Origin of the sequence: Enterobacter sp. PL1 (genome assembly GCF_945957325.1) — a bacterium.
Classification (GTDB): Bacteria; Pseudomonadota; Gammaproteobacteria; order Enterobacterales; family Enterobacteriaceae; genus Enterobacter; species Enterobacter roggenkampii.
The window spans coordinates 1-57,671 of the sequence record NZ_CAMFKT010000017.1 but is presented as its reverse complement, the minus strand read 5'-3'; the positions used below and the strand labels follow the sequence as shown (position 1 = coordinate 57,671).

At 58.9% G+C, this 57,671-nt stretch carries 39 protein-coding genes and 1 pseudogene (1 of these 40 running past the window's edge); 20 read left to right on the top strand and 20 right to left on the bottom strand.

What is annotated here, in order from left to right; all coding sequences use genetic code 11:
* On the bottom strand, positions 1-558 hold the 5' portion of the coding sequence (locus tag N6P30_RS15970; protein WP_008502332.1) for a hypothetical protein. The gene continues 231 nt to the left of window position 1, outside the view; only the first 558 of its 789 coding nucleotides appear in the window; the start codon lies at positions 556-558; the stop codon falls past the left edge of the window.
* 1 nt (position 559) lies between these two features.
* The gene (locus N6P30_RS15965) at positions 560-757 is read right to left on the bottom strand and encodes a hypothetical protein (RefSeq protein ID WP_008502331.1); all 198 of its coding nucleotides are present in this window, start codon (positions 755-757) and stop codon (positions 560-562) included.
* Between the two features lie 257 nt (positions 758-1,014).
* Here N6P30_RS15965 and N6P30_RS15960 point away from each other — a divergent pair, with 257 nt between their 5' ends.
* From N6P30_RS15960 to N6P30_RS15925, 8 genes are read left to right on the top strand one after another with little or no spacing between them, the layout of a single operon-like run.
* Positions 1,015-1,449 carry a nuclear transport factor 2 family protein gene (locus tag N6P30_RS15960; RefSeq protein WP_023292495.1) on the top strand — a complete coding sequence of 145 codons (435 nt, stop codon included), beginning with the start codon at positions 1,015-1,017 and terminating at the stop codon, positions 1,447-1,449.
* Positions 1,446-2,165 carry an SDR family NAD(P)-dependent oxidoreductase gene (locus tag N6P30_RS15955; protein ID WP_023292494.1) on the top strand — a complete coding sequence of 240 codons (720 nt, stop codon included), beginning with the start codon at positions 1,446-1,448 and terminating at the stop codon, positions 2,163-2,165. The genes N6P30_RS15960 and N6P30_RS15955 overlap by 4 nt, the downstream gene beginning before the upstream one ends.
* Positions 2,162-3,421, top strand: a complete 1,260-nt coding sequence (locus tag N6P30_RS15950) for an NAD(P)/FAD-dependent oxidoreductase (RefSeq protein WP_023292493.1) — start codon at positions 2,162-2,164, stop codon at positions 3,419-3,421. The genes N6P30_RS15955 and N6P30_RS15950 overlap by 4 nt, the downstream gene beginning before the upstream one ends.
* Position 3,422: 1 nt before the next feature.
* On the top strand, positions 3,423-4,145 hold the full coding sequence (locus N6P30_RS15945) for a DUF1365 domain-containing protein (protein ID WP_023292492.1): 723 nt from the start codon (positions 3,423-3,425) through the stop codon (positions 4,143-4,145).
* Positions 4,142-5,362 carry an SAM-dependent methyltransferase gene (locus tag N6P30_RS15940; protein WP_023292491.1) on the top strand — a complete coding sequence of 407 codons (1,221 nt, stop codon included), beginning with the start codon at positions 4,142-4,144 and terminating at the stop codon, positions 5,360-5,362. The genes N6P30_RS15945 and N6P30_RS15940 overlap by 4 nt, the downstream gene beginning before the upstream one ends.
* Positions 5,359-5,844 carry a DUF2878 domain-containing protein gene (locus N6P30_RS15935; protein ID WP_023292490.1) on the top strand — a complete coding sequence of 162 codons (486 nt, stop codon included), beginning with the start codon at positions 5,359-5,361 and terminating at the stop codon, positions 5,842-5,844. Before N6P30_RS15940 ends, N6P30_RS15935 begins: the two co-directional genes overlap by 4 nt.
* Positions 5,841-6,365: a hypothetical protein gene (locus N6P30_RS15930; RefSeq protein WP_023292489.1), complete on the top strand. Its 525-nt coding sequence runs from the start codon at positions 5,841-5,843 to the stop codon at positions 6,363-6,365. The genes N6P30_RS15935 and N6P30_RS15930 overlap by 4 nt, the downstream gene beginning before the upstream one ends.
* Complete coding sequence (locus tag N6P30_RS15925; RefSeq protein ID WP_023292488.1) at positions 6,362-6,895, top strand: DUF3833 domain-containing protein; 534 nt, start codon at positions 6,362-6,364, stop codon at positions 6,893-6,895. Before N6P30_RS15930 ends, N6P30_RS15925 begins: the two co-directional genes overlap by 4 nt.
* Here N6P30_RS15925 and N6P30_RS15920 read toward each other — a convergent pair.
* Together N6P30_RS15920 and N6P30_RS15915 are read right to left on the bottom strand one after the other, a co-directional pair.
* Entirely contained in the window at positions 6,892-7,350 is a 459-nt protein-coding gene (locus N6P30_RS15920) for a DMT family transporter (RefSeq protein ID WP_023292487.1), read from the bottom strand. The genes N6P30_RS15925 and N6P30_RS15920 overlap by 4 nt on opposite strands.
* A gap of 4 nt (positions 7,351-7,354) precedes the next feature.
* Positions 7,355-7,789 (bottom strand): DMT family transporter, encoded by a 435-nt coding sequence (locus N6P30_RS15915; RefSeq protein WP_023292486.1) that lies wholly within the window; start codon positions 7,787-7,789, stop codon positions 7,355-7,357.
* A gap of 95 nt (positions 7,790-7,884) precedes the next feature.
* Between N6P30_RS15915 and N6P30_RS15910 the strand changes: the two genes are divergently transcribed.
* Complete coding sequence (locus tag N6P30_RS15910) at positions 7,885-8,847, top strand: LysR family transcriptional regulator (RefSeq protein WP_023292485.1); 963 nt, start codon at positions 7,885-7,887, stop codon at positions 8,845-8,847.
* Here N6P30_RS15910 and N6P30_RS15905 read toward each other — a convergent pair.
* Together N6P30_RS15905 and N6P30_RS15900 are read right to left on the bottom strand one after the other, a co-directional pair.
* Positions 8,822-9,850 carry a methionine synthase gene (locus N6P30_RS15905; protein ID WP_021241377.1) on the bottom strand — a complete coding sequence of 343 codons (1,029 nt, stop codon included), beginning with the start codon at positions 9,848-9,850 and terminating at the stop codon, positions 8,822-8,824. The two genes, N6P30_RS15910 and N6P30_RS15905, sit on opposite strands and share 26 nt — an antisense overlap.
* Positions 9,851-9,873: 23 nt before the next feature.
* Positions 9,874-10,848 carry a DUF1852 domain-containing protein gene (locus N6P30_RS15900; protein ID WP_023292484.1) on the bottom strand — a complete coding sequence of 325 codons (975 nt, stop codon included), beginning with the start codon at positions 10,846-10,848 and terminating at the stop codon, positions 9,874-9,876.
* A gap of 254 nt (positions 10,849-11,102) precedes the next feature.
* Here N6P30_RS15900 and N6P30_RS15895 point away from each other — a divergent pair, with 254 nt between their 5' ends.
* Positions 11,103-11,642 carry a DUF2058 domain-containing protein gene (locus N6P30_RS15895; protein WP_021242569.1) on the top strand — a complete coding sequence of 180 codons (540 nt, stop codon included), beginning with the start codon at positions 11,103-11,105 and terminating at the stop codon, positions 11,640-11,642.
* 7 nt (positions 11,643-11,649) lie between these two features.
* Here N6P30_RS15895 and N6P30_RS15890 read toward each other — a convergent pair whose 3' ends face one another.
* Positions 11,650-12,336 (bottom strand): RluA family pseudouridine synthase, encoded by a 687-nt coding sequence (locus tag N6P30_RS15890; protein WP_023292483.1) that lies wholly within the window; start codon positions 12,334-12,336, stop codon positions 11,650-11,652.
* Positions 12,337-12,426: 90 nt separating this feature from the next.
* Complete coding sequence (gene azoR, locus N6P30_RS15885) at positions 12,427-13,032, bottom strand: FMN-dependent NADH-azoreductase (RefSeq protein ID WP_008502313.1); 606 nt, start codon at positions 13,030-13,032, stop codon at positions 12,427-12,429.
* Between the two features lie 205 nt (positions 13,033-13,237).
* Here azoR and hrpA point away from each other — a divergent pair, with 205 nt between their 5' ends.
* Positions 13,238-17,140 carry an ATP-dependent RNA helicase HrpA gene (gene hrpA, locus N6P30_RS15880; RefSeq protein WP_023292482.1) on the top strand — a complete coding sequence of 1,301 codons (3,903 nt, stop codon included), beginning with the start codon at positions 13,238-13,240 and terminating at the stop codon, positions 17,138-17,140.
* 82 nt (positions 17,141-17,222) lie between these two features.
* On the opposite strand, the gene N6P30_RS15875 is transcribed toward hrpA, so the two are convergent.
* The 5 genes from N6P30_RS15875 to N6P30_RS15855 form a co-directional block, all read right to left on the bottom strand.
* Positions 17,223-17,882 (bottom strand): O-methyltransferase, encoded by a 660-nt coding sequence (locus N6P30_RS15875; protein WP_023292481.1) that lies wholly within the window; start codon positions 17,880-17,882, stop codon positions 17,223-17,225.
* Between the two features lie 84 nt (positions 17,883-17,966).
* On the bottom strand, positions 17,967-19,346 hold the full coding sequence (locus tag N6P30_RS15870) for an efflux transporter outer membrane subunit (protein ID WP_023292480.1): 1,380 nt from the start codon (positions 19,344-19,346) through the stop codon (positions 17,967-17,969).
* Positions 19,343-20,425: an HlyD family secretion protein gene (locus tag N6P30_RS15865; protein WP_023292479.1), complete on the bottom strand. Its 1,083-nt coding sequence runs from the start codon at positions 20,423-20,425 to the stop codon at positions 19,343-19,345. The genes N6P30_RS15870 and N6P30_RS15865 overlap by 4 nt, the downstream gene beginning before the upstream one ends.
* A 22-nt stretch (positions 20,426-20,447) precedes the next feature.
* Positions 20,448-22,100: an MFS transporter gene (locus tag N6P30_RS15860; protein WP_023292478.1), complete on the bottom strand. Its 1,653-nt coding sequence runs from the start codon at positions 22,098-22,100 to the stop codon at positions 20,448-20,450.
* A 158-nt stretch (positions 22,101-22,258) separates the two neighbouring features.
* Positions 22,259-23,578, bottom strand: coding sequence for an MFS transporter (locus tag N6P30_RS15855; protein WP_023292477.1), 1,320 nt, complete (start codon positions 23,576-23,578; stop codon positions 22,259-22,261).
* A gap of 327 nt (positions 23,579-23,905) precedes the next feature.
* Here N6P30_RS15855 and N6P30_RS15850 point away from each other — a divergent pair, with 327 nt between their 5' ends.
* Positions 23,906-24,700 carry a YdcF family protein gene (locus N6P30_RS15850; RefSeq protein ID WP_023292476.1) on the top strand — a complete coding sequence of 265 codons (795 nt, stop codon included), beginning with the start codon at positions 23,906-23,908 and terminating at the stop codon, positions 24,698-24,700.
* Positions 24,701-24,749: 49 nt separating this feature from the next.
* On the opposite strand, the gene gap is transcribed toward N6P30_RS15850, so the two are convergent.
* Positions 24,750-25,751, bottom strand: coding sequence for a type I glyceraldehyde-3-phosphate dehydrogenase (gene gap, locus N6P30_RS15845; protein WP_023327422.1), 1,002 nt, complete (start codon positions 25,749-25,751; stop codon positions 24,750-24,752).
* 189 nt (positions 25,752-25,940) lie between these two features.
* Between gap and cybB the strand changes: the two genes are divergently transcribed.
* Entirely contained in the window at positions 25,941-26,471 is a 531-nt protein-coding gene (cybB, locus tag N6P30_RS15840; RefSeq protein ID WP_023292474.1) for a cytochrome b561, read from the top strand.
* 90 nt (positions 26,472-26,561) lie between these two features.
* On the opposite strand, the gene N6P30_RS15835 is transcribed toward cybB, so the two are convergent.
* Entirely contained in the window at positions 26,562-27,629 is a 1,068-nt protein-coding gene (locus tag N6P30_RS15835; protein ID WP_023292473.1) for an oxidoreductase, read from the bottom strand.
* A gap of 13 nt (positions 27,630-27,642) precedes the next feature.
* Positions 27,643-28,386 carry a DeoR/GlpR family DNA-binding transcription regulator gene (locus N6P30_RS15830; protein WP_023292472.1) on the bottom strand — a complete coding sequence of 248 codons (744 nt, stop codon included), beginning with the start codon at positions 28,384-28,386 and terminating at the stop codon, positions 27,643-27,645.
* A gap of 738 nt (positions 28,387-29,124) precedes the next feature.
* On the opposite strand from N6P30_RS15830, the gene N6P30_RS15825 reads away from it, so the two are divergent.
* From N6P30_RS15825 to N6P30_RS15810, 4 genes are all read left to right on the top strand, one after another.
* Positions 29,125-30,462 carry a TolC family outer membrane protein gene (locus tag N6P30_RS15825; protein ID WP_023292471.1) on the top strand — a complete coding sequence of 446 codons (1,338 nt, stop codon included), beginning with the start codon at positions 29,125-29,127 and terminating at the stop codon, positions 30,460-30,462.
* A 121-nt stretch (positions 30,463-30,583) separates the two neighbouring features.
* On the top strand, positions 30,584-48,589 hold the full coding sequence (locus N6P30_RS15820) for an Ig-like domain-containing protein (RefSeq protein ID WP_023292470.1): 18,006 nt from the start codon (positions 30,584-30,586) through the stop codon (positions 48,587-48,589).
* Between the two features lie 72 nt (positions 48,590-48,661).
* Entirely contained in the window at positions 48,662-50,842 is a 2,181-nt protein-coding gene (locus N6P30_RS15815; RefSeq protein ID WP_023292469.1) for a type I secretion system permease/ATPase, read from the top strand.
* Positions 50,839-52,014, top strand: a complete 1,176-nt coding sequence (locus N6P30_RS15810) for an HlyD family type I secretion periplasmic adaptor subunit (protein WP_008502297.1) — start codon at positions 50,839-50,841, stop codon at positions 52,012-52,014. Before N6P30_RS15815 ends, N6P30_RS15810 begins: the two co-directional genes overlap by 4 nt.
* Before the next feature lie 35 nt (positions 52,015-52,049).
* Here the strand turns inward: N6P30_RS15810 and N6P30_RS15805 are convergent, their stop codons facing one another.
* A complete protein-coding gene (locus N6P30_RS15805) occupies positions 52,050-52,934 on the bottom strand; it encodes a hypothetical protein (RefSeq protein WP_023292468.1) in 885 nt (294 codons plus the stop codon).
* 276 nt (positions 52,935-53,210) lie between these two features.
* Between N6P30_RS15805 and N6P30_RS15800 the strand changes: the two genes are divergently transcribed.
* Entirely contained in the window at positions 53,211-54,674 is a 1,464-nt protein-coding gene (locus N6P30_RS15800) for an EAL domain-containing protein (protein ID WP_023292467.1), read from the top strand.
* 29 nt (positions 54,675-54,703) lie between these two features.
* Here the strand turns inward: N6P30_RS15800 and N6P30_RS15795 are convergent, their stop codons facing one another.
* From N6P30_RS15795 to N6P30_RS15785, 3 genes are all read right to left on the bottom strand, one after another.
* Entirely contained in the window at positions 54,704-54,976 is a 273-nt protein-coding gene (locus N6P30_RS15795; RefSeq protein ID WP_008502294.1) for a YqjD family protein, read from the bottom strand.
* 119 nt (positions 54,977-55,095) lie between these two features.
* The gene (locus N6P30_RS15790; protein WP_008502293.1) at positions 55,096-55,764 is read right to left on the bottom strand and encodes an epoxyqueuosine reductase QueH; all 669 of its coding nucleotides are present in this window, start codon (positions 55,762-55,764) and stop codon (positions 55,096-55,098) included.
* A gap of 124 nt (positions 55,765-55,888) precedes the next feature.
* Entirely contained in the window at positions 55,889-56,365 is a 477-nt protein-coding gene (locus N6P30_RS15785) for a GNAT family N-acetyltransferase (RefSeq protein ID WP_008502292.1), read from the bottom strand.
* A gap of 90 nt (positions 56,366-56,455) precedes the next feature.
* Between N6P30_RS15785 and N6P30_RS15780 the strand changes: the two genes are divergently transcribed.
* Together N6P30_RS15780 and N6P30_RS24670 are read left to right on the top strand one after the other, a co-directional pair.
* On the top strand, positions 56,456-57,385 hold the full coding sequence (locus tag N6P30_RS15780) for a LysR family transcriptional regulator (protein WP_023292466.1): 930 nt from the start codon (positions 56,456-56,458) through the stop codon (positions 57,383-57,385).
* Between the two features lie 158 nt (positions 57,386-57,543).
* Positions 57,544-57,671 (top strand): annotated as a pseudogene (locus tag N6P30_RS24670) (HNH endonuclease); the annotation flags it as partial.

Sequence of the window (57,671 nt, the reverse complement as noted above, 5' to 3'; positions counted from 1 at the left end):
GCTCAACATTGGGATCAGCACGATATTGGCCGTTTTTTCATATTCCAGCGTCGCGGTGTGGATCATACCCACGTAAATCCGCCTCGAGCGGAGCGTGACCTGCGCCAGCTCGCCTTGCTCCATACACTGATAGAGCAGTTGTTCAATCCCGCTCGCCTGCGCAAGCCGTTTGTAGAGCTTTTTCCGACTCTCGCCATCCAGCCTGGCGCTGCCTGCCCAGTTAGAGCGGTAGAGGCAAAACAGAATGGCAAACGCCAGCATCACCACCACCGGCGCCTGAATGCCTAAAAAACTCCAGTTCATAAAGTCGATTTGCCAGTCGGTGTATTTTGGTGAGGCAAAGTGGAAGGCGTTGTTGGCGGCGGAAAGGGTGAGCAGCAGCAGCCAGAGCAGCCCCGTAGCAATCACCCCCTGCAGAACAAAAATACAGCCGTAAAGCGCAACGAGAAAATAGACGTCCCAACCAAAGGAACGCTTGATTTTAAAGCGGGTCGACAGGTCGCGGCTGGTGTACCAGTACCCGCAGACCATCAGCACCATAAATATCGCCGTTCCCATATCAGGCCCTCTTCAGCGCGTTAACGTGACGCAGAAAGTCCTGCCGCACCTCGTTGCTCTTGTAGTTCACCGAGGCGTTCCCGTCCTGGTCGATAATGATGCGGTCGCCATCTTCCACGGCTTCAATAATTTCCTGCTGACTCATCACCTGCAGTAAGGATTCCGGGCTTGAGAAGAGGGAGAGAAAGAAACGTTTCATGTCAGGCATCCTTATGAATAAAAAGGATAAGCCTGGAAGATGACCGCTGAATTTGCCTTAAGGATAACCTGAAAGTGAAAGCCGGGTGGCGGCTACGCCTTACCCGGTCGACAAAACCGTCAAATGATTGAGTTATCAAGTTATTGATATTTATGGGTAATAAAAAATAAATTTGCACAAACTTGGACAAATAACGTTAATTGTGTAAGTTTTAAGTATGCGATTACGCCACGTTGTTTACAGCCAGGATGTGACCCATGAGCACTTTGCCCTCTGTCGTGAGTCGGTTTGTTGAGTACTACGCCGCACTGGATAGCCAGCCGCCGTCCGCGCTGGTCGGGCTTTACCATTCAAATGCCACGCTTGTCGATCCGTTCGGCGAGCACGACGGTATCTTTGCGCTTCAGCGCTATTTCACCCATCTGCTGGCCAACGTCGAGAACTGCCGTTTTTCTATCGACCCGCCGCTCTGCAGCGGGAGCCGGTTTGTTGTCACCTGGGTGATGCACTGGTCGCATCCGCGCATTGCCGGAGGCGAACCGCTCGATCTGCCGGGGTGCTCGGTGGTGGAGACGGAAAACGATCTCATCACCCACCAGCGCGACTACTACGATGCGGGAGAGATGATCTACGAACATCTTCCTCTGCTGGGCTGGGCGGTACGCGGCGTGAAGCGGAGGGTCAAATCATGAAGACGGTACTGATTACCGGTGCAAGTTCGGGCATTGGCGCCGGGCTGGCAAAATCCTTCTCCGCTGACGGCTATCATGTGATTGCCTGCGGGCGCGATCCGGCGCGTCTGGAAGCGCTGCATCAGACCTGCCCCAATCTCACCGTTCGCCTGTTCGATATGACGGACCGGGAGGCCTGCCGACAGGCGCTGACCGGCAGCTACGCCGATCTGATTATTCTCTGCGCCGGTACCTGCGAATACCTCGACGGTGGCGTGGTGGATGCGGCGCTGGTGGAGCGGGTCATGAACACCAATTTTCTCGGGCCGGTGAACTGCCTTGAGGCGCTGCAGCCGCAGCTGGTTCGAGGCAACCGCGTGGTGCTGGTGAGCTCGATGGCCCACTGGCTGCCTTTCCCCCGCGCAGAGGCCTACGGTGCGTCCAAAGCGGCGCTGAGCTGGTTTGCCGAAAGCCTGCGCCTGGACTGGGAGCCAAAAGGGATTACCGTCACGGTTGTCTCTCCGGGCTTCGTCGATACGCCCCTGACGCGGAAAAACGATTTTGCCATGCCGGGTCGGGTGACCGTCGATGAGGCGGTGAAGGCGATCCGTATCGGGCTGGCGGCCGGGAAAATGCACATCGCGTTTCCTGCCGGATTTGGCTTCATTTTGCGGCTGCTCTCAGGGCTGCCTGCTTTTCTTCAGCGCACGCTGCTGCGCAGGATGGTGCGTTCATGAACATTGCAATTATCGGCAGCGGCATTGCCGGGCTGACGTGCGCCTGGCGACTGGCCGGGCACCATCAGGTGACCCTGTTTGAAGCGGGATCCACACCGGGCGGCCATACCGCAACGGTTGACGTGACGACGCCACAGGGCACATACGCGATCGATACCGGGTTTATCGTCTACAACGACCGCACCTATCCGCGCTTTATGGGCCTGCTCAGCGAGCTGGGTATCAGCGGGCAAAAAACCCAGATGAGCTTTTCAGTACACAACCCCGAGACGGGTCTGGAATACAACGGGCACACCCTGACGTCGCTGTTTGCCCAGCGCCGAAATCTCGTCAATCCGACATTCTGGCGGCTTCTCGGTGAAATCGTCCGCTTCAATCGTCTGGCAAAACAGGCGCTGGACGGGGAAGTGGAGCCGAACGCCACGCTGCAGACGTTTCTGGACCAGCACGGCTTTACGCCGTTTTTTGCGCGCCACTATATTCTGCCGATGGGGGCCGCCATCTGGTCATCCTCGCTGCAGGAGATGAAGCGTTTCCCGCTGCCGCTCTTTTTACGTTTCTTCCAAAACCACGGTCTGCTGGATATCACCCATCGCCCGCAGTGGTACGTGGTGCCGGGCGGCTCGCGAGAGTATATCCGCGCGATGCTGGACAAACTGGGCGATCGGCTGACGGTGCATCTCAATTCACCGGTTCAGCGGGTGAGCCGCCACGAGGACGGGGTCACGCTCCAGCTTAAAAACGGCAGCCATACCTTCGACCAGGTGATATTTGCCTGCCACTCCGGCAGTGCTCTGGCGATGCTTGACGACCCGACCTCCGCAGAGCGCGAGGTGCTGGGCGATATCGGCTGGCAGCGCAACGAGGTGGTGTTGCACAGCGACCCGCGCTGGCTGCCGGTGCGGCCGCGCGCCTGGGCGAGCTGGAATTACCGGCTGAGCGCGCAGGCGCAGGCCAGCGCCTGTGTGACCTACAACATGAACATTCTGCAGGGGCTGCCTGCGGGCAGCCCGCTGTTCTGCGTCACCCTGAACCCGGACGCGGCGGTGGATGAGCGCTTCGTTCTGCAACGCTTCGTTTATGAGCATCCGCTGTTTAACCCGCAAAGCTGGCGGGCGCAGGCGCGGCGCGGCGAGATCAACGGTCACCAGCGGAGCTGGTACTGTGGGGCTTACTGGTACAACGGTTTTCATGAAGACGGCGTGCGCAGCGCGCTGGACGTGGTCAACGCGATAGCGGCCGGAGAGGGGAACTGAAATGAACAGCTGCCTCTATCACGGCGTATTGCGCCACCGCCGCCTTCAGCCGAAAACCCATGAATTTCGCTACAGCGTCTTTATGGCCTGGCTGGATCTTGATGAGCTGCCGCTGCTGGCGTCCGTCGGCGTGCGCCGCAATCGCTTTGCCGCCGCCGCGTTCCATGACGCGGACTATCCGCTCGGCACGCCGCTCAAAGAGAACGTGCTCAGAAGGCTGGAGAGCCTGACCGGGGAACGGCCGGACGGGCGGGTCATGCTTCTGACGCAGTTGCGGTATTTCGGGTTTCATTTTAACCCGGTCAACTTTTACTACTGCTATGACGGGAAGGGGACTCTGCGCTGGGTACTGGCGGAGGTTCGCAACACGCCGTGGAACGAGCGTCATTATTACGCGGTCGACGGGCAACATGCCCAGCCCACGGAAAAAGCGTTTCACGTTTCCCCCTTCAACCCGATGGACATGATCTACCACTGGCGCTTCAACGATCCGGATAACACGCTGCATATGCACATTGAAAATCATCAGGAAGCGAAGGTGTTCGACGCCACGCTCGCCCTGCGCCGGGAGCCGCTGACCCGTCCGGCACTGCGCGCGCTGCTGCTGCGCATCCCGCTTATGACCCTGAAAACCGTTTTCGCCATTTACTGGCAGGCGCTGAGGCTGTGGCTCAAGCGCGTGCCGCTGTATAACCATCCCGTCAGCAGGAGTGAACGCTCATGACCGATCCCGTCTTTGCGTTAGAACCCGATATCCCGCGCAACGTCCGCCTCGCGCGATGGCTGCTGTTTCGTCTGTTAAGCGGCATCCGCGGTGGTTCGCTCACCCTGCGTGAAGGGGCGCAGACCTTCCATTTTGGCGAGACATCCTCCGCGCTGCACGCCGACGTGCAGATCCTCACGCCCGCCGTCTACTGGCGCGTCTTAACGGGCGGGAGCCTTGCCGCCGCTGAAGCCTGGATGGACGGCGAATGGGAAACCGCGCAGCTCACGCCGCTTCTGCAAATCCTGGCCCTCAACGGCGAGGTGCTTGGCCGTCTTGAGAAAGGGTTCCGGCTGCTTGGCCGACCGCTGGAGCGTTTGCGCCACTGGACGCGGCGTAACTCCCGCGCGCAGGCGCGTGAAAATATTGCCGCCCATTACGACCTGGGCAACACCTTCTATGCTCATTTTCTGGACAGGGAACTGCTTTACTCCAGCGCGCTCTTTACCGCAGACGAGCAGGATCTCACGACGGCCCAGCAGGCCAAAATGGCGCGCCTGTGCGACCAGCTGGCGCTTAGCGAGGCCGACCACCTGCTGGAAATCGGCACCGGCTGGGGGGCGATGGCGGAATACGCGGCCCGTCATTATGGCTGTCGGGTGACTACCACCACGCTGTCGCAGGAGCAATACGTCTGGGCAACCGAGCGGATCGCCCGCGCCGGGTTGCAGGATCGTGTTGAGGTGCTGCTCTGCGACTATCGCGACCTCACCGGGCAGTACGACAAGCTGGTCTCAATAGAGATGATTGAAGCCGTCGGGCAACGCTATCTGCCTACATTCTTCCGGACCTGTCAGGCGCGGCTGCGCCCGGGTGGACGAATGGCGATTCAGGCCATCACCATTCAGGACCAGCGCTATCGCGACTACAGCAAAAGCGTCGATTTTATTCAGCGCTACATTTTCCCGGGCGGCTTCCTGCCGAGCATCACCGCGATGAACGAGCTGATGACGCGCCACACCGATTTCGTGGTGCGCAATCTCTTCGACATGGGGCCGGACTACGCCCGCACGCTGGCGCACTGGCGGCAGCGCTTTGTCCACGCCTGGCAGGAGATTGAAAAGCTCGGCTTTGATGACCGGTTCCGCCGCATGTGGCTTTATTACTTTGGCTACTGTGAAGCCGGGTTTAACGCCCGCACCATTAGCGTGGTGCAGCTGACCGCAGAGCGCGTATGAGACGATATCTTCAGGTCTTCCTGCTGGCCGTCGCGTTCGATCTCTACTGGGCGCTGGTGGTGCTCTTTCGCGAACAGGGCCTGATTATCTGGCTCGCGCTGGCGATCCTGGCGTGCCTGCTCTTGCCGTCTGTATACCGTTTTTACGCCATTGGGCTGGCCGCGGCGGGCAGTTTGCTGGATACGCTCTGGGCGCTGACGGGGCTGATCGCCTTCACGGGTGATGCCCTGATGCCGCTATGGATGGTGGCATTATGGCTGATGTTCGCCGCCGTCTGGACGCAGCTTACGCGCACCACCACGTTACCCGGCTGGCTGCTCACCCTGCTGGCCGCCGTGGGAGGGCCGGTGGCGTACCTGATTGGCGAGCGGCTGGGTGCCATCACGTTTCTGGAGCCGACCTTTATCGTCGTCAGCTGGATGGCGCCGGGCTGGCTGGTGTTGATGCTGTTTTTCCACCTGCTGATGGGGAGACAAAAATGAGAGCTGCGGTTTTGTTGCTTTGTCTGACGCTGGTTGTTCCTGTTGCTCAGGCCGCCGACTGGCTGGCGTGGCGGAAGGTGGGTGATGCCACGCTCACCTGGGGGCCATTCACCGTCTATACCTCCCAGCTGCGTACGCCGGACGGGCGTTACGGTCGGGAGAACCAGGATCAGGCGCTGATAATTACCTATGCGCGCGACATCGATCGCGATGAGCTGGTCGAGGCGACCCGCGACCAGTGGCAGGCGCAGGGGATCCTGCAACGGGAACCCCGAAGCGAAGCCTGGTTACAGATGCTGCGCTCTCTGTGGCCGGATGTCCGGCCGGGCGCACAGCTGGCGTTTGTGCTCGACGACGGGCAGGGGCAGTTCTGGTATCGCGCGTCAGCGGCGCAAAAAGCCTTTATTCCACTCGGACCGCGTCAGTCAGAAGCGTTCAGCACCCGCTTCCTGGCCATCTGGCTCGATCCTCGCACGCAATACCCTGAGCTGCGTCAGCAGTTAATCGGAGGCCAAAAATGAAACGTATCCTGATGATGGCGCTGGCATTGACGATGCTGCTGGCAGGCTGTAGCACGGAGGTGACCGTGTATCGCCAGCAGTCGCCGCGGCTGGATATCTTCCATTACTTCCAGGGCAAAACCGAAGCGTGGGGGATGGTGCAGGATCGCAGCGGCAAGCAGATCCGCCGCTTTCACGTTGAGATTGCCGGGGACGTTATCGGCGATACGCTGACGCTGAACGAGCACTTCGTTTACGACGACGGTGAGAAGCAGCAGCGGGTCTGGCATATCCGCCGCGTGGGGAGCGATCGCTACGAAGGCACGGCGGGGGATATTGAAGGGGTAGCAACGGGGCAGGCCGCCGGCAACGCGTTCAACTGGCATTACAGCATGAACGTGAAGGCCAACGGCAGCACCTGGCTACTGAACTTTGACGACTGGATGTACCTGCAGGATGAGAACCATCTGTTTAATAAAACCGAGATGAAGAAACTGGGCGTCACCGTCGCCACGGTGACGCTGTTCTTTACCCGTAAGACCTCAGCTTAGTCGCGGACGCTGCCGGTTTTGCTGCTGGAGTAGATGAAGTACAGGGCAATCCCCAGGCATACCACCGCGCTCAGACGGCTCGGTGAAAACGAAATGGCGGGATTGCCCAGCCAGCCAAAGTTATCAATCAGCATACTCATGGCGAGCTGGCCGAATATCACCGCCACCGTGGCGACGGCGGTGCCGATGCGCTGCACCGCCACGACCATAATCACGATATAGGGCACGCCAAACATCGCCCCGAGGAGCTGCCATTTCGGCACGTCCAGCAGCGTGACCGCCTGCTTAGGCTCAAAGAAGAAAATGAGCAGGGCGGTCACCAGCGCGCCGACGGAAAACGTTAGAAACGCGCTCTTGAAAACGCCCACGCTGCTGCCGAGCTGCCCATTAATTGCGGCCTGTATGCTCAGCGTCGCGCCGCCGCAGATGGCCAGAATTATCATCATCAGTGTCATGTGTTTACCCCTTTGCGACCAGTACCAGTGCGGCAATAATAAAAACCAGCGCCACGATGCGTCTTGCGTTTATCTTCCTGTGCGGCGTACCCAGCAGGCCAAAGTGGTCAATGATCAGGCTTTTAAAAACCTGACCTGCCAGAATGCCAATCATCGTCAGCGCGATGCCGATAGTCGGCGTGGCGAGCGTCAGTATGACGACGTAGATCGGACCCAGCACCCCGCCGAGGAGCTGCCAGCCGGGCTGTGCGAAAAACGACGGGCTGTTACGCGGGCTGAAAAACAGCATCAGCAGAAACGTCAGCGCGGCGCCGACGCCAAAAATGCTGAACGTCGCCCATAAATCCCCGACTTTTCCCCCCAGGGGGCCCAGCAGTCCCGCCTCGACGGAGAGGCCCATCCCGCCAGCGATCACCAGTAAAATCAAAACCAACTGCATTCTTCTTCCTCCGTTTTCAGGCGAAGAAGATTACGTGGGTTGTGCAATGAGAAAAATGCCATAATGGTGGAAACACCTTTGCAGGATATGCATTAATGGTTGACGCCAGCAACATCAACATCCGCGCGCTGCTGATCTTTATCGACGTGTATGAAGCGCAGAACTTCTCCGTCGTGGCGCGGCGGCAGGGGATATCGGCCTCGCAGATATCGCGCGTGATCCACCAGCTCGAGGATGCGCTCGGGCAGCAGCTTTTCTATCGCAATACGCGGGCCGTCATTCCCACGGAAAGCGGTCATCTGTTTATTCGCTACGCCCGGTCGATGGCGGAGAATCTTGAAGAGGCGCGCCGGGAGCTGGACGCGCGTGCGGTGGAGCCGTCCGGTGCGATCCGCATTAACGGACCGGTGTTTTTCGGCCAGAAGCACATAGCCCCAGGACTTCCCGGCCTGTCGGCACGCTATCCTCGCCTGAGCGTAGAGCTGACGCTGACCGATGATTTCATTGACCCCCACCGTGATGCGGCAGATCTTATCTTCCGCATTGGCGTGCTGACGGACTCGTCGTTTCGCGCGCGGGTGTTTGGGCAGCAGGTGTACCATCTGGCCGCGTCGCCAGACTACGTGCGTAAACACGGTGCGCCAGAAGTGCCGGACGATCTGAACCGCCATCATTGCCTGGTGTATCGCGGATCGTCAGGGCCTAACCGCTGGCTGTTGCGCAGGGCGGGCGAGGCGTGGACACACTATCCCGTGACGCCATTGATGACCTCGAATAATGCGGAAGCGTTGCTGGCTGCGGCGCTTGGCGGGATGGGGATTGTGCTGTTTCCTGACTGGCTGGTTAGCGAGCCACTCCAGCGCGGTGAGCTGATTCCGCTCCTACCCGCGCTGGAGTGCGCCATCACTACGGAACAACAGGCTATCGCGGCGATCTACCCTGATGCCCGACATCCGCCCCTGAACGTCAGGGCGGTGATTGATTATTACGTCGAGCGCTTTGGTACGCCGCTGTACTGGCAGCGTAAGGGGATTACGCGCCAAGCTCCTGGCGGATAATTTCTGCGCCAGCGCTGAGTGCTTTAAGCTTGCCATTGGCAACCTGACGGGAGAGGGGCGCCATGCCGCAGTTGGTTGACGGATAGAGCTTGTCGGCGTCGACAAACTGCAGCGCTTTTCGCAGCGTATCGGCCACTTCCTCCGGCGTTTCAACCGTGTTGGTTGCCACGTCGATCGCCCCAACCATCACTTTTTTACCGCGGATCAGCTCCAGCAGATCCATCGGCACGCGGGAGTTGTGGCACTCCAGGGAGATGATGTCGATGTTAGAGGTCTGCAGCTTCGGGAAGGCCTCTTCGTACTGGCGCCACTCCGAGCCGAGCGTCTTTTTCCAGTCGGTATTGGCCTTGATGCCGTAGCCGTAGCAGATGTGGACCGCGGTTTCGCACTTCAGCCCTTCAATGGCGCGCTCCAGCGCGGCGATGCCCCAGTCGTTGACCTCATCAAAAAAGACGTTAAACGCCGGTTCATCGAACTGGATAATATCCACGCCTGCGGCCTCTAACTCTCGCGCTTCCTGGTTGAGGATTTTGGCGAATTCCCAGGCCAGCTTTTCTCGGCTTTTATAGTGCGCGTCGTACAGGGTGTCGATCATGGTCATCGGCCCCGGCAGGGCCCATTTGATCGGCTTGTCCGTGAGCTGGCGCAGGTACTTTGCATCGTCGACGAAGACCGGTTTCTGACGCGCAACCGCGGAAACCACGGTCGGCACGCTGGCGTCATAGCGGTTACGAATGCGCACCGTCTGGCGGTTCTCAAAATCGACGCCGCTCAGGTGTTCAATAAAGGTGGTGACGAAATGCTGGCGGGTCTGTTCCCCGTCGCTGACGATATCGATTCCCGCGCGGATCTGCTCATCCAGAGACAGGCGCAGCGCATCCTGCTTGCCTGCCAGCAGTTCCTGATCCTGTAACTTCCACGGTGACCAAAGCGTCTCAGGTTGCGCAAGCCAGGTCGGCTTTGGCAGGCTGCCAGCCGTTGAAGTCGGGAGCAATGTTTTCATAATAAAAGACCTTTTTTAATGTATTAAAGCGTGTAGTTATCAGACCACTGCTCAAGAATGTGTTTGTAAGGCTTAATAAAGTACTCTTCGGTAAACCGACCCTGTTCAATCGCCAGACGGCTTCGCTCTTCCCGGTCATACACAATTTTGGTTAAGGAGTGATCCTGCTGGTTCAGATCCGGTCGGTAGCACAGCCCCGCCGCCGAGTTGGCGTTATAAATTTCCGGGCGATAGATCTTCTGGAACGTCTCCATCGTGCTGATGGTGGCGATCAGTTCGAGGTCGGTGTAATCACTCAGCAAATCCCCGGTAAAGAAGAACGCGAACGGCGCCACGCTGTGTTCCGGCATGAAGTAGCGCACGCTCAGGCCCATCTTCGCGAAGTACTGCTCCGTAAGCGATTCGCCATCCGGCTGGTACTCAACGCCCAGCACGGGGTGCTGGTTACCGGTGCGGCGATAGGTATCTTTGCTGGAGACGCTCAGGCAAATCACCGGCCCTTTTGTGAAGTTCTCTTTGTATTCCGGTGAACTCACAAAATGGCGGAAGATATTGCCGTGCAGTTCGCCAAATTTTTCCGGAATGCTGAAGTGCTGCTGGTTCTTGTTGTGCTCCAGCAGCAGCACGCTGAAATCATAATCCCGCACGTAAGACGAGAAGTTATTCCCGACGATGCCAGGGATACGCTGGTTGTTTTTCTTGTCGACAATGGTGGTTTGCAGTATCTCAATGGCCGGGAACGGCTTTTCCGCGCCAATATTCAAATCGACAGAGATGATTTCAAGCTCAACCGCATAGCGATCGGCGTTTGGGTTATCCCAGCGCGCTAAGGCATTAAAGCGGTTGTTGATCATCACCAGCGTATTGCGCAGGTTCTCCTGACGCTTTTCCCCGCGGGCCAGGTTGGCAAAGTTGGTGGTCGTACGCGTATTTTCTGACGGGTTGTAATTCTCATCGAAGCAACTGCGCTTAAGGGTATATGTGAAAGCTTTGCTCATTGTGGTTATGCATCCTAAGTTCATGTTGCTAAGAAGTTACCAATGCATAATTTATGCCTGAGCCCGCGGCGCAGGGGAAGTGACTTAATTTCAATGCAACATGAGGGAAGTTCATGAAGTGTAATGCTCGAGGTGTTGCTGCCTTTCTTGCCGGGTGGCGCTGCGCTTACCCGGCCTACGATTCTGCTAATGTCGCACTCTTTCCGCAATTCCCGCTATAATCCCCAAAATTTCCAACCGGTTTAGAAATAATCATGACAAAACTCACCTTACAAGAGCAGATGCTGAAAGCGGGCCTCGTCAGCAGCAAGAAAGCGGCGAAAGTGCAGCGCACGGCAAAGAAATCACGCGTTCAGGCGCGTGAGGCTCGGGAAGCGGTAGAAGAGAACAAGAAGGCGCAGATCGAGCGTGACAAGCTGCTGAGCGAGCAGCAGAAGCAGGCCGTGCTGGCGAAAGAATTTAAGGCGCAGGTGAAGCAGCTGATCGAGATGAACCGCATCACCGTGGCGAAAGGCAACATCACCTTTAACTTCACCGACGGTAATCTGATCAAAAAAATCGAGGTGGACAAGCAAACCCAGGCTCAGCTGATCAACGGCCGTCTGGCGATTGCCCGCTTGGTCATCAACGCCAGCGGCGACTGCGAATACGCGATTATCCCGGCGGTAGTGGCCGATAAAATTGCCCAGCGCGATGCCGACAGCATCGTGTTAAACAGCGCGCTCAGCCAGGAAGAGCAGGACGAAGACGATCCGTACGCGGACTTCAAAATCCCTGACGATTTGATGTGGTAAACCACATTCAGAACGGGGCGGCGTGGCGGGCGTTAACCGGCTCGCCGCTCACGGGATGAATAAAATTCAGCTCGCTGGCATGCAGCATCAGCCGGGGCGCTTCCTCAGCACCCGGCACGTCAAGACCGCCATACAGATCGCAGCCCAGAATCGGGTGTCCCAGCTGCTGGCAGTGAATACGCAGCTGATGGGTTCGCCCGGTCTCCGGGATCAGTTTCACTCGCGTTAACGGTAATCCCGCCCCCTGATAAAACCGTTCCACAACCTGGTAGCGGGAGCGGGCGGGTTTACCGGTAATGGCGCAGATCGACATCAGCGGGAACAGCGCCGGGTCTTTGGCAATCGGCGCGTCAATGACCCCTTCATCATTTTCCACGTGGCCGCAAAGCAGGGCGCTGTAGACTTTCTCCACGCTGCGCTGGCTAAACTGCTGGCACAGTGCTGCGTTGATCGCCTTATTGCGCGCAACCACCATCAGCCCGGACGTGCCAAAATCCAGACGGTGCACCAGCGTGCAGCCCGGGAACGTCTGAACCAGACGGTAGTGGACGGAATCAAAGTTTTGCGGATTTTTGCCCGAGAGGCTGAGCAGGCCGGAAGGCTTGTCGATCAGCAGCAGATGTTCATCCTGCCAGAGGATCTGAATGTCATCGTGACACGGTGGGGCAATAAAAGAATCAATGATCGCAGACATCAGGCCGCCCGGCTGGAGAGTGGGAGCGGATGATAGCGAAATGCGGGGGAAAAGAAAAACCCTCCCACCGGGCGGTGAGAGGGTGAAGTCTTACGCTGCAACCAGGCTGTCGATGGCGGCTTTCGCGTCGGTCTGCGCTTTGGTCGCCACTTCCGGACCGTAAGCGATGCCTTCCGCGAACACGAAGTTCACGTCAGTGATGCCGATGAAGCCCAGGAACAGGCTCAGGTACGGCGCAACCAGGTCGGTTGGGGTGTCTTTATGGATACCGCCGCGGCTGGTCAGTACGATCGCACGCTTGCCTTTTACCAGACCTTCAGGGCCGTTCTCGGTGTAACGGAAGGTTACGCCAGCACGCGCCACCAGGTCGAAGTAGTTCTTCAGCTGGGTTGGGATGTTGAAGTTGTACATTGGGGCGTTGATGACGATGACGTCATGTGCCTGCAGCTCAGCAATCAGCTCGTCGGACAGGGCCAGCGCTTCCTGCTGACGCGGGCTCAGCGGCGCATCGCTTGGGCGCAGCGCGCCAACCAGCTCGCCATCGAGCACAGGAATTGGGTTTGCAGCCAGGTCACGCACGGTGATTTCGTCAGCAGAATGCTGTTCACGCCACTGTTCAACGAAGTAATCAGACAGCTGACCAGACTGAGAGTACCCTGCCAGAATGCTGGATTTCAAAACTAATACTTTGCTCATGGGTGATTCCTGTTGTTGCATTTGATTGAAGGGGGTTGCCCCGTTGCTTGTTGACACTCTATTCACAATCCTGCCACAGAGATAGCGCAATATATCGAAGCCTATGTTCGAATTTTTTGAATAAGGCACGAAAGGCGTCAGTGTGGTACTCTATAGCAATCATTAAAAAGAGAGTTTATCAGGGCGTGTACTGCCCTTTAACGCTATGACAGAACAACAAAAATTCACCTTCCCGATGCTCCTGCAACAGCTCGATTCTCTGACGCTGCGCGACAAACAGCGCTTCGCCCGCCGTCTGCTCGGCGTCAAGAAGGTTAAAAATCCTGATGCTCAACAGGCCATTTACCAGGAGATGGCGAAAGAGATTGAACAGGCGGCAGGGAAGGTTGTGCTGCGCGAAGCTGCGCGCCCGGCAATTACCTACCCGGAAAACCTGCCCGTCAGCCAGAAGAAACAGGACATTCTTGAGGCCGTACGCGACCACCAGGTGGTGATTGTCGCGGGTGAAACCGGTTCGGGGAAAACCACCCAGCTGCCGAAAATCTGTATGGAGCTGGGCCGCGGGATAAAAGGCCTGATTGGCCATACCCAGCCGCGTCGTCTGGCGGCGCGCACCGTTGCCAACCGTATTGCCGAAGAGCTGCAGACGGAGCCGGGCGGCTGCATCGGCTACAAGGTGCGATTCAGCGACCACGTGAGCGATAACACCATGGTCAAGCTGATGACCGACGGTATTCTGCTGGCGGAAATTCAGCAGGATCGCCTGCTGATGCAGTACGACACCATCATCATTGACGAAGCGCACGAGCGCAGCCTGAACATCGACTTCCTGCTCGGCTACCTGAAAGAGCTGCTGCCGCGTCGCCCGGATCTGAAAGTGATCATCACCTCCGCGACCATCGACCCGGAACGCTTCTCGAAGCACTTCAACAATGCGCCGATTATTGAGGTGTCTGGACGGACGTATCCGGTTGAAGTGCGCTATCGCCCGATTGTGGAAGAGGCGGATGATACCGAGCGCGACCAGCTGCAGGCCATTTTTGATGCCGTTGACGAGCTGGGTAACGAAAGCGCGGGCGACATCCTGATCTTCATGAGCGGCGAACGCGAAATCCGCGACACCGCCGATGCGCTCAGCAAGCGCGACCTGCGCCACACCGAGATCCTGCCGCTGTATGCCCGCCTGTCCAACAGCGAACAGAACCGCGTCTTCCAGCCGCACAGCGGACGCCGCATCGTCCTGGCGACCAACGTGGCGGAAACCTCGCTGACCGTGCCGGGCATCAAATACGTGATCGACCCGGGTACGGCGCGCATCAGCCGCTACAGCTACCGCACCAAGGTCCAGCGGCTGCCGATTGAGCCCGTTTCGCAGGCGTCTGCTAACCAGCGTAAGGGCCGCTGCGGCCGCGTGTCGGAAGGGATCTGTATTCGTCTCTATTCCGAAGACGATTTCCTGTCGCGCCCGGAGTTTACCGACCCGGAAATTCTGCGCACCAACCTGGCGTCCGTTATCCTGCAGATGACCGCCCTGGGGCTGGGCGACATCGCGGCGTTTCCGTTCGTCGAAGCGCCGGATAAACGCAACATTCAGGACGGCGTGCGTCTGCTGGAAGAGCTCGGGGCGATTACCACCGACGAGCAGGCGACGGTCTATAAGCTGACGCCGCTGGGCCGCCAGCTCAGCCAGCTCCCGGTCGACCCGCGTCTGGCGCGCATGGTGCTGGAAGCGCAAAAGCACGGCTGCGTGCGCGAGGCAATGATCATTACCTCGGCGCTCTCCATTCAGGATCCGCGCGAGCGTCCGATGGACAAACAGCAGGCCTCGGACGAAAAGCACCGTCGCTTCCACGACAAAGAGTCCGATTTCCTCGCCTTCGTGAACCTGTGGAACTACCTCGGCGAGCAGCAGAAGGCGCTCTCTTCGAACCAGTTCCGCCGCCAGTGCCGGGTGGATTTCCTCAACTACCTGCGCGTGCGCGAGTGGCAGGATATCTATACCCAGCTTCGCCAGGTGGTGAAAGAGCTGGGCATTCCGGTGAACAGCGAACCGGCGGAGTACCGCGAAATCCATATCGCGCTGCTGACCGGCCTGCTGTCCCACATTGGGATGAAGGACGCCGAGAAGCAGGAGTATACCGGCGCGCGCAACGCCCGTTTTGCCATCTTCCCAGGTTCTGGCCTGTTCAAGAAGCCGCCGAAGTGGACCATGGTCGCGGAGCTGGTGGAAACCAGCCGCCTGTGGGGACGCATTGCCGCCCGTATCGATCCGGAATGGGTGGAGCCGGTGGCGCAGCATCTGCTCAAGCGCTCGTACAGTGAACCGCACTGGGAGCGCGCGCAGGGCGCGGTGATGGCGACCGAAAAAGTGACCGTTTACGGCTTGCCGGTGGTCGCCGCGCGCAAGGTCAACTACAGCCAGATCGATCCGGCGCTCAGCCGCGAGCTGTTTATCCGTCACGCGCTGGTGGAGGGAGACTGGCAGACGCGCCACGCCTTCTTCCGCGAAAACCTGAAGCTGCGCGCGGAAGTGGAGGAACTTGAGCACAAGTCCCGCCGCCGCGACATTCTGGTGGACGACGAGGCGCTGTTCGAGTTTTACGACCAGCGCATCAGCCACGATGTGATTTCCGCCCGCCACTTCGACAGCTGGTGGAAGAAGGCCAGCAAAGAGACGCCGGACCTGCTCAACTTCGAAAAGAGCATGCTGATAAAAGAGGGCGCCGAGTCGGTCAGCAAGCTCGACTACCCGAACTTCTGGCATCAGGGCAACCTCAAGCTGCGGCTGACCTATCAGTTCGAGCCGGGGGCAGACGCGGACGGCGTGACCGTCCACATTCCGCTGCCGCTGTTAAACCAGGTGGACGAGAGCGGTTTCGAGTGGCAAATTCCCGGCCTGCGCCGCGAGCTGGTGATTGCGCTGATCAAATCTCTGCCGAAACCGGTGCGCCGCAACTTTGTGCCTGCGCCAAACTACGCGGAAGCGTTTTTGGGCCGCGTCACGCCGCTGGAGCTGCCGCTGCTGGACGCGCTGGAGCGCGAGTTCCGCCGCATGACCGGCACCACCATCGACCGCGACGACTGGAACTGGGATCAGGTGCCCGATCACCTGAAAATCACCTTCCGCGTGGTGGACGATAAAAACAAAAAGCTGCTGGAAGGGCGTTCCCTGAGCGAGCTGAAAGAGGCGCTGAAAGGCAAAGTCCAGGAGACGCTCTCTGCGGTGGCCGACGACGGCATCGAGCAGAGCGGGCTGCATATCTGGAGCTTTGGCCAGCTTCCGGAAAGCTACGAGCAGAAGCGCGGCAACTATAAGGTGAAAGCCTGGCCGGCGCTGGTGGACGAGCGCGACAGCGTGGCGATCAAACTGTTTGATAACCCGCAGGAACAGCAGCAGATGATGTGGCGCGGGCTGCGTCGCCTGCTGCTGCTCAACATCCCGTCGCCGATCAAGTATCTGCACGAGAAGCTGCCTAACAAGGCCAAGCTGGGTCTCTACTTTAACCCGTACGGCAAAGTGCTGGATCTGATTGACGACTGCATCTCCTGCGGCGTGGACAAACTCATTCACGAGGCGGGCGGCCCGGTCTGGACGGAAGAGGGCTTTGCTCAGCTGCATGAAAAGGTGCGCGCGGAGCTGAACGACACCGTGGTGGAGATTGCCAAACAGGTCGAGCAGATCCTCACCACCGTGTTCAACATCAACAAGCGTCTGAAAGGGCGCGTGGATATGACCATGGCGCTGGGCCTGTCGGACGTGAAGGCGCAGATGGCGGGGCTGGTTTACCGCGGCTTTGTCACCGGCAACGGCTTCAACCGTCTCGGCGATACGCTGCGCTATTTGCAGGCGATTGAAAAACGGCTGGAGAAAATGGCTATCGATCCGCACCGCGACCGCGCGCAGATGCTGAAAGTGGAGAGCGTCCAGCAGGCGTGGCAGCAGTGGCTGAACAAGCTGCCGCCAGCCCGCCGCGACGATGAAGACGTGCAGGCGATCCGCTGGATGATCGAGGAGCTGCGCGTCAGCTTCTTTGCCCAGCAGCTCGGTACGCCGTATCCGATTTCGGATAAGCGTATCCTTCAGGCGATGGAGCAGATTTCCGGTTAAACCCTTGCCCGGTGGCGCTGCGCTTACCGGGCCTACGAGTGCGAAATGTAGGCCGGGTAAGGCGTAGCCGCCACCCGGCTGGTTATCGTTCTACAATCGCCAGCGTAAACCCATCCCATCCCTTAATCCCCACCGTTTGCAGCGCGGTGGCGGTTAAGCGCGGGTTATCGCCCATCATCTCAATAAAACGCCGCACGCCCAGCACGCGCGCGTCGTCGCTTTGGCCGTTAATGACTTCGCCATCACGGACCACGTTATCGCCGATAATTACCGTACCGGGGCGGGAGTAGTGCAGCGCCCATTCCAGATAGCCGGGATTGTTCGGCTTATCGGCATCAATAAAGATCAGGTCGAACGGCGGAACCTCGCCGAAATTCTCCAGCGAGCTCAGCGCCGGGCCTTCAATTAATTGAATGCGATCGGTTAGCCCCGCGAGGTGAATATTCTGGCGGGCAACATCAGCATGCGTCGGATCGGCCTCAAGCGTAATCAGCTTACCGTCCGGCGGCAGCGCGCGCGCCATCCAGATTGAGCTGTAGGCACCCAGCGTCCCGATCTCAAGAATGCGTCTTGCCTGCGTCATGCGCACGAACAGCGCCAGCAGCTGCCCCTGATTGGCCGCGACATCATGTTCAGGCAGCCCGGCGCGTTTGTTGTTTTCCAGCACCTGATTCAGTACGTCATCGTCAGGAATAAGTGACGAAATCATGAAATTATCAACTGCAGACCACTGTTGTTGCATAGATTGTCTCCTGAGGGGGAATCGCCGGGTGGCGGCTGCGCCTTACCCGGCCTACGTGACGAAATCCAGGCCCGTTAAGCGCCTTCAGACATTGACCCAGCCGCCGCCCAGCGCTTTATACAAATCAATCTGCGCCAGCAGCAGGTTATTTTTCACCTGCACGACGCTGGTCTGGACCGAGAACAGCGTGCGCTGCGCGTCCAGCACGTCCAGATAGGAGGAGTAGCCGTTGCGATAGCGATTCTGCGCAATGCGCAGCGTCTCCTGGGCCACATCCTGCTGGGCAAGCAGCTCCGTCAGCTGTTCCTGATAGCGCGTAATCGCATCAAGGCTGTTGTTCACTTCGGCAAACGCGTTACGCACGGTCTTTTCATAGGCGTACAGCGCCTGGTTTCGCTGGGACTGTGAAATGTCCACCTGCGCATTCAGCGCCTGGCGGTTCAGCAGCGGGGCGAGAATACTGCCTCCGACGCTCCAGAGCTGAAGCGGGTTGTCCAGCAGGCCGGAAAGGGTGCGATCCTGAACCGAACCGTTGGCGGTCAGGTTGATCGACGGCAGCAGGCTGGCGCGCGACGCCGCGAGCGAGGCATCCGCCGCCACCAGCTGGCGTTCGGCCTGGACGATATCCGGCCTGCGGTTCAGCAGCGTAGAAGGCAGCTGCGACGGCAGCGTTAGCGGCGTCAGTGCTGCAAAGGTTTCGCTACGCGCCACGTCGCCGGGGTTGCTTCCCAGCAGCAGGCTGAGGGCATTCTCCTGCTGTGCAATCTGGTGCTGCAGCACGGGCACCTGCGCCCGCGTTGAGCGAAGTTCGGAATCCGACTGCATCAGCTCCAGGCGCGAGCTGTAGCCCGTCTCAAACTGACGCTTCGCAAGGTTAAACGCCTCTTCGCGCGATTTCAGCGTGGACTCGGTCACCCGCAGCTGCTCGTCAAGCGAGAGCAGGGTGACATACCCGGATGCCACAGACGAGGCGACGGTCAAATCCGCGGCCGCGGCGGCGGCTTTTTGCGCCGCCAGCGAGGCTTCGGCAGCGCGCGAGGTGCTGCGGTTGACGCCCCAGATATCCACGTCATAGCTTGCCGTCAGGCTCCCTTTGTACACTGTGCCGTAAACCGGCAGCCCGGTCGCCGCGGATTGTGAACGGGCGCGCGTCCCGGTTAAGCTCGCGTCGAGGGAGGGAAACAGGCTGCCGTCGGCCGCATAGACCCGCGCCTGATACTCGTTTATCCGTTCGCGGGCGATCAGCACGTCGCTGTTGTGCTGTAGCGCCTGATCCACATAGCGGTTCAGGTGGTTGTCATGGAAATTACGCCACCAGAGCTGCTCCGCCGGGCTGGCAGGGCCGGAGACTGTGCGCCACTGGGTGGGGATGTGCAGCGTCGGCTGCGCCGGTTTGACGTCAACGGACTGGCATCCGGCCAGCATGACCGCCGCCACCAGCGCGGCTATCGGGCGAAGGATCATTGCTTCGCCTCCCGCGTATCAATGGTTACCTGCACCGACATACCCGGACGCAGCAGCGCGGCGTCCTCTGGCTTACCGAGCACCTCAATACGCACCGGAATACGCTGGGCAATTTTGACAAAGTTCCCGGTGGCGTTATCCGGCGTGATGGCGCTGAACTCCACGCCGGTCGCCGGGGAGATGCTCTCCACGCGGCCCTGATACGCCTTGTTGTTCAGGGCATCAACGGTGAACTTCACCGGCTGGCCGACGCGCAGCTCCGCGAGCTGGGTCTCTTTAATGTTGGCGATGACCCAGTGCTGCGGCGGCACCAGGGTGGTGAGATGGGTTCCGGCGGTCACGTAGGCCCCGAGACGCACGGCGATCTGGCCGAGCTGGCCGTCACGCGGCGCCACAATGCGGGTGTTTTGCAGGTCAATCTGCGCCAGCTCCAGCGCTGCTTTGGCGTTTTCAACATCCGCTTCCAGCGCACCGCGATTGACAATCACCGTCTGCAGATCCTGACGCGACATCTCAAGGGCGGCTTTCGCCTGGTCGATGTCGGCGCTACCCTGAGCGGCACTGGCCAGCGCGGCGTCGCGCTCGCGAATGGAAAGCGAGCCGTCCGCCGTCAGCTCTTTCACCCGTTTTAAATCCGCCTGGCTTTTCAGGCTCTGGGCGCGGGCATTTTTCAGCGCGGCGTCATTTTTGGCGATCGTTGCTTCGGCGCTTTTACGCTGCTGCAGGTTGTTATTCAGGGCGGCAATTTTCATCGCCAGCTGCGCCTCTGCCTGATGCACCCGCTGACGATAGATACGGTCATCGATCTGCAGCAGCAGATCGCCTTTTTTGACCTGCACAAAGTCCTGAACCTTCACCTCGGTGATATAGCCGTTCACCTGCGGGCTGATAAACGTCGTCTGGCCGCGCACGTAGGCGTTATCGGTAAACTGCGCGTGACGGGTGAACGGCGGCAGTTGCCACGCATAAAGGATCACCAGCACGCCGACAATACCGATGGCGGCGGCGGTGAAAACGGAAACAATGCGCACATTTTTGCGGGTGTTGGCCTGCTCTTTGGCGGCATCCTGCTGACTCATAAACTCTCCAGAACTCTTTCAATTATTTGTTGCCGGTGGCGTTCTTCAGCGCCAGACGGGCAGTGATGCGCAGGCGCAGCAAGCGCCATAAAATCCAGACCAGCGTGGCGGCAGCGATGCTCGCCGTCAGCAGATAAGTATCGTTATAAGCCAGAATATTCGCCTCCAGCGCGGTGACCGTTTGCAGCTGCGTTATCGCCTGGGTGCCCAGCAGCGCGCTGTCGCCAATCAGGCTTTTATACATTTGGGTATAAAGCTGAATTCGCTCGTTGACCAGCGGGTTGAGCGTGGTGAGCTGGTCCGCCAGCAGGCTGGAGTGGTACTTCTCGCGCCAGGTCTGGAAGGTGCCGAGGATCGCGGAGCCCAGCAGGCCGCCGAGGTTCTGGCTCATGCCAAACATCACCGAGAAGCTGACCAGGTTACGCGGGTCGGCGATCACCCCGCCAATGGCGGCCAGCATAGCGGGCGCCAGGAAGAAGGCGCTGCCGAAGCCCAGCAGGAACTGGCTTACCATCAGCTGATCCGGACGGGTCAGGTTGTTGGACTGGCTGTCCAGCAGCGAGGCAACAATCATCAGCGCCAGAGACGTGATGATTGGCCACGCCAGTTTCGTCGGCTTGATGGTGAGACAGCTGGTGACAATCCCGCAGACGATCCCGGCGAAAATGGACCACGCCAGATGCGTCATCTGCTCGTTCTGTAAGCCCACGTACTGCAGCCAGCCGATGACGCCGGTGTTCTGCTCGGCCAGCACGATACGGATCAGCAGCATAATCAGCCCCAGGCGGACGATGCTGCCGCTCGACAGCCAGCGGGTGTTCAGCAGTGGGTTGCTGCGGTTATGTTCAAAGACGATGGCTGCGACAATCAGCACCAGCGATAGCGCCAGCGACCAGCCGATCCACGGCGCTTCGAACCACCAGTCAAGGCGGCCCAGAGAGAGGACGGCACAGAGCATGGCCATCCCGGGAGCCAGTAAAAAGAAGGTGATAAAGTCCTTCTTCTCAAAGACCTTGCGCCGGTCGCCCGGCGGTAATTTTAAGGCGATGACGCAGGCCAGGGAGATCAGCGCCAGTCCCAGCTCGAAGAAATAAAGCCCGCGCCACTCGTCCAGCTGCAGCAGCTCGGTTGAAAACAGGCGCGCCAGCGGGATGGCGAGTGATGAACCGGTGATGCCGATGGTCAGCGCCTTCAGGCGGTGCTTCGCAGGCCAGGCCTGGATCTGATAGTAAATCCCCAGCGAGCTGAGCGCGGCGGCCACCATGCCGTGCGCGGCGCGCACCATCAGCGCCGAGCTGAGATCGTTAACGAACAGGTGGAAAAAGGTGACCAGCACGTACAGCACCAGAAAACCTTCCGTAAAGGCGCGCAGGCCGTACTGCTGGCGGAATTTAACCAGCAGCAGGTTGATGGAGATGTTGGTCATCACATAAACCGCAGGCAGCCAGGCGATTTCGGTTGACCAGGCGCCGAAGGTCCCCTGCAAATTTTGCAGGTTGGCGGTCACCACCGCATTCCCCAGCGCGCCCGTCAGGCAGACCAGCAGGCCCACGACGCCATAGGCAATGCGTTTTGGCGTACTGTGTTCGGGCGTGGAGGGCGAACCCAGCAGGGCGGGTTTCTCATGTGGCTGCCACTCGCGAGGAGCATAAGGGTCGCGTTCGGGCAGGCGCATAACGTCGTTTACCTTAGAAATGATTGAATAATTAGCGGGCTAGCGATTCTACGACCCCCGCAAATGATAATTCAAGTGAATATGATTTACGCATGTTAATCAAATGGTGAAGGGAAATTTAAGGAAAAAGAGCGGCCCGCAGGACGGGCCGGGAAGGGTCAGAGACGTTCGGGCTGCGCCTGGATGAGAGTGGCGCGCTTAACGCGGCTGGCGCAGAAAATCGCGATTAAAGAAATGGTCACCGTGACGGCAAGATACCAGGCCACCGGCACCCAGTCGCCGTCGTATTTTGCCAGCAGGCCGGTGGCAATCAGCGGCGCGGTACCGCCTGCCAGCGCGGCACCCAGCTGATAGCCGAGCGTAATGCCGGTGTAGCGCACGTTTGCGCTAAAGATTTCAGAGCACAGCGTGCCGAGTACCGCCGTGACAGGGGCCCACAACACGCCAAAGGCGATGACCGTCGCGAGCACGATACCCCACGTGGTGCCGGTATTGAGCAGCATAAACCACGGTACGATAAACAGGCCCAGCACGAAGACGCTGATTGCGTACATGCGCTGACGGCCTACCTTATCGGAGAGCAGCCCCATTAGCGGGATCATAATGGTCGCCACCAGGGCTCCCAGCGTCACGGCTTCCAGCGCCTGCGATTTCTGATACGTCAGCGTGCTGGTGGCATAGCTCACCACGAAGGTCGAGAAAATATAGAACGGCGCGGTTTCAACCACCTTCAGACCGGCGGCAATCAACACTTCACGCCAGTGATGTTTCAGCGTATCGCGCAGCGGGGCCTTCGCTACCTGACCGGACGCTTTCACTTTCTGAAAATCGGGCGTTTCGTCAATATCTTTGCGGATCCACAGGCCGAGCAACACCAGCACCGAGCTCAGCAGGAACGGGATGCGCCAGCCCCAGGAGAGGAAATCCGCCTCGCTGAACAGGGTCATCAGCGACACGATAAAGGTTGCCATCAGCATGCCGATGGTGACGCCCGCCTGCGGAATACTGCCGAAGAAGCCTTTACGTTTTTCTGGCGCGTATTCATAGGCCAGCAGCAGCGCGCCGCCCCATTCACCGCCGATGCCCATCCCCTGAATGATGCGCATCAGGATCAGCAGCGCAGGCGCCCAGAGGCCAATCATCTCATACGTGGGCAGCAGGCCAATCATAACGGTTGCACCTCCCATCAAAGAGAGGGTCAGCACGAGGGTTTTTTTACGTCCGATGCGGTCGCCGATGTGGGCGAAAAGTACCCCACCAATGGGGCGAATAAAGAAGGTTAATGAGAAAGAGAGATAAGAGAGGATGAGTCCGATCACCGGATCGACCATCGGGAAAAAGATCTTATTGAAGACCAGCGCGGCCGCCGTACCGTAGAGAAAATAGTCAAACCATTCAATGGCGCTCCCGGTAAGGCTGGCGATTAACACCTTTTTATTTTTACGTAACACCGTCGTCGTACTTTCATGTTCTGTCATGACCTGAAACCCCGCCACGTTGATGATGAGAGAGGTGTCACCTGGCGCGCTTCAGGTGCAACCTGTGATGATAAAAAAGGTTGTGAAATTGTTAAGCAACTTAGGGTTGGATGTTGTCTTTGGCAAGCGCAGGGGGGATAAAACTGGTCAGATCACGGCGAAATAAGCAGCGTTGGGTGCTTTTTCATGCCGCCTGCACAATACAATGTTTTGTAGAGCTGGAAATCAAAAGCATAATAGGCAGGTGCAACCCGATGATTTTTGGATGTTTCTGGTTATTTCAGAAAAATGATAAATTCGGCGCTTCAACAACGTGAGGAGTTCACCATGGTTCAGCCCCATTTTCCCGTTCTGGCGGATGCCACGCTGGCGGCCTTCAATACTGTCGGCGCATGGCTGGCGCAGGACGACCTGAGCGCGACGAGTCCGCTCCCGGAAGTCGATGCGGTGATTCTGGCCGGAAACGCGGTGATCCCAACCATTGACGCGGCCTGCCGTATTGCCGCCCAGAACGACGTGCCGCTTCTGATCAGCGGCGGTATCGGGCATTCGACCCCCTTTTTATATGCTGCCATCGGCAGCCATCCGCGTTATCACACCGTACCGGTCACAGGGCGGGCCGAAGCGAGCATTCTTGCCGACATTGCGCGGGCGTTCTGGCAGATCCCCGAGGCGCGTCTGTGGGTTGAGGATCGCTCCACCAACTGCGGTGAAAACGCGCGCTTTAGCTGGAACATGCTGAAACAGCATCATCGAACGACCGGGCGGGTGCTGGTGGTGCAGGATCCGACGATGCAGCGCCGCACGATGGCGACGTTTGCCCGCGTGTGTCGTGATGAGCCCGATTCACCGCAGTGGATAAGCCATCCCGGGTTTACGCCGACGCTGCAAAACGGTAACGAGGGCGTGGAATTCAGCGAGGGCCACACCGGACTGTGGCCCGTTGACCGTTACCTTTCACTGGTTATGGGGGAGCTGCCGCGCCTGTATGATGACGCCAACGGCTATGGCCCGGCCGGGCGGGATTATATTGCTCACGTTGAATTCCCCGAGGCCGTCACCGCCGCGTGGAAACAGCTACAGCAGGATCCTGTCCTGAAGGGCGCACGTAAAATAATTTAGGCACGGAACAATCCCCTCGCCCCATTGGGGAGAGGGTGAGGGGGAAAAATCACAGCGCCGCAAACTTATCCAGCGTCCGCACCAGCTGCGTCACAAACCCATACTCGTTGTCATACCAGGCAACGGCTTTCACCAGCTGAAGGTCTCCCGCTTCTGACACCTCCGTCTGCGTGGCGTCAAACACCGAACCATAATGCGAGCCAATCACATCTGACGACACAATCTCTTCATCGGTATACCCGAACGATTTATTGCCCTGAGTGGCCTTTTTCAGCGCGGCGTTAATCTCCTCAACGGTCACTTTCTTGCCCAGAATCGCCACCAGTTCGGTCACGGAGCCCGTTTTAACCGGCACACGCTGGGCGTGGCCTTTCAGTTTGCCGCTGAGCGCTGGGATCACCAGACCAATGGCCTTTGCGGCGCCGGTGGTGTGCGGAATGATATTCTCTGCCGCCGCCCGGGAGGCGCGAAGATCTTTCCCGCGCGGGCCATCCACCAGCGCCTGGGTACCGGTATAGGCATGAATGGTGGTCATGGTGCCCACCTTAATTTCAAACGCGTCGTTCAGGGCTTTTGCCAGCGGGGCGAGGCAGTTGGTGGTGCAGGAGGCGACGGAAATAATGGTATCACTGGCGTCAATGGTCTCGTCGTTCACGCTGTAGACGATGGTTTTCATGTCCCCCGCGGGCGCAGAGATCAGCACCTTCTTCGCGCCCGCGTCCAGGTGCGCCCGTGATTTCTCTTCAGACGTATAAAAGCCGGTGCACTCCACAACGATATCCACGCCCGCGGCTTTCCACGGAATGTGCTTTGCCTCTTTTTCGGCATAGACCGCGATGGTTTTACCGTCAACGATCAGCGCATCCTCGGTGAAATCCACGCTCCACGGGAAGCCACCGTAGTTGGAATCGTGCCTGAGCAGGTAGGCCAGCACTTTGGGAGAGGTGAGGTCGTTGATGGCGACGACGGTATTACTGTCCTGGGTTTCAAGAAGGCGACGCAGAACAAGACGTCCGATGCGTCCAAATCCGTTAATGCCAATTTTACTCATGGTGTTCTCCTGTAAACGTGTCGATGTGACAGTTTGAACTCATCCAGGCTTAGACCATCACGGGCAGGGCGGCAATTGAAGATGCTTCATGCGGGAGGATGTATTTGAAAAACCATACAGAAAAGTTAATGAATTTTTAAGGAAAGGAGATTATGTTGGCGCGGTAACTGTTTTTAATCGAGAAATCACATGCGCACTAAATATACAAGCCTGCAAATCGGCATCCACTGGCTGGTGTTTCTATTAATCATCGTCGCCTACTGCGCCATGGAGTTCAGAGGTTTCTTCCCGCGCACCGCGCGCCCGACGATCAACATGATCCACGTCTCATGCGGGATCAGTATCCTGGTGCTGATGGTGGCGCGTCTGCTGGTTCGCCTGAAATTCCGTGCACCACCGATTCAACCGAAGCCAAAAGCGATGGTGACGGGGATGTCTCATCTGGGGCATCTGGTGGTGTATCTGCTGTTTATTGCGCTGCCGCTGATTGGCATTGTGATGATGTATAACCGGGGCAGCGACTGGTTTGCTTTTGGCCTGGCGATGCCGCATGCGGCGGAGTCCAAATTTGACCTGGTAGATATGCTGAAAGAGTGGCACGAGACGCTGGCAAATCTGGGCTATTTTGTGATTGGCCTGCACGCCGCGGCGGCGCTGATGCACCACTATTTCTGGAAAGATAATACCCTGCTGCGCATGATGCCGAAAAAGCGTTCGTAGTCTTCTCGCCCGGCGGCGCTTCGCTTGCACGGGCCTACAAACGGCTCTGAATCGTAGGCCGGGAGCGCTACGCGTCACCCGGCTTGTTTTTTAACCCAGCAGAGCACGCTCTTCAGCCGTTAACGCCAGCGTCTGCGTTGACCCCGTTTCCGACGACGTCACCGCCGCTTCCAGCACGGCCATGACTGCCAGTGCCTCAACCGGGTGGACCGGATTGGCGATTTTCCCAAGCAACGCGTCACGCACACTGATGTAATACTGGCGCTGATCGCCTTTCGGGGTCGGGATCGTCTGCGATGCACCGTCAGCGCCAAAGAACACCATGCTGTCGCTGTCTTCGCCCCAGGCCTCACTGCCGGGGATCACCCCGGAGAGCAGCTGTGCTTCCTGCTGATCGATTCTGGCCTTCACCACGCTGCCCTTGTCCCCGTGGACGGCAAAGCGCGCCGTACCGCCCGCCACCAGCATGCTGGCGTGCAGAATCACCTTATGCTCCGGATAGTTTAAGACCACGTGCGCCCAGTCGTTAATTTCTGCACCGTCGCGCAGCGTCGCGATATTCCCCTGAACCGACTGCGGCAGGCCAAAGAGCTGCAGCGTCTGGTCGATAAGATGAGGACCCAGGTCAAACCATAAGCCACTTCCGGGGACGTTCTGCTCGCGCCAGCGCACGCGCACTTCCGGGCGGAAGCGGTCGATATGCGACTCCAGGTGCTTAACCTTGCCGAGCGTGCCTTGCTCAATGACCTGCTTAATGCCGAGGAAATCGCTGTCCCAGCGGCGGTTGTGGAAGACAGAAAGCAGTAGCTGCTTTTCCTCCGCCAGCGCAATCAGGTCGCGGGCTTCCTGCATGTCGAGGGTGAAAGGCTTATCCACGACCACATGTTTACCTGCGTTCAGGGCCAGCGTCGCCAGCGGGGCGTGCGTGGCGTTGGGGGAGGCAATCACCACCAGGTCAACATCCGGATGCTGAATAGCCTCTTCAGGGGTGGTGACCACCTCTACGTCCGGCAGATCGCGTTTCACCTTCTCTTCATCACGAGAAGAGACCACGGCCAGCTTAAGCCCGTCCACAGACTGGATTAACGGGGCATGGAAGGTTTTGCCCACAAATCCATACCCGATCAGCGCAATGTTAATTGTTCGAACTGTACTCATGAACTTCTCCACGTTAATTCGCGCACACCGTGACCTGCAATGCGCCAGGGTCCCCAAGCTCAGGCCAGGGACGATCTAAAAAGAGTTGTTGAATGTTGGATAACCCGGAAACCAGATACGGTTCGCAGCGGTTGACCTTCAGGTGGTCGGCAACAATCCAGTGCGCATGGCTCGCGTCAAGCATCGCGCGCTTAACCTCGGCATCCGCTTCTTTACCGGCGCTCAAACCGAGTTCGGCATGAATGGCGCACGCCCCGAGGATGGCGATATCTGCCCGATAGCGGAACAGCAACGACAACGTGGCGCTTCCGGCAAACAGGCGCTGCTGGTGGTCCCATTTCCCCCCGAGCAGGATCAGTTCAACGTCTTCCCGGTCGCTAAAATGCTGGGCGATATCCAGCGACGTGGTTATGACGGTGAGCGGCCCGCGAAGAAAGGAGGCGACAGCCATTACCGTGCTGCCCGCATCCAGAAACAGGGTAGAACCCGCAGGGACCTGCAGGGCGACCTGTTTTCCGAGGCGCTGTTTGGTTTCCGGCAGCAGCGTATTGCGGCCCTGACGGTTCATGGCGGAAAGATTCAGCGCGATGGCTCCGCCGTGGTTCTTCTGCGCCAGGCCCTGGTTCTCCAGGTCGGTCAGATCCCGACGGATGGTATCGGCTGAAACCTGCAGCTTTTCTGCCAGTTCGGTGATGCTGGCCTGGCCTTGCTCGCTCAGGATATCCAGAACGTGGCGCTGTCGTGCAGTTTTGTGCATCGGTTACATTCCTGCAAAATATCGCAATAGTTTGCATAATACAGCATTTTAACGCAGAGAGAAGGGCAACGTGGTTTTGATGTCGCGGAGTGAGGTGATGATTCAGATGCGTGATTATTAAAATTTTATTAAACAGGTATAAGCAAGCCGTTTTGAATGTTAATCATAATGTTATTGTTATGTTTTATTTAACGGTTTGGATTATGTAACCAGTGCAACACCATTGTCTGGAGTTAAGTTTCGACAAAATAGATATTCATAGCTATTAATCTCTTTAATTAGTTTTTTAATAGCGATAAATCCCAATTCATCCTGTTTGGCTACTTAAATTGACACTTCTTTGAAAATCTTTGTGTCTGACCCGGGCGGAAATTAACGCAAAAATGTGCAGGGAGCAAATTAAGAATTTTCCTTAAATAACAGACGGTTTATATGTTTCATCTGAAAGGTCATTTTAAGACTTTTGTCCAGAAACCCCATCTTTTTTCTTAATTGTAACACCACATTAACATTGTGGGTGTAGTGGCCTATAACACATTTTGTTATGCTGCTAACCACTTTAGGAAATAAGTAAATTCTTAATTAAATAAGACGCAGGCAGATCTCATCTCCAGGGGGAAATGGGTATGGGGAGTTTTACCTAAAATTCGGCAAGGATGCTAAAAAAGATATTTGTCTAATTATCTATACCTCTTTTTGGGTAATTGCTTCAGTGTCACTCAGAGTCAGGGAGATAAAATGACGATATTACGAAAGCCAATGTTACGCCGATTTACAGCAGCGCTGGCATTCATTTCATTAGCCATAAATACGGCGTACGCCAATAGTAATCAGGTGGGTATTGCCCCGGTTGCCAGGACCACCTTAAAAGAAAGTATTCTTTTTGCTATCGATCGCGATCCGTCTATTAGTCAGCAGGCCGCGCAGCTCGGTATTGGTCAGGCACAAATAGATGAAGCGCGCAGCGGTTGGATGCCGCAAATATCGCTGAACGGGAGCACGGGCCATAGCCAGACTACCGATTCCAGCGGGTCGCTGAAGAATTCAGCCGCCTGGGGACTGAGCCTGACGCAGCTGATCTATGATTTTGACAAGACCAATAACAGCATCAGCCAGTCTTCCGCCCAGCGCGATAGCTATCGCTACCAGCTGATGAGCACGCTCTCTGACGTGGCGGAAAAAACGGCGCTGAGCTATGTCGAGGTCAAACGCTATGCCGATCTGCTGCAGGCAGCAAAGGAGAACGTTCAGGCGCTGAAAAATGTTGAGCAGCTGGCAAAGCTGCGCGCCGACGCGGGCGTGAGTTCGACCTCCGATGAGCTCCAGACCCGCACGCGTATTGCCGGTATGCAGGCAACGGTCGCGCAGTATCAGGCCGCCTTAAACAGCGCCCGCGCAAGGCTTGCGGTATTAACCGGCATGCAGGCAGAAAACTATTCGCCTGTACCCGCAAACCTCGCGGTTGAACCTGATTCGCTCAACCGCATTGATTATTCGCTGATACCGGCGGTCATGGCCGCGCAAAACATGGAGCGCTCTGCCCAGTATGGCGTGGAGACGGCGAAGTCCCAGCACTGGCCGACCCTCAGCCTGAAGGGCGGACGTACCCGTTACGAGTCGGACAACCGTTCGTACTGGGACGACCAGATCCAACTCAACATTGACGCACCGCTTTATCAGGGCGGCGCGGTCTCTGCACGCGTGCGGCAGGCTGAAGGCGCGCGGGCGATGGCCTCCTCTCAGGTCGATCAGGCGCGTTTCGACGTCCTGCAAAAAGCCTCCGTCGCGCAGGCGGACTGGACCGGCGCGCGGGGAAGAATGGAGGCCGGGAAACAGCAGCTGGAAAATGCGCTGCGCGCCCGTGATGTTTATAAAAATGAGTACACCCTGAGCAAGCGGAGCATTAACGATCTGCTCAGCGTTGAGCAGGATGTCTGGCAGGCCACCTCGGCGAAAATAATCGCTGAGTATGATGGCTGGAGTTCGGCAATTAATTATGCTTCCGCGGTTTATAATTTAATGCCGCTTATTGGAATAGAGAAAAGCGCTGCCGCAAAACTACCCGATTTGAGTTAAAAAAAGACGCGTATTGTCGCGCAAAATAAGTCTGAAAATAATGGGTGTTTTTTCCCAGGGATAGCTACATCCGTCTGGTGGACATATCCACAGGAATCCGCACACCTGCAAGGAGAGAAATATGAGTAACATAAAGGTTGTTGATGTCATCATTCGCAAAACGGCGGAGAAAACGAAATTAACCGGCGAAGGAAATTTGTCGGTCTCTATTTCCTCCCCGAGCGTGATTGAAATCCAGGGTTCTGCTCAGGATGTGGTGCGATATGTCCGCCAGGGTAAAGACCTCCTCATTTATATGAAAGATGGCAGCGTGATTCGCTGCAATAACTATTTTGTTGAAGATCCTGAGACGCACAACCCGTCAGAGCTCGTGTTCAACGATCGTCAGGAACTGACGCATATTTCTTTTGCCGATACCGGGGAAGCGTCAGGCGTTGCGGTGACCGAGCTAACCGCGCAGGCCACACCGATTAGCAGCATTCAACCTTTCCTGAAGCAGGGAAGCGTCTTAAGCGACGCCCCGTGGGGCTGGATTGCGGGAGCTGCATTAGGCGGCGGTGCCATCGGGGCGCTGCTGGCAAACGGCGGCGACGGCGAGACTAAAACAAAAGTTATTGATAATACGAAAGAGGTGGAAAGCGCCACGCCAACCTTCCTGCTGTCGGATAAAGCGGGCGACAAGCAGGGCGTGCTGACAGCAAACGCGATCACGGACGACAACACGCCAACCTTTAGCGGCACCGGCCAGCCGGGCGCGACCATCCAGATCAAAGACAGCAGCGGCAGCACCATCGCCAGCGCCATGGTCGGTAAAGAGGGCACCTGGACGGTAAAATTACCGACCCAGACGGACGGGGAACACACCTGGTCGGTGGTGCAGATCGACGGCAGTAAAACCACCGATGCGGGCAACATTACCGTAACGGTCTCGACCGCCGAGGCTGCCATTACGCTGGCCACCACAGCGGGCGACAACGTGCTTAACGCCAGCGAGCAATCCGCGGGCTTTACGCTCTCCGGTGCCAGCAAGAATCTGGCGCAGGGTACCGTACTCACCGTGACGCTGAACGGTAAAACCTATACGACGGAAGTGGGGGCGGACGGGACGTGGAGTGTTAACGTGCCCGCGGCTGACGCGCAGGCCCTGGGCGATGGCACCTGGACGGTCAACGTCATCGGCAAAGACGCGGCGGGTAACACCGTGAACGGCAGCCAGACAATCGGCGTGGATAGCGTCGCGCCAACCCTCTCTGTCGATACCCTCGCGCAGGACAACATCATTAATGCCGCCGAGCACAGCCAGCCGCTGACGCTGACCGGCAAAACGACTGCGGAAGCCGGTCAGATCGTCACGGTCACGCTGAACGGTAAAAACTACAACGCCACGGTGGGCAGCGACGGTACCTGGTCCGTCACGCTTGCCGCGGACGACGTGCAGGCGCTCAACGAGGGTAATCACACCCTGACGGTGAACGTCAGCGACAAAGCGGGCAACGGTTCGTCTGTCACCGCAGATTTCACGGTGGATACCACCGCGCCGGTGGTCACCATCGATACCGTGGCGGGCGACGACATACTGAACACCAGCGAACAGGGCCAGGCGCAGATTATTTCCGGGCAGACGAGCGGCGCGTCGGCTGGCGATGTGGTCACCGTGACCGTTGGCGGCCAGTCCTTCACCGGCGTGGTGCTGGCGGACGGCAGCTGGAGCGTGGGCGTTCCGGCGTCCGTGCTGGGCGCGCTGGGTGAAGGCAACCACACGATTTCAGTATCCGTGACCGACGCGGCAGGCAACACCGGCAGCGCCACGCACGGCATTACGCTGAGCGGCAATCCGCCAGAATTTACGATTGACGCCATTAGCCAGGACAACGTGCTGAATGCCCAGGAGGCGATGCAGCCGCTGAGCCTGACCGGTACCAGCAACCTGCCTGACGGCAGCGCCATTACCGTGACGCTGAACAACGTCAACTATCAGGCCACCGTTGAAAACGGCATCTGGGCGGTCCAGGTGCCGGTTTCCGACGTGCTGAATCTGGCGAACACCCTCTACACCGTCAGCGTCAGCGGCACTGACAGCGTGGGTAACAGCGGCTCTGCCGGGGCGACGCTGCTGGTGGATACCGTGCTGCCGCAGGTGATCATCAACACCTTTGCGGGCGACAACCTGGTCAATAACGCCGAAGCGGGTGTCGATCAAACCCTCAGCGGTCGCGTTACCGGCGCGGCGGCGGGCGATACCGTTTCTGTCACCGTGGGCGGCAAGAGCTACACCGCCACGGTGGGCAGCGATCTGACCTGGAGCGTGAAAATCCCGTCAGCGGATCTTAAGGCGTTCGGCGACGGCGATTTAACCTTCACCGCGTCGGTGACCAATTCGCACGGCAATACCGGTACCGGCGAGCGCGATATCAACATCAACGCACAGCTGCCGGGCCTGCGCGTGAACACCATTTCCGGCGATGACGTGGTCAACGCCATCGAACAGCAGCAGGATCTGACCGTCACCGGCGCCAGCACCCACCTGGCCGCGGGCACGCCGATCGTCGTCACCATTAACAACGTCGAATATAACGCCGTGGTTACCGCCAGCGGCGGCTGGAGCATTGGCGTTCCTGCTGCGGACCTGCAGGCCTGGACCGCGGGAGAGGTGACGGTTAGCGTCAGCGCAAAAGATGCCTGGGGCAATACCGTTGCGGCTGAACACCCGATTGAACTCGATCTCAACGCCGTGGCGGTCACCATTGATACCGTCTCCGGCGATGACCTGCTGAATGCGGCAGAAAAAGGTGCCGATTTAACCCTTTCCGGCCAGACGCAGGGCGTGGAGGCGGGGCAGACCGTGGTGGTGAAATTCGCCGACCAGACCTTTACCGCCCAGGTGCAGCAGGATGGCTCCTGGAGCCTGACCGTGCCCGCCAGCGCCATGGAAACCCTGATCGACGGGCGCGCGCAGGTGAGCGTCAGCGTCACGAACGTCAACGGTAACAGTGCCGACGCGTCGCGCGTGGTCACGGTGGATACGCTGCCGCCGGCGATTACCCTCGATAACCTCACCAGCGATAACATCATCAATGCGGCTGAGGCGCAGCAGGATTTAGCCTTAAGCGGCACCAGTACTGCGGAACCGGGCCAGACGGTCACCGTGACGCTGAACGGCAAAACGTATCAGACCACGGTCCAGACGGACGGAACCTGGCAGCTGATCGTACCGGCGGCTGACGTCGGTGCCCTCAACGATGGCATCGTGACCGTGACGGCCACCGTAAGCGACGTGGCGGGCAACAGCAGCAGCGCCGACCGCGTTGGGCTGGTGGACGCGACCGTGCCGCAGGTCACCATCAACCACTTCGTCACCGACACCAATACCGTTAACCAGCTCGCCCATGCACAGGCGCAGATCCTGAGCGGCTCCGTCACCGGGGCGGCAGCGGGCGATCGGGTGACTATCACTATTAACAGCGTCGATTACACCACCGTGGTGGATGCGGCGGGGAACTGGAGCCTTGGCCTGCCCGCGTCTGTCGTGCAGGGGCTGACGGACGGCACCTGGACCATCGACGTCTCCGTGACCGACCGATCCGGCAATACCGGAAGCAGTTCACTGGATGTGGTGGTGAATACCGTGACGCCTGTCATCGGTATCAACACGCTGGCGGTGGACGACGTGATCAACGCGGCAGAGAAAGGCGAAGAGCTGCAGATTTCCGGCACCAGCAACCAGCCGGAAGGCACGACCATTACGGTGACCCTGAACGGCATTCACTACACGGCTACCGCTGACGCCAGCGGAAACTGGAGCGTAACTGTTCCGGCGGCAAACGTCTCGGCGCTGGGCGAAGCGAATTACACCGTGACGGCGAACGTCACCGATAGCGTCGGCAACAGCGCCTCAACCTCGCACGACGTGCTGGTGGACAGCTCGCTGCCGGTGGTAACGATCGACACGCTGGCGGGCGACAATATCGTTAACGCGGCGGAAGTGGCGGCAGGGCAAACCCTGACCGGTAAGGTGACAAATGCGACGCCAGGTGACACTGTCACGATTACCCTGGGCGGCCAGACCTTTACTGCCACCGTGCAGGACGATCTCACCTGGAGCCTGCCGTTAACCCAGAGCCAGTTGACCGCGCTGGGCAACGGCGATCTCACCGTATCGGCCAGCGTCACCAACGCGCACGGCAATACCGGTTCTTCTTCGCTCGACTTCACCATCGACGCCCAGCTTCCGGGGCTGCGTATTGATACGGTCGCAGGCGACGACGTGATCAACGTGATTGAGCACGCGCAGAACCTGATTGTGTCCGGCACCAGCACCGATCTGGCGGCGGGCAGCGCCGTCACCGTGACCATCAACGGAAAAGCGTATTCCGCAACGGTGCTGGCGGACGGCTCCTGGCAGGCGGCGGTACCGGCGGCGGACGTGTCCCAGTGGGCAGATGGCTCGCTGGATATCAAGGCAAGCGCGCTGGATGCCTCCGGCAACCCGGTGGCTATCGGGACCGTCGTGGACGTCGATCTCGCGCCTGTCGCCATCACCATCAGCAGCGTGACCGACGACAACGTCCTTAACGCGGCGGAAAAAGGCCAGGATCTGGTGCTGTCCGGCACGTCATCTAACGTTGAAGCGGGCCAGACCGTCACCATTATCTTCGCAGGAAAAACGTACACCACGACGGTGGATGCCAACGGCGACTGGACCTGGACCGTTCCGGCTGCCGATCTGAGCGGCCTGAAAGACGGCGACGCCAGCGTGCAGGTCAGCGTCACCAACGTGAACGGCAACGCCGCGTCTTCGGCGCAGGCATTCAGCGTCGACACCACCGCGCCGACGGTGACCATCAACACCATCAGCGGCGATAACATGCTGAATGCGGCAGAGGCGGCGCAGGATCTGACCCTGAGCGGGACCTCTACTGCCGAAGCGGGCCAGACGGTCACCGTGATCTTCAACGGCAATCAGTACACTGCGCAGGTGCAGGCGGACGGCAGCTGGACGCTCGACGTGCCTGCAGCCGATCTCGCGGGCATCACCGACGGCGGCGTCGCGGTCACGGCGACCGTGTCCGATAAGGCAGGTAACCCGGCCAGCGCGGGCTCCTCGGTGCTGGTGGACACCACCGTACCGCAGATTAGCTTCAACATCGTCGCGGGCGACGACATCGTGAATATTGCCGAGCACGGCCAGGCGCTGATCGTCTCCGGTAAGGTGACGGGCGCGCAGGCGGGCGACGTGATTACCGTGACCCTGAACGGTAAAGATTACACCGCCATGCTGGACGCGTCCGGCAGCTGGAGCGTGGGCGTTCCGGCGGCGGACGTGGGTGCGCTGGTCAACGGCGACCAGACGATCTCCGCGACCCTCACCGACAAAGCCGGTAACAGCACCACTGCGACGCACGAATTTGACGTCTCCCTGACCGCGCCGGTGGTCGCCATCAATACCCTGGCGGCTGACGACGTGATCAATGCGACCGAGAAAGGCCAGGATCTGCAGGTGTCCGGCACCAGCAACCAGCCGGAAGGAACCGCCATTACGGTGTCCCTGAACGGGATTAACTATACGGCCACCACCGACGCGAGCGGGAACTGGAGCGTGACCGTTCCGGCGGCAAACGTCTCGGCGCTGGGCGAAGCGAGCTACGCCGTGACGGCGAGCGTAACTGACGCCGCGGGCAACAGCGCGAGCACCGGCCACAGCGTGCTGGTTGACAGCGCGCTGCCGCAGGTCACCATCAATCCGGTCGCGACGGACGACGTGATTATCGCGGCGGAAGTGGCTGCCGGACAGACCCTGAGCGGGAAAGTGAGCGGTGCGGCGAGCGGTGACACTGTCACTATTACCCTCGGCGGCAATACGTATACCGCGACGGTTCAGGACGATCTGAGCTGGTCGGTCAACGTGCCGTCCTCGGTCTTAACCGCCATCGGTAACGGCGATCTGACGGTGTCAGCCAGCGTCACTAACGGCCACGGCAACACCGGCACCGGCGAGCGCGACATCACCATTGATGCCAACCTGCCGGGCCTGCGCGTCGATACCGTGGCGGGCGACGATGTGATCAATAGCATTGAACACGCTCAAAATCTGATTATCACCGGTTCCAGCGACGGTCTGGCAACGGGCGCGGCGCTGACCGTCACCGTCAACGGCAAAACCTACGCGGCCACCGTACTGGCGGACGGCACCTGGACGGCGGCCATTCCGGCGGCCGACGTCAGCGCGCTCGGCGCGGGCACGGTTACCGTGAAGGTTGAAGGTCATAGCGCGGCGGGCAACCCGGTTTCCATCAGCCATGACGTGAAGGTGGATCTGGCGACAGTCGCCATCAGCATTAACCCGATTGCCTCTGACGACGTGATTAACGCGGCGGAGAAAGGCGCGGACCTGGTGCTGTCCGGCTCCACCACCAACGTGGAAGAAAACCAGACCGTTACCATCACCTTCGGCGGCAAATCGTACACCGCGACGGTGGATGCCGACGGCAACTGGACGGCCACCGTGCCGTCTGCCGACGTGGGCAGCCTGAAGGACGGCGACGCCAGCGTGCAGGTGAGCGTCACCAACGTGAACGGCAACAGCGCGTCGGCGGGCCGCGAGTACAGCGTGGACGCCACCGCGCCGACGGTGTCTATTGAAATCATCAGCGACAACAACATCATCAATGCGGCTGAAGCGCAGCAGGATCTAGTGATTAACGGCGTCACCAACGCCGAAGCGGGCCAGACCGTCACCGTGACCCTGAACGGCGTGGACTATACCACCACCGTGCAGGCCAATGGCAGCTGGAGCGTGACCGTGCCGTCCGCGGATCTGAACGGTATTACCGACGGGAACTACACCGTCAGCGCCGCCGTATCGGACAAAGCGGGCAACCCGGCCTCCGCGGATCGCGACGTGCTGGTGGATACCACCGTTCCACAGTTGACCATTCACACCGTGTCCGACGACGATGTGATCAACAGCGCCGAGCATGCGCAGGCCCTGATTGTCACCGGTTCCGTGACGGGCGCGGCAGCGGGCGACGTGGTCACGGTCACCCTCAACGGCAAATCGTACACCGCCACCCTGGATGCCTCCGGCAACTGGAGCGTGGGCGTGCCTGCGGCAGACGTTACCGCGCTGGCCGCCGGGGATTACACTATTACCGCGGCGCTGACCGATAAAGCGGGCAACAGCAACAGCGCCACGCACGGTGTGGCGGTGAACCTGACCGCGCCGGGGCTGACCATTGACACCGTTTCCGGTGACGATGTGATCAACAGCACCGAGAAAACCCAGGATCTGACGATCTCCGGTACGGCGTCCGGCCTGGCGGCAGGCGCGGTAGTGACCGTGATGCTGAACGGCAAAGCGTACAGTGCGCAGGTGGACGATGACGGAAAATGGATCACCACCGTTCCGGCGAGCGAGGTCGGCCAGCTGGGCGAGGCACTTTATACCGTCACCGCGTCAGCCACGGACAGCGTCGGCAACAGCACCAGCGCGACGCACACGGTAAACGTGGAGTCCGTTCTGCCGGGCGTGATTATCAACACCATTGCGGGCGACGACGTGATTAACGCCGCCGAGCTGGCTGCCGGCCAGACCATCAGCGGTAAGGTGGTGAATGCCGAAGCGGGCAACACCGTGACCGTGACCATTGGCGGCAACCGCTACACCGCAACGGTGCAGAACGATCTCACCTGGTCCGTCAATGTGCCTGAATCTGTGCTGACGGCGCTGGGCAACGGCGATTTGACGGTGACCGCCAGCGTGACCAACGGCGTCGGCAACAGCGGATCCGCTGAGCGCGAGATCACGATCGACGCTAACCTGCCGGGCCTGCGCGTGGATACCGTGGCGGGCGACGACGTGATCAACAGCATCGAGCACGGGCAGAATCTGATTGTGACCGGATCCAGCGATGGCCTGACCGCAGGTACCACCTTGACCGTCACCGTAAACGGCAAAACCTACCCGGCCACCGTGCTGGCCGACGGCACCTGGCGTGCGGCCATCCCGGCTGCGGATGTGGGTGCCCTGGCAGCAGGTACGGTCACCGTGACCGTTGCAGGCCAGAGCAGCGCCGGTAACCCGGTTTCCATCAGCCACGATGTGACGGTAGATCTGGCGACCGTTGCCATCAGCATCGATGCGATTGCTTCAGACGACGTGATTAACGCCGCCGAGAAGGGCGCGGATCTGGTGCTCTCCGGGGCGACCTCGAACGTTGAGGAAAACCAGACCGTTACCATCACCTTCGGCGGCAAGAGCTACACCGCGACCGTCGGCGCCGACGGCAAATGGACGACCACGGTGCCAGCCGCCGACCTGGCGGGCCTGAAAGACGGCGACGCCAGCGTGCAGGTGAGCGTCACCAACGTGAACGGCAACAGCGCCTCGGCGGGACGTGAGTACAGCGTGGATGCGACCGCGCCGAGCGTGACCATCAACACCCTGGCGACGGACGATATTCTCAATGCCACCGAAGCGAAGAGCGATCTGACCGTGTCCGGTACCAGTACCGCCGAAGCGGGCCAGACGGTCACCGTATCGCTGAACGGCAAAGACTACACCACCACCGTCAGCGCAGACGGCAGCTGGACGCTGAACGTTCCGGCGGCCGATCTGGCAGGATTAACCGACGGCAGCGTTACCGTTACCGCATCGGTCAGCGACAAGGCGGGTAACCCGGCGTCCGTGGACCACAACCTGACGGTGGATGTGACCGTTCCTGCGGTCACTATCAACACCATCGCGGGTGACGATGTGATTAACGTGGCTGAACACAGCCAGGCACACGTTATCAGCGGCACCGCCACCGGCGCGGCCGCGGGCGATAAGGTGACCGTCACCATCGGCGGCCAGACCTACACCACCGTGCTGGATGCGGCGGGGAACTGGAGCGTGGGCGTCCCGGCGAGCGTGATTTCCGGCCTCAGCGACGGCACCGTGACCGTCACGGCGTCCGTCACCGACGCGGCGGGCAACACCGGCACCGGCAGCCATGAAGTGACCGTCGATACCGGTCTGCCTTCGGTCAGCTTCAACGCCATCAGCGATGATAACGTGCTGAACGCGGTGGAAAAAGGTCAGGATCTGAGCGTGAGCGGCACCAGCGCCAACCTGGCGGAAGGCACCGTGGTGACCGTGACCCTGAACGGCAAAAACTACACGGCGACGACGGCGGCAGACGGTACCTGGAGCCTGACGGTTCCGGCGGCGGATCTGGCCGGTCTGGGTCAGGCCAACTACACCCTGAATGCGACCACCACCAACGGCGTGGGCAACAGCGTGAGCAACACCGCGAACCTGCTGGTGGACACCGCGCTGCCAACGGTCACCATCAACACCGTGGCGGGCGATAACGTCATTAATGCGGCGGAAGTGGCCGCAGGCCAGACCCTGAGCGGCACCGTGGCGAATGCCGAAGCGGGCAATACCGTGACCGTGACCATTGGCGGCAACAGCTACACCGCAACGGTGCAGAACGATCTGACCTGGTCTGTCAACGTGCCGTCTGACGTGCTGACGGCGCTGGGTAACGGCAGCCTGAGCGTGACGGCGACTGTCACCAACGGCCACGGTAACACCGGGACCGGCGAGCGCGAGATCGCTATCGACGCTAACCTGCCGGGCCTGCGCGTCGATACCGTCGCGGGTGATGACGTGATCAACACCATCGAGCACGCGCAGAACCTGATCGTCAGCGGATCCAGCGACGGGCTGGCGCCAGGTACAGCCCTGACCGTCACCATCAACGGCAAAGACTATGCGGCCACGGTGCTGGCGGACGGCACCTGGAGCGCGGCTGTTCCATCAGCGGACGTGAGCGCGTGGCCGGAAGGCACCGTCAAAATCAGCGTCACCGGCGACAGCGCGGCGGGCAACCCGATTACCATCAGCCACGATGTGACGGTAGATCTGGCGACCGTTGCCATCAGCATCAATCCGATTGCGACCGACGACGTGATTAACGCGGCGGAGAAGGGCGCGGATCTGGTGCTGTCCGGTGCGACCATCAACGTGGAAGCCGGGCAGACCGTGACCATCAGCCTGAACGGCAAAATCTATAGTGCGACAGTAGACGACAGCGGCAACTGGACCTGGACCGTACCGTCTGCGGATCTGGCTGGCCTGAAGGACGGCGATGCCAGCGTGCAGGTGAGCGTCACCAACGTGAACGGCAACAGCGCCTCGGCGGGCCGTGAGTACAGCGTGGATGCCACCGCGCCGACCGTCACGATCAACACCCTGGCGACGGACGACATTCTGAATGCCGCCGAAGCGAAGAGCGATCTGACCGTGTCCGGCAGCAGCTCTGCCGAAGCGGGCCAGACGGTCACCGTGTCGCTGAACGGCAAAGACTACACCACCACCGTCAGCGCGGACGGCAGCTGGACGCTGAACGTCCCGGCGGCCGATGTTGCGGCCCTGACGGACGGCAGTGTGACCGTGACCGCATCGGTAAGCGACAAGGCGGGCAACCCGGCGTCGGTTGATCATACTCTGACGGTGGATGTGACCGTTCCGGCGGTGACCATTAACACCGTGGCGGGCGACGATGTCATTAACCTCGCAGAACACAGCCAGGCGCACATCATCAGCGGCACCGCCACCGGCGCGGCCGCGGGCGATAAGGTGACCGTCACCATCGGCGGTCAGACGTACACCACCGTGCTGGACGCGGCGGGCAACTGGAGCGTGGGCGTCCCGGCGAGCGTGATTTCCGGCCTCAGCGACGGCAGCGTGACCGTCACGGCATCGGTTACCGACGCGGCGGGCAATACCGGCACCGGCACGCATAACGTGACCGTCGATACCGGTCTGCCGTCCGTGGCCTTCAACGCCATCAGCGACGATAACGTGCTGAACGCGGTGGAAAAAGGTCAGGATCTGCGCGTCAGCGGCACCAGCGCCAACCTGGCAGAAGGCACCGTGGTGGCCGTGACCCTCAACGGCAAAAACTACACGGCCACGACGGCGGCAGACGGCACCTGGAGCCTGACCGTTCCGGCGGCGGATCTGGCGGGTCTGGGCGAAGCGAATTACACCCTGAGCGCGACCGCCACCAACGGCGTGGGCAACAGCGTGAGCAACACCGCGAACCTGCTGGTGGATACCGCGCTGCCAACCGTCACCATCAACACCGTGGCGGGCGATAACGTCATTAACGCGGCGGAAGTGGCCGCGGGCCAGACCCTCAGCGGCAAGGTCGCGAACGCGGAGGCGGGCAATACCGTCACTGTGACCATTGGCGGCAACACGTACACCGCAACAGTGCAGAGCGATCTGACCTGGTCCGTGAACGTGCCGGAATCCGTCCTGACGGCGCTGGGCAACGGCGACCTGACGGTGTCTGCGACTGTGACCAACGGCCACGGCAACACGGGAACGGGCGAGCGCGAAATCGTTATAGACGCCAGTCTGCCGGGCCTGCGCGTCGATACGGTAGCGGGCGACGATGTGATCAACAGCATCGAACATACTCAAAACCTGATCGTCTCCGGCACCAGCGACGGGCTGGCGGCAGGCACAACGCTCACCGTGACCGTCAATGGCAAAACCTATGCGGCCTCCGTGCTGGCAGACGGCTCCTGGAGCGCGGCGATCCCGGCGGCAGACGTCGCGGCCTTCGCAGCAGGTACGGTCACCGTGACCGTTGCCGGCCAGAGCGCGGCGGGCAACCCGGTGACCATCAGCCATGACGTGACCGTCGATCTGGCGGCGGTGGCTATCAGCATCGATGCGATTGCCACCGACGACGTGATTAACGCGGCGGAGAAAGGTGCGGATCTGGTGCTCTCCGGCAGCACCTCGAACGTGGAGGAAAACCAGACCGTTACGGTTACCTTCGGCGGCAAGACGTACACCGCGAAGGTGGATGCTGACGGTCACTGGACGGCCACTGTGCCGTCTGCAGACCTTGCGGGCCTGAAGGACGGTGACGCCAGCGTGCAGGTGAGCGTCACCAACGCGCACGGCAACAGCGCCTCGGCGGGCCGCGAATACAGCGTGGACGCGACTGCGCCAACCGTGACCATTGATACGGTCGCAGGCGATAACGTGATTAACGGCAGCGAAGCGGCTGCGGGCGTGGCTATCTCCGGCACCACCACGGCGGAAGCCGGGCAGACGGTCACCGTGACGCTGGGCGGGAAGAGCTATACCGCGCAGGTCCAGCAGGGCGGCGTCTGGAGCGTGAACGTGCCGGGCAGCGATCTGGCCGCACTGGCGGATAACGGCTACACCGTGCAGGTGAGCGTGAGCGACGCCGCGGGTAACCCGGGCAGCGCGGGTAAGACGATTACGCTTGATACCACGCCGCCGACCGTCAGCTTTAACGTGGTGGCGGGCGATGACGTGATTAACAGCGTGGAGCACGGACAGGCGCAGATCGTCAGCGGGTCGGCAACCGGCGCGAACGTCGGTGATAAAGTGGTTATCACCCTCGGTTCGCACCAGTACACCACCACCGTTGACGCCAGCGGCAACTGGAGCGTGGGCGTTCCGGCCAGCGTGATTTCCGCGCTGACCGACGGCACCGTGACCCTCAGCGCGACCATTACCGACAGCGCGGGTAACAGCAGCACCCAGACCCATGACGTGGTGGTCAACACCGCCTCCGTGGCGCTGACGGTGAACACCGTTAGCGGTGACGACGTCATCAACGCGGCTGAAGCCGGTTCGTCACTGGTGATTAACGGTTCCAGCGCGCAGTTCGCCAGCGGGACCCAGGTCACCGTGACCCTGAACGGCAAGACCTATACGGCTACGATACAGAGCGACGGCACCTGGACGACCACCGTACCGGCCGCCGACGTGGGTGCTCTGGCCGATGGCGCACGCTATCAGGTGTCGGTGTCGGCACAGGACAGCGCGGGCAACAGCGCGTCGGCAACGCACGGCATCAGCGTGGATACCACTGCGCCGGTGGTGAGCATTGGGACGCTGTCGGTTGACGACATGCTGAACGCCTCGGAAGCGCAGCAGCCGCTGACCGTGCACGGATCTTCCAGCGCGGAGGCGGGGCAGACCGTTACCGTGACGCTGGGAGGAAAAACCTACACTGCGCTTGTCGGCAGTGACGGCACCTGGACGCTCGACGTGCCGGCAGCCGACCTGGCCGCCCTGAGCCAGGGCGCGCTGACGGTCACCGCCTCGGTCAACGACAAAGCCGGTAACAGCGGCCAGACCACGCACACCTTAACGGTGGATACCGTCGCGCCAACCGTGACCATCAGCACCGTGGCCGATGACGATATCGTCAACAACGCGGAGCAGCTGGCGGGCCAGACCATCCGCGGCACCACCACGGCGGAACAGGGCCAGACGGTGACCGTCTCCTTCAACGGGCACAGCTATCAGGCGACCGTCGGGGCGGACGGATCGTGGTCGGTCTTCGTACCGGGCCGTGATTTCCTCGGCCTGAGCGACGGGGAGTACACCATCACCGCGTCGGTAAGCGACAGGGCGGGCAACCCGGGCAGCGCAACGCACGACGTGACGCTGAACGGCGATGTCCCAACCATCACCATTAACACCTTTGCGCAGGACGACATCGTCAACGCCGCCGAGCACGGCACGCCGCTGGTCGTCAGCGGTACTACCGACGCCCCGGCGGGCCAGACGGTGACCCTCACGCTGAACGGTAAAACCTATGCGGCTACCGTCCAGAATGACGGCACCTGGAGCTACACGGTCAGCAGCGCTGACGTGGCCGCGCTGGCAGACGGCGGTTCTTACGTGATTAACGCCCAGGTGAGCAACACCATCGGCAACAGCGCCAGCGATAACCATACCGTCACGGTGGATCTCACCGCGCCGTCGATGGGGATCAGCATTGATTCGCTGCAAATCGACACCGGCCTGAGCGCAACGGATTTCATCACTAACGACAGCCAGGTCGTCGTCAACGGCTCGCTGACCGCGCAGCTCGGCAATAACGAGAAGGCGCAGATCAGCCTCGACGGCGGCGTCACCTGGATCGACCTGACCGTGACCGGCACCACCTGGCGCTACGCCGATGGCCGCACCCTGACGGACGGGACGTATCAGTACCAGGTCCGCGTGATTGATAACGCGGGCAACGTGGGGGCCACGGACAGCCAGGACGTGGTGATTGACCTGACGAAGCCTGCGGCAACCACCATTACCGTGGATTCCATTACGCAGGATACCGGCCTGTCCGGCAGCGACTTTATCACCAGCGACAACCAGATCAGCCTTAAAGGCACGCTCGGTGCGGCGCTGGGCAGCGGCGACCACGCGCAGATCAGCCTTGACGGCGGCGTCACCTGGATCGACGTCAGCGTCAGCGGCCTGAGCTGGACGTATGTCGATGGGCGCACGCTGGCCGACGGGGATTACAACTACCAGCTGCGCGTGATTGACGATGCGGGCAACATCAGCGCCACCGCCTCTCAGGTGGTGACCATTGATACGGTTGCACCGGACGCCAGCAAAACGATCGCCATCGACAGCATCAGCGACGATACCGGCCTGAGCAGCAGCGACTTTATCACTCGCGACACGTCCCTGACGCTGCACGGCTCGCTCGGCGCGACGCTGGCCGACGGCGAATACGCCCAGATCAGCCTCGACGGCGGCGTCACCTGGCAGAACGTGATTGTCACCGGCAACAGCTGGTACTACGTCGATAGCCGCACGCTGGGTAACCAGACCTATGACTATTACGTCCGCGTGGTGGATGCGGCCGGTAACGTGGGGGCCAGCGCCCATCAGCAGGTGACCGTGGATACGATTGCTCCGGATGCGGCGATCACGGTGTCGGTGGATAACATCACCGTGGATACCGGCTTCGACAATAACGACTTCCTGACCAGTTCGACCTCGTACACCCTGCACGGAACGCTCGGCGCTGAACTCGGCGCGGGCGAGTACGTGCAGGTGAGCATGGACGGCGGCACGACCTGGGTGTACGCCACCGTCAGCGGCACCCAGTGGAGCTACAGCGATACGCGTGCCCTGACCGACGGCAGCCATAACTATCAGGTGCGGGTTGTCGACCAGGCGGGTAACGTCGGGGCCACCACCTCGCAGGCGGTGACGGTGGATACCCAGGCGCCGCAGTACGGCGTTACCATCGACAGCATCAGCGACGATACCGGCCAGTCCGGGAGTGATTTCATCACCATGGACACCACGCTGACAATCAACGGTTCGCTGGGCAGCGCGCTGGCAAGCGACGAGCGCGTGCAGATCAGCCTCGACGGCGGGAATACCTGGCTCGATACCACGGTCACCAACCAGCGCTGGAGCTACACCGATACCCGCGATCTGCCTGACGGGGACTACACCTACCAGGTGCGGATTATCGACCAGGCGGGCAACGTGGGTTCCACCGCGTCTCAGGTCGTCACGGTAGACACCACGCCGCCGACCACGGTTGGCACGGTCGTGAGCTATACCGACGGCGAAGGCGAGCGTCAGGGCACCTTTGGCAGCGCGGTGGCAACGGACGATAACTCGCCGCTGATCAACGGGACGCTGAACCGCGCCCCGGACGACGGCGAGATCGTGCAGCTTTACCGTGACGGGGTTCTGCTCGGCCAGGTGACCATGAACGGCAGCGCAAGCTGGTCCTTCCAGGACAACGGCCTGAGCGACGGGAATCACACCTACATCGTGCGCGTCACCGACAGGGCCGGAAACTACACGGAATCCGACGGCTTTGTGCTGAACGTCGATACCAGCATCCCGACCACCACGGCGGCGATTACCGCGCAGACCACGTCGGATACCACGCCGATCGTCACCGGTACCGTCTCCGCTGACCTGGTGAACGGTGAATACCTGGTGGTGACGGTGAACGGCAAAACCTACACCTCCCAGACGGGCGGTGCGGTGGTGGTCGACCCGGATCACAACACCTGGTATCTGCAGATCCCGGACGGCGATGCGCTGAGCGTGGCGAGCTACAGCGTGACCGCGCAGGTGAAGAGCAGCGCGGGTAACGGCAATACCACCGGTACGGCGACCGGCAGCCTGGTGATTGATACCACCTCGGTGAACACCGACTGGGCAACCACGGCGGGGAACAGCAACAACTCCACCATGACCCTCGGCATGAACAGCAGCGGTCTGTGGAATATCATCGCTAACGGCCAGTCTTACTCCAGCAGCGATAGCTCGACCTATGCCGGCAATACGCTGACTAACACCCGTAACTACTACGTGGTGAGCCAGACCGCCGCCGACTTTGACCGTAACGGCACGCAGGACATTTTCGCGACGGAAAATACCTACGCCGGGTCAACGCAGGTGATGTGGACCTACGATGGCAGCACCTATAACGCCAGCCAGCTGGCAATGGGCACCACCATCTGGTACGGCGGCGTGATTGCCTACGATAAAACCGGGGATGGGTATCTGGATCTGGCGTACGGTGACTCCGGCGCGGACTCCATTACCTATCTGATCAACAAAAACGGGGTACTCTCGCCTGACGGCACCTACGGCGGCGCGGGGTTCTGGGGACAGTTCACCACCATGCGTGAAATCTCCGGCGTCGATATTAACAATGACGGCACCGTGGATGTGGTTCAGCACACCAACCGCAGCGGCGCGTACTCGTTAACCGTGATCAACAACAACGGCAACGGCACGCTCTCCATCGGTCAGAACCTGACGAACGTGTTTGTGCCCAACGCCTCGAATACCACCACGGCGGCGTCCATGACGTGGGCGGACTTCAACGGCGATGGCTACATGGATCTGTACCTGGGCAGCAGCTACAACAACAACGGCGGGGTGATCTACTACAACGACGGTACCGGGAAGCTCTCGGCCACCAAGAGCGCGGTCGAGGCCTCTAACGCAGCGGCGGGCTATCTGTCGGTGGCGGTGGACTGGAACGGTGACGGGCAGATGGACATCGTCAAGCTCAGCACCTACGGCGGCTCGCAGACGGCGACGCTGTTCACCAACAACGGCTACGGCTCCACCTGGACCGCCAGCCAGCTGGCGTCCGGCATTGCTTACGCCACCGGCGTGGCGGCAGTGGACTACAACTGGGACGGCGCGCAGGACCTGCTGGTCTCTCAGCAGAACGGCAAGGTGGTGCTGGTGCAAAACAGCAAAACCATTGCTGACGGCACCGCGATGCATCTGCACATTGTCGACAGCGAGGGCATCAACGCCTACTACGGCAATACGGTCAACCTGTACAACGCCGCGGGCGTGCTGGTGGCCTCGCAGATCATCAATGCCCAGTCCGGTTTCGGGTCGAACGATACGTCCGCGCTGGTGAGCTTCTACGGGCTGGATCCGAATGAAACCTATTCGGCCGAGATCCTGAAGATCACCAACGGCGTGTCGGATAACGTCACCTGGAGCGGTCTGGAGGCGGGCAACGGCAAAGAGGGCTACGTCCTGACGGCCGAAGCGGCCACCGGCGGCCACAGCGGAACCATTACCGGAACCGGGTATAACGACACCTTTATCGCCGAAAATGGCACGTATACCTACAACGGTTCCGGCGGCTGGACTACCCATTCCGACCATGACACCTGGAGCAACACCGGCGGGATGGACGTGGTGGATTACCGCAATGCGACCTCTGGCGTGACCGTGGATCTGCGCCTCTCAACCGCGCAGGACACCGGCTTCGGCACCACGCGTCTGCTGAACATTGAAGGGATTAACGGCTCGGATTACGACGACGTCATCACCGGCAACAGCGGTGATAACCGGTTCGAAGGCCGTGGCGGAAACGACACCTTCAACATCGGCAGCGGCGGTCACGATACGCTGCTCTACAAGCTGATCAACGCTTCGGATGCCACGGGCGGTAACGGTCACGACGTGGTGAACGGCTTTACGGTCGGTACCTGGGAAGGGACGGCGGACACGGATCGTATTGACCTGCGCGATCTGCTCTCCGGCAGCGGCTATACCGGCACGGGCTCGGCGAGCTACGTGAACGGCGTGGCCACGCTGGACAGCGGCGCGGGGAATATCAGCGATTACATCCGCGTGGTGCAGAACGGCAGCAATACCGAGATCCAGGTTGACCTGGACGGTACCGGCGGTCAGTTCTCGCCAACCACCCTGGTGACGCTGAACGGCGTGCAGACGGATCTGGCGACGCTGCTGGCGAACCATCAACTGTTAATTGCGTAAAACAACGCCGCGGGGAGCGATCCCCGCGGCCTTTTGGCGTTTCTTTACACGAATTGCGTTAACCCGGAGATTATGAAGACACATCCACAGTACGAACCCTGGCTGCAGGGCATGCTCATCATCGCGAAGCACTACCGGCTGGACTTTTCGGTGGAGCACGTTCGGGTCTCGATTAACCATGAAAGCCAGTCGCCGCGCCAGCTGGTGCTGGAGGAGATGGCGCGCCAGCTTGGGCTGGGGATGCGCGTGGTGGCGGCGGAAGCGGCATCCCTCGATCCGTGGCGTCTGCCGCTGCTGGCGGAATTTACCGGCGGGCAGATTGCGGTGATCAACCGCATGGACAACGAAGGCAACGTCAGCCTGCAGTTCAGCGGCGACGGCGGCCTGGAGACGACGCTAACGCGCGAGGCGCTCGGGTCGCGATTAAAGGGCCTGATGGTGCTGCGCCCGCTCGAGTCCACGCCGGATGCCCGCGTGGATGACTACATCAAACCGTATGAGAAAAACTGGTTCTGGCAGCTGGCGCTGAAGGACTGGCGACGCTACGGCGACATTATGCTGGTGGCGCTGGTCGCCAACGTGCTGGCGCTTTCCGGCATGGTCTTCTCCATGCAGGTCTACGACAGGGTGGTACCGTCGCAGTCAGAAGCCACGCTGTGGGTGCTGTTCGGCGGCGTGATGATTGCCATCGTGTTCGAATTCATCATGCGCATGCTGCGCGTGCACATTTCTGACGTGGTGGGGAAGCGCGCCGATCTGCGCATCTCTGAACGCGTCTTTGCCCATGCGCTGCGGATTAAAAACGGCGCACGCTCGAAATCAACCGGATCGTTTATCGCGCAGATCCGCGAGCTGGAGTCGGTGCGCGAGCTGATCACCTCGACGACCATTGCGGCCCTCTCCGATCTGCCGTTCTTCCTGCTGTTCGTCTTCATTCTGTGGATGATTGGCGGTCCGCTGGTGCTGGTGGTCCTGCTCGCCGTGCCGCTGTTGCTTATTCCGGGCCTGCTGGTGCAGCGCCCGCTGGGGAAACTCTCCAGCGAAGGGATGCGTGAATCCGCCATTCGTAACGCCACGCTGGTGGAAGCGGTGCAGGGCATTGAAGACATCAAGCTGATGCGCGCCGAGCAGCGTTTCCAGAACCAGTGGAATAACACCAACGACGTCGCCGCCAGCGTCGGCATGAAGCAGCGCTGGCTGACGGGCCTGCTGCTCACCTGGACGCAGGAGGTGCAGTCCATTGTTTACGCGGTGGTGCTGCTTGTGGGCTGCTATCTGGTCATCAGCGGCGACATGACCACCGGTGCACTGGTGGGCACCTCGATTCTGGCGTCGCGGACCATTGCGCCGCTGTCGCAGATCTCAGGCGTGCTCTCGCGCTGGCAGTCTGCAAAAGTGGCCCGCAAGGGGCTGGACGACCTGATGCAGCGGCCGATTGACGATCCGCAGCACGGCAAGAAGGTGCACAAAGCCCACCTGCGCGGCGACTATGCGCTTGAGGACGTCGGGTTTTATTACGACGAGGAAGAGAAACTCACCGTGCTCAACATCAGCAAGCTGCAGATCCGCGCCGGAGAACGCGTGGCGGTGCTCGGGCGTAATGGCTCCGGCAAAAGCACGCTCCTACAGCTTCTGGCGGGCATGCAGGAGCCGCAGCAGGGCAGCATTCTGCTGGACGATATTGCCCTTAATCATCTCGACCCGGCCGACGTGCGTCGCGACATGCAGCTGCTGAGCCAGCAGGCCCGTCTGTTCTTTGGCTCCGTGCGGGACAACATCCTGATGGGTAACCCGCTGGCGACCGACGATGAGATTCACCAGGCGCTGGTCAACAGCGGCGCGCTGGAGTTTGTGCGCAAACAGAAAATGGGGTTGAACACTATCATCAACGAGGGCGGAACGGGCCTCTCCGGCGGTCAGCGACAGGCGCTTTTGCTGGCGCGCGCCCTGATCACCTCGCCGACTATCCTGCTGCTGGACGAGCCTACCGCCTGGCTGGACGAAATGAGCGAAAAGCAGTTTATTCAGCATCTTCACACATGGCTGGGTAAACGCCGGACGCTGGTGGTGGCCACGCATCGCCTGCCGATTCTGGACCTGGTCGACCGCATCATCGTGCTGGAAAACGGCAAGGTGGTGATGGACGGCCCGCGCGACGCCATCCTGCACCAGCACGGCATGGCGCCGCAAAAGACAGCACAGCGCACCGTGACCATGAAACCGGCGGCGGTTGCAGAGGAGGGCGCGGCATGAATGATTTCTCCCGTTTTAATAGCCGACTGAAAGAGCCGCGCCTTCCGCGCGCCACGCTGGTGGCATGGTCGCTGTTCGCCCTGCTGGCGGCGTTTATCGCCTGGGCGAGCCTGTTCCATCTTGATGAGGTGACGACCGGCAGCGGTAAGGTGATACCGTCTTCTCATGAGCAGGTCATCCAGTCCCTGGAAGGCGGCATTATCCACAGCCTGATGGTGCGCGAAGGCGACATCGTCGAGCGCGGCCAGCAGCTCGCGCAGCTTGATCGGACAAAAACCGAGTCGAGCGTGCTGGAGAGCGAGTCGCGTCTGAATGCGGCGCTGGCCACGGCGGCACGCCTGAAAGCCGAAGTTAACGACACGGAGCTGACGTTTCCCGAGGAGCTGGATGACGACGTTGAGCTGGTTAAGCAGGAAACGGCGCTCTATCAGTCCCGTCGCGAGAGCCTTGAAAAGGGGCTGGCGGGTTTACGTCAGGGTGCCGAGCTGGTGCAACGCGAGCTGTCGTTGACTCGTCCGCTGGTGACACAGGGGGCGGCCAGCAAGGTGGAGGTGCTGCGTCTTGAGCGTCAAAAAAATGAGCTTGAGAATAAAATCACCGAGATGAAAAACCAGTATTACGTCCGCGCTCGCGAAGAGCTGGCGAAAGCCAATGCGGAGATTGAAGCCCAGCGTTCGGTGATGAAGGGTCGGGAAGACTCCCTGACCCGACTGACCTTCAATGCGCCGGTTCGCGGGATCGTAAAGGATATTGACGTCACGACCGTGGGCGGCGTCATCCCGCCGAACGGCAAGCTGATGAGTCTGGTTCCGCTTGACGATCAGATGGTGATTGAGGCGAAAATTTCGCCGCGCGATGTGGCGTTTATCCATCCTGGCCAGAAGGCGCTGGTGAAAGTGACGGCCTATGACTACTCCATTTACGGCGGGCTGGAAGGGGAAGTGACCATGATTTCGCCGGACACCCTGCAGGATGAGGTGAAAAGAGATGTTTATTACTATCGCGTCTATATTCGTACCGACAGTAACCATCTGACCAATAAGCAGGGTCAGGAATTTCCGGTCTTTCCGGGCATGATTGCTACCGTTGATATTAAAACCGGCAGCAAAACCATTCTGGATTATCTGTTGAAACCGCTGAACAAGGCAAAAGAGGCGCTGCGGGAAAGATAGGTGAAGGGCGTTCGGAACACCGAACGCCTGGTGGATTATACGGTTGACGTCACGTTGTGAGGGTGGCGTCGCTCTTTAGGAACCACGTTGATGTAATGCGTGACATACGCAAAATATAATCCGGCATAATTTTCGACGAGTTCGATAAACGCCGGATAGACCGATAGCCGACCATCACCCCGATCTTTCAGATAGCCTGCCTCCTGAGCTGATTTGATAATCCGGTTGACGTGGATGCGCGATACAAAAAATTCTTTTGCGAGCGTGCTGGCTGAATAGTCAATAACGGCACCATGGGCGGATTTGTTTTTCATAGCCTGCAGGTAAAGATAAAGCATAATCATACGGCCACCATCTTTATCAATAAATAATCCTACTTCAGGCAAAACCTTTCTGAACGTTAATCCCCGAAAAAGATATTCTGCCGCGCGGCGGAAGAAGTTACTTCTCAAAATATCATTATCCAGCAGGTTTACATTAATATTAAATGTCGGATAAAGAATACTGACGGGCAAAAAAGCGCCGGACATATAACGCTTTAGTTCATTCAGGCCTTTTTCGGTTGGCGCGATTCTCGTCTTTCGTCTGTCTTCCGTACAGCGCCAGGTCCTGATGCGCCCGGTGGTTCTGAGTATCGTAATGATCGCAATAACGCTGTTGGGGCTGGCTATCTTATAGCGAGAACATAACTCTTTAATTTCAGAAACTGACTCGGCCTGATTGCCAAAAATAAAACAACACATGGAGAGGATAATGTTGAACCGTGATTCCTGTAGCATTGTCTTGTAGAACAAAGGTTGTTTTTTGTAGATGGTGTCATTAATTGTGCAGTGCTCTAATATTGCCTCACCGAATCGTGGATTGTTCTTTATGACATCCCTTCGATGTAGCAAGGCCCTGGATGAGATATGATTATCCATAGCATTTTTCTCGTATTTGAATGAGCCGATAGATGAAGTGTCCAGTCTTCTTTTTCGGAATTTTCATTATACCCTGAGAATAAAATATTTGCCGGGGTTATTTGAAAAGAAAAGTATAGTTAAACGTTTGTGATTAACGCAAAGATGTTCCGGTGAATTAGGCTGATAACAGTTTCTTAACCCTGGGTGCTACTGTAAAATTATACTACGCAACAGATGCAATAGATTTTACGCATACTCAAACAGAAATGGCGCTTTGGTGCCCAGGAGCAGGTTATGACCCAAAAAATGTCTCTCAAAAATGGGGTTTGCGATGAACATAAATTTGTCATCTCAGCCTGCGGCTTCACATTTCAGGGGTATTGTTCGATCCTCAATAAGTACGGGATCCACGCTTCCCAAATTCACTTTAACGGAGATGAGGCATCCCAACAGGATGTTGAAAATATCCTTAAAAATCAGGATGCCCATATCGTGGTGTTCCTCGGGAAAGGTGTCGTCAATCTCCTGGAAAGCCTGAAGCGACTGGCCTCGGTACTCAATGCACTCCCCGTTATTCGGCATGTCACCCTGTATGGTGATATTCCTGACGGCTGGCTGTACCGCACGCTGGGCAGTCTTTTAAATAACAGTTATCAATTATCATTGATTCGCGTTGCCAGCGTTTCGGACATAGTAGGCTGTTTTAATACCCATTACAAAAGCTTTAAGGATCGTTCCCGCGTATTACGCGAACGCTACATGGATATTGGCTCTGAAGAAAATCTAAAGTGGTTAACAAGAAGAGAGATTGACGTTTTATTAAATTTCTATCGTGGTATGTCCGTAAAGGAAATGTGCGATAGAATGGGGTTGTCGAATAAAACGGTTTATACCCACCGAAAGGAAGGAGTGCTTAAATTACGTTTAATTAAGCGCTGGTTACACGATCCGCACAATTTTAAAGCAGAGAAACCTAATAAACACCCGCGTCAAAAAGTGGGGTTCACGGAAAAAGAAGCCGAAATTTTTAATGCGTTACGTAATCGGGAAATATTCCCGGCATATCAGATTATTACCGATCGAGATAAAAAAGGGGTTGGGTTTGAAATCCTGATTCGCTGGAATAAAAACGGTAAAATTGTCAAGCCTGCCAGTTTTTTAACGGATGTTTCCAATCATGAAATCTGGCTGAAAATTACGGCGTTGGTCATCCATGCCGCCGTTTCAGGTATTAATAAGTATAACGGGAAATACTATTTTTCAGTGAATATTCCGCCTCGTCTGGCGTCCGGGAGTGCTTTGCCTGATATGGCACGGAAAGCCATTGGCATGCTGCTCAAACCGCAGTGGGCCGAAAAGCTGGTTTTTGAATTTGCAGAAGATATTGACGTGACGAAGGACAAAAGGATCCCTGAAACCATGCGGCATTTACGCAATACGGGGTGTCGATTGTTCCTGGATGACTGCTTCTCTAACCATCAAACCATGTTCCCGGTGCGCCAGGTGCATTTCGATGGGCTTAAGCTGGATCGGGACATCGTTGAGCATTTTGTGGCAAACGACAATGACTATAATTTGATTAAAGCGATACAGGTTTACAGCGACATGACCGGAACGGACTGTATTGCAGAAGGGGTTGATAGTGAAGAAAAGTTTGAGAAATTAGTCGAGCTGGGCATCAAGAACTTTCAGGGATATTATTTATCGCGTGCCGTGAAAGAGGAGGAGTTAGACCGCATGGTCAGGTTGTTTAGTTAAGAAAAAATAAAGCCCCGAAGGGCCCTGGTTTATTTCCGGCCCAGCAACAAGCCGAGAACAATACCGATTGCACCCGCGGCAACGAGGCCGGTGAGGGGATTGTTTCTGACGGCTTCAGTGACATCGGAAACGGCATCGCTGGCCTGAGCGGCATATTTTTTAGCAGCACCTTTAACCTGATGTTTTGGTGAATCAACGAATTCACCAAACTGCTGCTGCGCTGAACCTGCAAGTTCATCAAATTTATTTTTTGCTTTATCTTCAGCAAACTGGGTGTTTTTATCAGTACCGAAATCAGACATTTTTGCCTCCTTTTGTTGATAATTAAAGGATAGCCGCTCTTTGTGGATACGGCAGGCGAAAGGCTAAATTCGGCACCTGAAAGGGCGGTTTTCGGATATATCTCTATACCCGGAACCCGTTATTTCTCATTGTCATCCTGACCGTAAAACAGTTTCCCAATGCGGATTAGCGGGCGGCCCTGTGACTTACGGTGCAGGTTACTGTCCCTGAGCGAATAAACGCAGCCGCAGTATTCCTGCTGGTAAAACTGTTCCCGCTTGCTGATCTCAATCATGCGCGAGGAGCCGCCCTGTTTACGCCAGTTATAGTCCCAGTACACCATACCCGGATAGCGCGCCGCCGCACGCTGGCCGCAGTCATTTATCTGCTGCATGTTCTTCCAGCGGGAGATCCCCAGCGAGCTGCTGATGACGCTGAATCCATTTTCTGCCGCATAGAGCGCCGTACGCTCGAAACGCATATCGAAGCACATGGTGCAGCGGACGCCGCGCTCGGGTTCCCATTCCATGCCTTTCGCGCGCTCAAACCAGTTATCGGTGTCGTAATCGGCATCAACAAACGGCACGCCGTGCTTTTCCGCAAAGCGAATATTTTCCTCCTTACGAATGAGGTATTCCTTTTGCGGATGGATATTGGGGTTATAGAAGAAAATGGTGTACTCAATGCCCGACGCCTGGATAGCCTCCATCACTTCACCGGAGCAGGGGGCGCAGCAGGAGTGCAGCAGCAGTTTGTCAGCGCCGTTTGGCAGGGTGAGTTGAGGGCGGATAAAAGGGGCTGTCGTCATGGCGTTCTGCACTATGTTTATGAAATTTATGGAAGGGTAGCATAAATTCATAATCTGTTGAGACGGGATCGACGCAGGAAAGCGCGATCCCGCGGGGCGGGATCTTCTCGGGTATGACGTGCCGCTACTCGGCAAATTTGAGCAACGCTTCTCCGTCAAGACGGTAGCGCACCCATTCGGACTGCGGCAGCGCGCCAATGCTCAGATAAAAATCGATGGCGGGCTGGTTCCAGTCCAGCACGCTCCATTCAAGGCGACCGCACTGCCGTTGTACGGCGAGCTGGGCGATATGTTTCAGCAGTGCTTTTCCCGCCCCCAGGCCGCGATAAGCTGGGGAAACATACAGATCTTCCATATAAATCCCGTTGCGGCCAAGCCACGTTGAATAGCTGGTGAAGAACACGGCATAGCCGGCGATCTTGCCTTCACACTCCGCGATCAGCGCTTCGGTTTTAGTTCCTGCGCCAAAGAGCGTTTCCCGGATCTCCTCCGGCGTGGTAACCACTTCTTCCGGGGCTTTTTCATACACCGCCAGCTCATAAATCATGGCGTAAATGGCTGCCGCATCTTCGGGGCGTGCCTGACGAAGGGTGATGCTCATTGTTTTTCCTGCTTTTTAGCGTGCGTCTTGATTGATGGCGTTAAGCATACGGCGTATTGTCTGAAGAATTAAGTGCAATGAAATCAACAAATGATGAATATTATGCATCCGGCCCTGAGACGTCTTGATTTAAACCTGCTGCCCGTTTTCGACGCGATTTACCGCCACCGCTCCGTTCGCCTGGCCGCTGACGAGCTGGCGATGAGCACATCCGCGCTCAGCCATGCGCTGTCGCGTCTGCGTGCCACCCTGAATGACCCGCTGTTTTTCCGCGAAGGGCACCGCATGTCCCCCAGCGTGTATGATTCTCAGCTCGCGCCTTCCATTGCTTCCGCACTGTCGTTCCTGAATCATGAGCTGACTCCGCAGCCGGATTTTGATGCAGCCAGCAGTTCGGAGTGCTTACAAATTGCGATAACGGACTTTACCGCGCTGTGCATTTTCCCGGCTCTGATGCACAGGCTGCAGCTTACTGCCCCGGGTTTACGCTTTGAATTGCGCTATCTGCCGCACAGCCCGGCGCTGACGGAACTGCTGGCGGGCGAGGTGGATCTGGCGCTGGGCTTCAGCACTCAGGATGATATCCGGCACCCGGAGCTGGAAGAGATCGACTGGTTTGAAGATGAGTATGTGGTCATTAGCAACGCGCGCCGGACGCGGCTGACGCTGGAGGAGTATCTCGCGGCCCGACACCTGGTGGTGACGCCATGGAATGAGAAGCAGGGCGTTCTTGACGTACGGCTTGAGCAGCTGGGCTATACCCGACAAATCGCGATCAAAACGCCGTCGATGCTCAGCGCACCGTTTATCGTAGCGGAAAGCGACCTGCTGATGGCCATCCCTCGATACGCCGCTGAGAAGCTGGTTACGGCAGCAGGCCTGAGGATTTTTCCTTTACCGTTCTCGATACGCTCGTTTGAAGTGAAAATTTACTCGCATAAACGCAGCGGCCAGCGGGGCGCAACGCGCTGGCTGAAGGAGGAACTGCAAACGCTGGCGCAGGCTGCCAGGGGACGGTAGGCCGGGTAAGCGCAGTGCCGCCCGGCAGAAAGGACGGTCAGTACCGGATCGTCAATTTAACGGCAGGTAGATATCGGTTTGCAGCGCATGTTCCGGCACCTCGTGAACAAAGTTGAATTAGCGAAGCAATTAAATAATGCTAATCTTGGTCAGACAAAATTAGGGAAAACAGCTTTTGTGAAAAAAGGCGAGCGAGGGGCAAGAGGTTAAAACATGAACTTCATCATAAAAAATCAATACAAGATGGTGGCGAGGTATATGATATTGATAATTTAAGGGTGTTAAC

Bases quoted from the DNA above. Each gene is read 5' to 3' on its own strand.
- cybB (WP_023292474.1), top strand. From the start codon at position 25,941: ATGCGCACTAAATATACAAGCCTGCAAATCGGCATCCACTGGCTGGTG.
- N6P30_RS15860 (WP_023292478.1), bottom strand. From the start codon at position 22,100: ATGCGCCTGCCCGAACGCGACCCTTATGCTCCTCGCGAGTGGCAGCCA.
- gap (WP_023327422.1), bottom strand. From the start codon at position 25,751: ATGAGTAAAATTGGCATTAACGGATTTGGACGCATCGGACGTCTTGTT.
- N6P30_RS15935 (WP_023292490.1), top strand. From the start codon at position 5,359: ATGAGACGATATCTTCAGGTCTTCCTGCTGGCCGTCGCGTTCGATCTC.
- N6P30_RS15805 (WP_023292468.1), bottom strand. From the start codon at position 52,934: ATGGATAATCATATCTCATCCAGGGCCTTGCTACATCGAAGGGATGTC.
- N6P30_RS15795 (WP_008502294.1), bottom strand. From the start codon at position 54,976: ATGTCTGATTTCGGTACTGATAAAAACACCCAGTTTGCTGAAGATAAA.
- N6P30_RS15820 (WP_023292470.1), top strand. From the start codon at position 30,584: ATGAGTAACATAAAGGTTGTTGATGTCATCATTCGCAAAACGGCGGAG.
- N6P30_RS15955 (WP_023292494.1), top strand. From the start codon at position 1,446: ATGAAGACGGTACTGATTACCGGTGCAAGTTCGGGCATTGGCGCCGGG.
- N6P30_RS15870 (WP_023292480.1), bottom strand. From the start codon at position 19,346: ATGATCCTTCGCCCGATAGCCGCGCTGGTGGCGGCGGTCATGCTGGCC.
- N6P30_RS15835 (WP_023292473.1), bottom strand. From the start codon at position 27,629: ATGAGTACAGTTCGAACAATTAACATTGCGCTGATCGGGTATGGATTT.
- N6P30_RS15865 (WP_023292479.1), bottom strand. From the start codon at position 20,425: ATGAGTCAGCAGGATGCCGCCAAAGAGCAGGCCAACACCCGCAAAAAT.
- N6P30_RS15790 (WP_008502293.1), bottom strand. From the start codon at position 55,764: ATGACGACAGCCCCTTTTATCCGCCCTCAACTCACCCTGCCAAACGGC.
- hrpA (WP_023292482.1), top strand. From the start codon at position 13,238: ATGACAGAACAACAAAAATTCACCTTCCCGATGCTCCTGCAACAGCTC.
- N6P30_RS15915 (WP_023292486.1), bottom strand. From the start codon at position 7,789: ATGCAGTTGGTTTTGATTTTACTGGTGATCGCTGGCGGGATGGGCCTC.
- N6P30_RS15830 (WP_023292472.1), bottom strand. From the start codon at position 28,386: ATGCACAAAACTGCACGACAGCGCCACGTTCTGGATATCCTGAGCGAG.
- N6P30_RS15875 (WP_023292481.1), bottom strand. From the start codon at position 17,882: ATGCAACAACAGTGGTCTGCAGTTGATAATTTCATGATTTCGTCACTT.
- N6P30_RS15785 (WP_008502292.1), bottom strand. From the start codon at position 56,365: ATGAGCATCACCCTTCGTCAGGCACGCCCCGAAGATGCGGCAGCCATT.
- N6P30_RS15855 (WP_023292477.1), bottom strand. From the start codon at position 23,578: ATGACAGAACATGAAAGTACGACGACGGTGTTACGTAAAAATAAAAAG.
- N6P30_RS15825 (WP_023292471.1), top strand. From the start codon at position 29,125: ATGACGATATTACGAAAGCCAATGTTACGCCGATTTACAGCAGCGCTG.
- N6P30_RS15890 (WP_023292483.1), bottom strand. From the start codon at position 12,336: ATGTCTGCGATCATTGATTCTTTTATTGCCCCACCGTGTCACGATGAC.
- N6P30_RS15960 (WP_023292495.1), top strand. From the start codon at position 1,015: ATGAGCACTTTGCCCTCTGTCGTGAGTCGGTTTGTTGAGTACTACGCC.
- N6P30_RS15780 (WP_023292466.1), top strand. From the start codon at position 56,456: ATGATGAATATTATGCATCCGGCCCTGAGACGTCTTGATTTAAACCTG.
- N6P30_RS15945 (WP_023292492.1), top strand. From the start codon at position 3,423: ATGAACAGCTGCCTCTATCACGGCGTATTGCGCCACCGCCGCCTTCAG.
- azoR (WP_008502313.1), bottom strand. From the start codon at position 13,032: ATGAGCAAAGTATTAGTTTTGAAATCCAGCATTCTGGCAGGGTACTCT.
- N6P30_RS15905 (WP_021241377.1), bottom strand. From the start codon at position 9,850: ATGAAAACATTGCTCCCGACTTCAACGGCTGGCAGCCTGCCAAAGCCG.
- N6P30_RS15950 (WP_023292493.1), top strand. From the start codon at position 2,162: ATGAACATTGCAATTATCGGCAGCGGCATTGCCGGGCTGACGTGCGCC.
- N6P30_RS15965 (WP_008502331.1), bottom strand. From the start codon at position 757: ATGAAACGTTTCTTTCTCTCCCTCTTCTCAAGCCCGGAATCCTTACTG.
- N6P30_RS15895 (WP_021242569.1), top strand. From the start codon at position 11,103: ATGACAAAACTCACCTTACAAGAGCAGATGCTGAAAGCGGGCCTCGTC.
- N6P30_RS15850 (WP_023292476.1), top strand. From the start codon at position 23,906: ATGGTTCAGCCCCATTTTCCCGTTCTGGCGGATGCCACGCTGGCGGCC.
- N6P30_RS15925 (WP_023292488.1), top strand. From the start codon at position 6,362: ATGAAACGTATCCTGATGATGGCGCTGGCATTGACGATGCTGCTGGCA.
- N6P30_RS15900 (WP_023292484.1), bottom strand. From the start codon at position 10,848: ATGAGCAAAGCTTTCACATATACCCTTAAGCGCAGTTGCTTCGATGAG.
- N6P30_RS15800 (WP_023292467.1), top strand. From the start codon at position 53,211: ATGACCCAAAAAATGTCTCTCAAAAATGGGGTTTGCGATGAACATAAA.
- N6P30_RS15930 (WP_023292489.1), top strand. From the start codon at position 5,841: ATGAGAGCTGCGGTTTTGTTGCTTTGTCTGACGCTGGTTGTTCCTGTT.
- N6P30_RS15815 (WP_023292469.1), top strand. From the start codon at position 48,662: ATGAAGACACATCCACAGTACGAACCCTGGCTGCAGGGCATGCTCATC.
- N6P30_RS15910 (WP_023292485.1), top strand. From the start codon at position 7,885: ATGGTTGACGCCAGCAACATCAACATCCGCGCGCTGCTGATCTTTATC.
- N6P30_RS15940 (WP_023292491.1), top strand. From the start codon at position 4,142: ATGACCGATCCCGTCTTTGCGTTAGAACCCGATATCCCGCGCAACGTC.
- N6P30_RS15920 (WP_023292487.1), bottom strand. From the start codon at position 7,350: ATGACACTGATGATGATAATTCTGGCCATCTGCGGCGGCGCGACGCTG.
- N6P30_RS15810 (WP_008502297.1), top strand. From the start codon at position 50,839: ATGAATGATTTCTCCCGTTTTAATAGCCGACTGAAAGAGCCGCGCCTT.